54 protein-coding genes (2 of these 54 running past the window's edge) are annotated in these 56,909 nt (G+C 59.4%); 19 read left to right on the forward strand and 35 right to left on the reverse strand.

From position 1 onward, the window contains the following. The 13 genes from AB4N82_RS17700 to ccoN (AB4N82_RS17760) form a co-directional block, all read right to left on the reverse strand. On the reverse strand, positions 1-259 hold the start of the coding sequence (locus AB4N82_RS17700) for a sulfite exporter TauE/SafE family protein (protein WP_032887667.1). Its footprint begins 425 nt before the window's first position; only the first 259 of its 684 coding nucleotides appear in the window; it begins with the start codon at positions 257-259; its stop codon lies beyond the left edge, outside the window. Then, positions 252-464, reverse strand: coding sequence for a cbb3-type cytochrome oxidase assembly protein CcoS (gene ccoS / locus AB4N82_RS17705; RefSeq protein ID WP_032887669.1), 213 nt, complete (start codon positions 462-464; stop codon positions 252-254). Before ccoS ends, AB4N82_RS17700 begins: the two co-directional genes overlap by 8 nt. Positions 465-486: 22 nt before the next feature. Further along, complete coding sequence (locus tag AB4N82_RS17710; RefSeq protein ID WP_122764554.1) at positions 487-2,937, reverse strand: heavy metal translocating P-type ATPase; 2,451 nt, start codon at positions 2,935-2,937, stop codon at positions 487-489. A gap of 113 nt (positions 2,938-3,050) precedes the next feature. Then, on the reverse strand, positions 3,051-3,590 hold the full coding sequence (locus tag AB4N82_RS17715; RefSeq protein ID WP_032887673.1) for a FixH family protein: 540 nt from the start codon (positions 3,588-3,590) through the stop codon (positions 3,051-3,053). Positions 3,591-3,605: 15 nt separating this feature from the next. Then, on the reverse strand, positions 3,606-5,021 hold the full coding sequence (ccoG, locus tag AB4N82_RS17720; RefSeq protein ID WP_460102415.1) for a cytochrome c oxidase accessory protein CcoG: 1,416 nt from the start codon (positions 5,019-5,021) through the stop codon (positions 3,606-3,608). Between the two features lie 351 nt (positions 5,022-5,372). Beyond that, a complete protein-coding gene (gene ccoP, locus AB4N82_RS17725) occupies positions 5,373-6,350 on the reverse strand; it encodes a cytochrome-c oxidase, cbb3-type subunit III (protein ID WP_095185370.1) in 978 nt (325 codons plus the stop codon). After that, complete coding sequence (locus AB4N82_RS17730; RefSeq protein WP_003175465.1) at positions 6,347-6,532, reverse strand: CcoQ/FixQ family Cbb3-type cytochrome c oxidase assembly chaperone; 186 nt, start codon at positions 6,530-6,532, stop codon at positions 6,347-6,349. Before AB4N82_RS17730 ends, ccoP (AB4N82_RS17725) begins: the two co-directional genes overlap by 4 nt. A 6-nt stretch (positions 6,533-6,538) precedes the next feature. Further along, the gene (gene ccoO, locus AB4N82_RS17735; RefSeq protein WP_003193167.1) at positions 6,539-7,147 is read right to left on the reverse strand and encodes a cytochrome-c oxidase, cbb3-type subunit II; all 609 of its coding nucleotides are present in this window, start codon (positions 7,145-7,147) and stop codon (positions 6,539-6,541) included. After that, on the reverse strand, positions 7,147-8,589 hold the full coding sequence (gene ccoN / locus AB4N82_RS17740; protein ID WP_032887677.1) for a cytochrome-c oxidase, cbb3-type subunit I: 1,443 nt from the start codon (positions 8,587-8,589) through the stop codon (positions 7,147-7,149). The genes ccoO (AB4N82_RS17735) and ccoN (AB4N82_RS17740) overlap by 1 nt, the downstream gene beginning before the upstream one ends. Positions 8,590-8,939: 350 nt before the next feature. Further along, entirely contained in the window at positions 8,940-9,887 is a 948-nt protein-coding gene (gene ccoP / locus AB4N82_RS17745) for a cytochrome-c oxidase, cbb3-type subunit III (RefSeq protein WP_032887679.1), read from the reverse strand. Continuing rightward, positions 9,884-10,084, reverse strand: a complete 201-nt coding sequence (locus AB4N82_RS17750; RefSeq protein WP_032887681.1) for a cbb3-type cytochrome oxidase subunit 3 — start codon at positions 10,082-10,084, stop codon at positions 9,884-9,886. Before AB4N82_RS17750 ends, ccoP (AB4N82_RS17745) begins: the two co-directional genes overlap by 4 nt. 3 nt (positions 10,085-10,087) lie before the next feature. Then, positions 10,088-10,696: a cytochrome-c oxidase, cbb3-type subunit II gene (gene ccoO / locus AB4N82_RS17755; protein WP_032887682.1), complete on the reverse strand. Its 609-nt coding sequence runs from the start codon at positions 10,694-10,696 to the stop codon at positions 10,088-10,090. Between the two features lie 10 nt (positions 10,697-10,706). Beyond that, on the reverse strand, positions 10,707-12,131 hold the full coding sequence (gene ccoN / locus AB4N82_RS17760; RefSeq protein WP_032887684.1) for a cytochrome-c oxidase, cbb3-type subunit I: 1,425 nt from the start codon (positions 12,129-12,131) through the stop codon (positions 10,707-10,709). A gap of 79 nt (positions 12,132-12,210) precedes the next feature. Between ccoN (AB4N82_RS17760) and AB4N82_RS17765 the strand changes: the two genes are divergently transcribed. Beyond that, positions 12,211-12,903: an alpha/beta fold hydrolase gene (locus AB4N82_RS17765; protein WP_122764556.1), complete on the forward strand. Its 693-nt coding sequence runs from the start codon at positions 12,211-12,213 to the stop codon at positions 12,901-12,903. A 254-nt stretch (positions 12,904-13,157) separates the two neighbouring features. Here AB4N82_RS17765 and AB4N82_RS17770 read toward each other — a convergent pair whose 3' ends face one another. The 3 genes from AB4N82_RS17770 to AB4N82_RS17780 form a co-directional block, all read right to left on the reverse strand. Then, on the reverse strand, positions 13,158-14,723 hold the full coding sequence (locus tag AB4N82_RS17770; RefSeq protein ID WP_032887688.1) for a methyl-accepting chemotaxis protein: 1,566 nt from the start codon (positions 14,721-14,723) through the stop codon (positions 13,158-13,160). Between the two features lie 384 nt (positions 14,724-15,107). Beyond that, complete coding sequence (locus tag AB4N82_RS17775; RefSeq protein ID WP_122757014.1) at positions 15,108-16,004, reverse strand: DMT family transporter; 897 nt, start codon at positions 16,002-16,004, stop codon at positions 15,108-15,110. A 64-nt stretch (positions 16,005-16,068) separates the two neighbouring features. Further along, positions 16,069-17,694 (reverse strand): methyl-accepting chemotaxis protein, encoded by a 1,626-nt coding sequence (locus AB4N82_RS17780; protein ID WP_095185387.1) that lies wholly within the window; start codon positions 17,692-17,694, stop codon positions 16,069-16,071. Between the two features lie 388 nt (positions 17,695-18,082). Here AB4N82_RS17780 and aceK point away from each other — a divergent pair, with 388 nt between their 5' ends. Then, on the forward strand, positions 18,083-19,804 hold the full coding sequence (aceK, locus tag AB4N82_RS17785) for a bifunctional isocitrate dehydrogenase kinase/phosphatase (RefSeq protein ID WP_032887694.1): 1,722 nt from the start codon (positions 18,083-18,085) through the stop codon (positions 19,802-19,804). 42 nt (positions 19,805-19,846) lie between these two features. Here aceK and AB4N82_RS17790 read toward each other — a convergent pair whose 3' ends face one another. Continuing rightward, a complete protein-coding gene (locus AB4N82_RS17790) occupies positions 19,847-20,401 on the reverse strand; it encodes a hypothetical protein (RefSeq protein WP_122764557.1) in 555 nt (184 codons plus the stop codon). 253 nt (positions 20,402-20,654) lie between these two features. Here AB4N82_RS17790 and hrpA point away from each other — a divergent pair, with 253 nt between their 5' ends. The 4 genes from hrpA to AB4N82_RS17810 all read left to right on the forward strand — a co-directional run bounded on the left by hrpA (position 20,655) and on the right by AB4N82_RS17810 (position 26,894). Continuing rightward, positions 20,655-24,566: an ATP-dependent RNA helicase HrpA gene (gene hrpA / locus AB4N82_RS17795; protein WP_095185390.1), complete on the forward strand. Its 3,912-nt coding sequence runs from the start codon at positions 20,655-20,657 to the stop codon at positions 24,564-24,566. A gap of 327 nt (positions 24,567-24,893) precedes the next feature. Beyond that, complete coding sequence (locus AB4N82_RS17800) at positions 24,894-26,015, forward strand: beta-ketoacyl-ACP synthase III (RefSeq protein ID WP_460102426.1); 1,122 nt, start codon at positions 24,894-24,896, stop codon at positions 26,013-26,015. Between the two features lie 37 nt (positions 26,016-26,052). Continuing rightward, positions 26,053-26,667: an RNA polymerase sigma factor gene (locus AB4N82_RS17805; protein ID WP_032887701.1), complete on the forward strand. Its 615-nt coding sequence runs from the start codon at positions 26,053-26,055 to the stop codon at positions 26,665-26,667. Continuing rightward, positions 26,661-26,894 carry an anti-sigma factor family protein gene (locus tag AB4N82_RS17810; RefSeq protein ID WP_032887702.1) on the forward strand — a complete coding sequence of 78 codons (234 nt, stop codon included), beginning with the start codon at positions 26,661-26,663 and terminating at the stop codon, positions 26,892-26,894. Before AB4N82_RS17805 ends, AB4N82_RS17810 begins: the two co-directional genes overlap by 7 nt. Positions 26,895-27,014: 120 nt before the next feature. Here the strand turns inward: AB4N82_RS17810 and AB4N82_RS17815 are convergent, their stop codons facing one another. Continuing rightward, positions 27,015-28,361, reverse strand: coding sequence for a putative porin (locus AB4N82_RS17815; protein WP_032887704.1), 1,347 nt, complete (start codon positions 28,359-28,361; stop codon positions 27,015-27,017). 283 nt (positions 28,362-28,644) lie between these two features. Here AB4N82_RS17815 and AB4N82_RS17820 point away from each other — a divergent pair, with 283 nt between their 5' ends. Then, positions 28,645-29,769 carry a GNAT family N-acetyltransferase gene (locus AB4N82_RS17820; RefSeq protein ID WP_032887706.1) on the forward strand — a complete coding sequence of 375 codons (1,125 nt, stop codon included), beginning with the start codon at positions 28,645-28,647 and terminating at the stop codon, positions 29,767-29,769. Positions 29,770-29,781: 12 nt separating this feature from the next. On the opposite strand, the gene aqpZ is transcribed toward AB4N82_RS17820, so the two are convergent. The 5 genes from aqpZ to AB4N82_RS17845 all read right to left on the reverse strand — a co-directional run bounded on the left by aqpZ (position 29,782) and on the right by AB4N82_RS17845 (position 35,031). Then, complete coding sequence (aqpZ, locus tag AB4N82_RS17825) at positions 29,782-30,483, reverse strand: aquaporin Z (RefSeq protein WP_122764558.1); 702 nt, start codon at positions 30,481-30,483, stop codon at positions 29,782-29,784. A gap of 325 nt (positions 30,484-30,808) precedes the next feature. Beyond that, entirely contained in the window at positions 30,809-32,641 is a 1,833-nt protein-coding gene (locus AB4N82_RS17830; protein ID WP_095185393.1) for an ABC transporter ATP-binding protein, read from the reverse strand. Positions 32,642-32,722: 81 nt separating this feature from the next. Next, positions 32,723-33,286, reverse strand: coding sequence for a peptidylprolyl isomerase (locus AB4N82_RS17835; protein ID WP_032887711.1), 564 nt, complete (start codon positions 33,284-33,286; stop codon positions 32,723-32,725). A gap of 3 nt (positions 33,287-33,289) precedes the next feature. After that, a complete protein-coding gene (locus tag AB4N82_RS17840) occupies positions 33,290-34,093 on the reverse strand; it encodes an alpha/beta fold hydrolase (RefSeq protein WP_095185394.1) in 804 nt (267 codons plus the stop codon). 14 nt (positions 34,094-34,107) lie between these two features. Then, positions 34,108-35,031 (reverse strand): LysR family transcriptional regulator, encoded by a 924-nt coding sequence (locus AB4N82_RS17845; protein ID WP_032887714.1) that lies wholly within the window; start codon positions 35,029-35,031, stop codon positions 34,108-34,110. Between the two features lie 49 nt (positions 35,032-35,080). On the opposite strand from AB4N82_RS17845, the gene AB4N82_RS17850 reads away from it, so the two are divergent. From AB4N82_RS17850 to AB4N82_RS17865, 4 genes are all read left to right on the forward strand, one after another. After that, positions 35,081-35,395: a hypothetical protein gene (locus tag AB4N82_RS17850; RefSeq protein WP_032887716.1), complete on the forward strand. Its 315-nt coding sequence runs from the start codon at positions 35,081-35,083 to the stop codon at positions 35,393-35,395. Positions 35,396-35,546: 151 nt separating this feature from the next. Continuing rightward, positions 35,547-36,149, forward strand: coding sequence for an FMN-dependent NADH-azoreductase (locus tag AB4N82_RS17855; protein WP_032887718.1), 603 nt, complete (start codon positions 35,547-35,549; stop codon positions 36,147-36,149). A gap of 210 nt (positions 36,150-36,359) precedes the next feature. Continuing rightward, positions 36,360-37,235, forward strand: coding sequence for a carboxylate/amino acid/amine transporter (locus AB4N82_RS17860; RefSeq protein ID WP_032887720.1), 876 nt, complete (start codon positions 36,360-36,362; stop codon positions 37,233-37,235). Positions 37,236-37,303: 68 nt separating this feature from the next. After that, the gene (locus AB4N82_RS17865) at positions 37,304-37,720 is read left to right on the forward strand and encodes an Lrp/AsnC family transcriptional regulator (protein WP_032887722.1); all 417 of its coding nucleotides are present in this window, start codon (positions 37,304-37,306) and stop codon (positions 37,718-37,720) included. 28 nt (positions 37,721-37,748) lie between these two features. Here the strand turns inward: AB4N82_RS17865 and AB4N82_RS17870 are convergent, their stop codons facing one another. The 6 genes from AB4N82_RS17870 to AB4N82_RS17895 form a co-directional block, all read right to left on the reverse strand. Further along, positions 37,749-38,426, reverse strand: a complete 678-nt coding sequence (locus AB4N82_RS17870; RefSeq protein ID WP_032887724.1) for a phenylalanine--tRNA ligase beta subunit-related protein — start codon at positions 38,424-38,426, stop codon at positions 37,749-37,751. A gap of 4 nt (positions 38,427-38,430) precedes the next feature. Continuing rightward, positions 38,431-39,648, reverse strand: a complete 1,218-nt coding sequence (locus AB4N82_RS17875) for an ATP-grasp domain-containing protein (RefSeq protein WP_032887726.1) — start codon at positions 39,646-39,648, stop codon at positions 38,431-38,433. Positions 39,649-39,660: 12 nt separating this feature from the next. After that, a complete protein-coding gene (locus AB4N82_RS17880) occupies positions 39,661-40,842 on the reverse strand; it encodes an MFS transporter (protein ID WP_122764559.1) in 1,182 nt (393 codons plus the stop codon). A 5-nt stretch (positions 40,843-40,847) separates the two neighbouring features. Continuing rightward, complete coding sequence (locus tag AB4N82_RS17885; protein ID WP_032887730.1) at positions 40,848-41,165, reverse strand: Rieske 2Fe-2S domain-containing protein; 318 nt, start codon at positions 41,163-41,165, stop codon at positions 40,848-40,850. Between the two features lie 12 nt (positions 41,166-41,177). Next, a complete protein-coding gene (locus AB4N82_RS17890; RefSeq protein ID WP_241089592.1) occupies positions 41,178-42,401 on the reverse strand; it encodes an iron-containing redox enzyme family protein in 1,224 nt (407 codons plus the stop codon). A gap of 391 nt (positions 42,402-42,792) precedes the next feature. Further along, a complete protein-coding gene (locus AB4N82_RS17895) occupies positions 42,793-44,079 on the reverse strand; it encodes a mechanosensitive ion channel family protein (RefSeq protein ID WP_032887734.1) in 1,287 nt (428 codons plus the stop codon). A gap of 193 nt (positions 44,080-44,272) precedes the next feature. On the opposite strand from AB4N82_RS17895, the gene AB4N82_RS17900 reads away from it, so the two are divergent. Further along, complete coding sequence (locus AB4N82_RS17900; RefSeq protein ID WP_017735367.1) at positions 44,273-45,619, forward strand: DEAD/DEAH box helicase; 1,347 nt, start codon at positions 44,273-44,275, stop codon at positions 45,617-45,619. Positions 45,620-45,668: 49 nt separating this feature from the next. Here AB4N82_RS17900 and AB4N82_RS17905 read toward each other — a convergent pair whose 3' ends face one another. Continuing rightward, positions 45,669-45,944, reverse strand: a complete 276-nt coding sequence (locus AB4N82_RS17905) for a hypothetical protein (protein WP_122754460.1) — start codon at positions 45,942-45,944, stop codon at positions 45,669-45,671. Between the two features lie 156 nt (positions 45,945-46,100). On the opposite strand from AB4N82_RS17905, the gene AB4N82_RS17910 reads away from it, so the two are divergent. Then, entirely contained in the window at positions 46,101-46,490 is a 390-nt protein-coding gene (locus AB4N82_RS17910; RefSeq protein WP_032887737.1) for a hypothetical protein, read from the forward strand. A gap of 42 nt (positions 46,491-46,532) precedes the next feature. Here AB4N82_RS17910 and AB4N82_RS17915 read toward each other — a convergent pair whose 3' ends face one another. The 3 genes from AB4N82_RS17915 to AB4N82_RS17925 form a co-directional block, all read right to left on the reverse strand. Then, a complete protein-coding gene (locus tag AB4N82_RS17915) occupies positions 46,533-47,399 on the reverse strand; it encodes a DUF6279 family lipoprotein (protein ID WP_122764560.1) in 867 nt (288 codons plus the stop codon). Positions 47,400-47,465: 66 nt separating this feature from the next. Beyond that, positions 47,466-48,188 (reverse strand): TorF family putative porin, encoded by a 723-nt coding sequence (locus AB4N82_RS17920; RefSeq protein WP_032887741.1) that lies wholly within the window; start codon positions 48,186-48,188, stop codon positions 47,466-47,468. Positions 48,189-48,394: 206 nt separating this feature from the next. Beyond that, positions 48,395-48,574, reverse strand: a complete 180-nt coding sequence (locus AB4N82_RS17925; protein WP_003193095.1) for a hypothetical protein — start codon at positions 48,572-48,574, stop codon at positions 48,395-48,397. Positions 48,575-48,896: 322 nt separating this feature from the next. Between AB4N82_RS17925 and AB4N82_RS17930 the strand changes: the two genes are divergently transcribed. The 3 genes from AB4N82_RS17930 (at position 48,897) to AB4N82_RS17940 (ending at position 51,887) form a co-directional block, all read left to right on the forward strand. Continuing rightward, on the forward strand, positions 48,897-49,733 hold the full coding sequence (locus AB4N82_RS17930; protein ID WP_032887742.1) for a CvfB family protein: 837 nt from the start codon (positions 48,897-48,899) through the stop codon (positions 49,731-49,733). 113 nt (positions 49,734-49,846) lie between these two features. Next, the gene (locus tag AB4N82_RS17935; protein WP_032887744.1) at positions 49,847-50,245 is read left to right on the forward strand and encodes a DUF2177 family protein; all 399 of its coding nucleotides are present in this window, start codon (positions 49,847-49,849) and stop codon (positions 50,243-50,245) included. A gap of 199 nt (positions 50,246-50,444) precedes the next feature. After that, positions 50,445-51,887: an NCS1 family nucleobase:cation symporter-1 gene (locus AB4N82_RS17940; protein WP_032887746.1), complete on the forward strand. Its 1,443-nt coding sequence runs from the start codon at positions 50,445-50,447 to the stop codon at positions 51,885-51,887. On the opposite strand, the gene AB4N82_RS17945 is transcribed toward AB4N82_RS17940, so the two are convergent. Beyond that, a complete protein-coding gene (locus AB4N82_RS17945; RefSeq protein WP_122764561.1) occupies positions 51,799-53,004 on the reverse strand; it encodes an MFS transporter in 1,206 nt (401 codons plus the stop codon). The genes AB4N82_RS17940 and AB4N82_RS17945 overlap by 89 nt on opposite strands. Before the next feature lie 104 nt (positions 53,005-53,108). Between AB4N82_RS17945 and ptrR the strand changes: the two genes are divergently transcribed. Further along, on the forward strand, positions 53,109-54,002 hold the full coding sequence (ptrR, locus tag AB4N82_RS17950) for a putrescine utilization regulator PtrR (protein ID WP_032887750.1): 894 nt from the start codon (positions 53,109-53,111) through the stop codon (positions 54,000-54,002). A gap of 143 nt (positions 54,003-54,145) precedes the next feature. Next, a complete protein-coding gene (locus AB4N82_RS17955; protein WP_003193089.1) occupies positions 54,146-54,268 on the forward strand; it encodes a PA1414 family protein in 123 nt (40 codons plus the stop codon). Between the two features lie 90 nt (positions 54,269-54,358). On the opposite strand, the gene AB4N82_RS17960 is transcribed toward AB4N82_RS17955, so the two are convergent. Next, positions 54,359-54,667: a hypothetical protein gene (locus AB4N82_RS17960; protein WP_122764562.1), complete on the reverse strand. Its 309-nt coding sequence runs from the start codon at positions 54,665-54,667 to the stop codon at positions 54,359-54,361. 505 nt (positions 54,668-55,172) lie between these two features. Here AB4N82_RS17960 and AB4N82_RS17965 point away from each other — a divergent pair. Next, positions 55,173-56,909, forward strand: partial view of an FAD-dependent oxidoreductase gene (locus AB4N82_RS17965; RefSeq protein WP_460102445.1) — the 5' portion only. It continues 336 nt past the right edge of the window; only the first 1,737 of its 2,073 coding nucleotides appear in the window; the start codon lies at positions 55,173-55,175; its stop codon lies off the right edge, out of view.

A 56,909-nucleotide genomic window follows, 5' to 3' on the forward strand; every position in this document is an offset into this window, starting at 1 on the left:
CGAGTACGCGCATGAACATCGCCGCCGGGCTATTGGCCACGGCCCAGCCGGCCAGGCCGATCAACAGCCCAGCCGTGGCGTAACTGAGGATTCGCCCCAGGTTGTACGCCAGCAGCAGGCGAAACCGGCGACTGCGTTGCTCCTTGGGAATTGCCAAAGTCAGCGCGCCCATCAGCCCGCCGCACATGCCCAGGCAATGACCGCCGCCCAGCAGGCCCAGGATCAGCGCGGAGACCAGCAGCGGCGCCAATTCAAGCATGAGGTGGGTCTTTGGGCGGTTGTTCCGGACCGTTGGCTTCGTCGATGGCGGCCAGGTGGTTCGGGTCCTGGTCGTCGAACAGCACGCTGTGGGCCGGGCCGTCGAGGTCATCGTACTGGCCGCTGTCCACGGCCCAGAAGAAGATGTAAATAGCGATGGCCACTATCAGCAGCGCCGCCGGAATCATCACGTATAAAGCTGGCATCTGCACTCCATGCCCGCGCGGCTCACGCGGGCAGCGGGCGGGTGATTGAGGGGGCGCTGGCGGACTGTGCGCTCGGCACGCGAGTCAGGCGCAGGGCGTTGAGTACCACGGTCAACGAACTGATGGACATGCCGACTGCCGCCCAGATTGGCGTGATCCAGCCCAAAGCAGCAAACGGCAACATCAGGCCATTGTATAGGCCCGCCCAGAGCAGGTTTTCAATAATCACTCGTCGGGTGCGCCGCGCCAGGCTGAAGGCCTGCACCAGAGCGTCGAGGCGATTGGAGAGCAACACCGCATCGGCACTGGTCTTGGCCAGGTCGGTGGCCGAGCCCATTGCCACGCTGATATCGGCGGCGGCGAGGACGGGGACATCGTTGACGCCATCGCCGAGCATCAGCACCTTGCGACCTTCCTTGTGCAGCTGTTGCAGCACGTGCAGCTTGTCGTCGGGACGCAGGCCGCCGTGGGCCTCGTCTATGCCCAGCTCAAGGGCGACACTGGCGACCATCGGCGAACTGTCCCCGGACAGCAGCAGTGTGCGCCAACCGCGCGCCTTGCAAGCGGCGAGCAGGGCGGGGGCGTCGCTGCGCAGGCGGTCATCCAGTACGAACCAGGCGAGGGCGCCGCTGCGGTCGCCCAGCAGCAGCCATTGCCCGGCGTCGTCCGGCGGAGCGGGGATCGGGCAGCCACTGAGTTCGCAGACGAAACCCGGCTGGCCGATGCGCAGCAGACGCTCGCCCACTCGACCTTCCAAACCGAGACCGGGCGTACTGAGCACTTCTTCAGCGGCCAGTGGCGCACGGCCAAAGGCGCGGGCAATCGGGTGTTCCGAGCGGTTTTCCAGTGCGGCGGCGAGACCCAGGCAGTCGTCGCTGCCCAATTCGCCCAGCGGCCGGATCGCGCGCAGGGCCAGGCGACCTTCGGTGAGGGTGCCGGTCTTGTCGAAGATCACCGTGTCGATCTGGTTCAGGCCCTCCAGCACATGGCCACGGGTCAGAAGCAGCCCGAGTTTGTGCAGGGTGCCGGTGGCGGCGGTCAGGGCGGTCGGTGTAGCGAGGGACAACGCACATGGGCAGGTCGCCACTAACATCGCCAGCACGATCCAGAACGCTCGTGATGAGTCCAGTTCCCACCACAGCAGGCCGATCAGCGCAGCGGCGATCAGCGAACACAACAGGAACCACTGTGCGGCGCGGTCGGCGATTTGCGCCAGTCGTGGTTTTTCGGCCTGGGCGCGCTCCAGCAGGCGCACAATGGCGGACAGGCGGGTCTCGTGGCCAAGGGCGCGCACTTCGACGGTCAGCGCGCCGTCGACGTTGAGGGTGCCGGCGGTGACGGTGTCGCCGACTTGGCGAGGTTGCGGCAAGTACTCGCCGGTGAGCAGGGACTCATCAATGCTGGACTGGCCATCGAGGATCACGCCGTCTGCTGGCAGCACCGCGCCCGGATGCACCAGCACGCAGTCGCCCAGGGCCAGTTCGCTCAACAGGATGCGTTCGCTCTGGCCGTCGTCTTTCAAGCGCAGGCACGACGCTGGCAACAGGTTGACCAACTGCGCAGTGGCCGCCGCCGTGCGCTCCCGGGCACGGCGTTCCAGGTAGCGACCGGCCAGCAGGAACAGTGCAAACATGCCCACTGCATCGAAATACAGCTCGCCGACGCCGGTGATCGCGGTCCATATTCCCGCCAAATAAGCCCCGCCAATGGCGAGGGATACTGAAACGTCCATGGTCAGGTGGCGCGTGCGCAGGTCGCGCATGGCGCCCTTGAAGAACGGCGCGCAGCTGTAGAACACGATGGGGGTTGTCAGAAACATCGCCACCCAGCGCAGGATTACATGCAGCTCCGGGCTCAGGTCGATATTGAATTCCGGCCAGGTGGCCATGGTTGCCATCATTGCCTGGAACCACAGCAGCCCGGCGACACCGAGTTGGCGCAAAGCCAGACGGTTTTCGCTGGCCAGTTGCTCGGCGGCGCGGTCGGCCTGATAAGGATGGGCGGCATAGCCGATATGGCGCAGCTCACTGAGCACTTGGCTCAACGGCAATTGCCCGTCGGCCCAGCGCACCTGCAAGCGATGGTTGGACAGGTTCAACCGCGCCTCGGCAACGGCGGGCAAGCTGCGCAGGTGTTTTTCGATCAGCCAGCCACAGGCGGCGCAGCTGATGCCTTCCATCAACAGGGTCGTTTCAGCCAGTTCGCCTTGGTGGTGCACGAAGGGTTTTTGCACGTCCGCGCGATCGTACAGCGCCAGCTCGTCCACCAGTTGCACCGGCAGCGTTTCGGGGTTGGCCGAGGCTTCGCTGCGGTGCTGGTAATAGCTTTCCAAGCCTGCGGCCACGATTGCTTCGGCCACCGCCTGGCAGCCCGGGCAGCAGAGTTCGCGGCGCTCGCCGAGGATATCGGCGGTGAACCGACTGCCGGGCGGTACGGGCAGGGCGCAATGGTAGCAGGGAGTGGGGGTGGTCATGGTTCGGGATCTTTGGTGGCTGGGAAGGCCTCATCGCCGGCAAGCCGGCTCCTACGAGAGGGGGTGTAGGTCTGTAGGAGCCGGATTGCCGGCGATGCGCGAAGCGCAGATGTTTATTTTTTCAGGTCTTCGGCACCCTGCAACGGTTCATCACCCAACAGCAAGTCTTTGTCGTGGCTGACTTCTTCTTCCTCGAACAGCCGCCAGGTCTTGTCGCCTTCCACGCCCAGCAGTTCCACGAAGCGGCGGCCTTCGACTTTGTCGGTGACCTGGCCGATGTAGCGGCCGGGTTCGCTGTCGCTGCGGGCCAGGTTGATTTTGCGATCTTTCTCCGGCTGAGTCGGGGAAATCAGGTTCAGTTCCAGGGTGTTCGGGTTGCTGTAGCCGGTGAGCTTCAGCTCGACTTCACCGGTCAGTTCGTCCAAATGCAACTTGGCGCGCAGTTGCAGGGTCTGCGCCAGGCGTTCGCGGTCCAGTGAGCGGTTGATGCCCTTGCCAGCCTCGTAGTAGTTGTCGTTGACCAGGTTGTCCGGGTTGTTTACCGCGATGGTCACCATGGACAAGGTCAAGGTCACCGAGCAGGCTAGGATCCCGATGATGATCCAGGGCCAGAGGTGCTTGTACCAAGGGCTTGCGGCAGTGGCTAAGGGCATTGTTCCGTTCTCTCTTTATCGAACTTGTGGGCCGATGAATCGGCTCTTGGCTTCAATGTTGACGCTGGCGTCATCGGCATCGGTGAGGGTGAATTTCACCTCGTTGGTGCTCGACGGCAGTTCTTCCGGCGCACTCGACAGTTCCACTGGCATGCTGACGATATCGCCGGCAGCCACCTTGATCTCGCGCCGGCCCTGCAGCTTGAGGTCTGGCAGGCCTGATGCGTCGAGCACGTAGGTGTGGTCGCGCTGGTCCTTGTTCATGATCTTCAGGCTGTAGACGTTTTCGATACGGCCCTCGGCGTTTTCGCGGTAGAGCACGCGGTCTTTGCTCACGTCGAAGCCCACCAGCGACCGCATGAAGAACGCCCCGGCCAACAGGCTGATCATCGCCAGCAACACCAGGGCGTAACCGATCAGGCGTGGGCGCAGCTTGTGGGTTTTCTGCCCGGACAGGTTGTGCTCGGTGGTGTAGCTGATCAGGCCGCGCGGGTACTCCATCTTGTCCATGATGTTGTCGCAGGCGTCGATGCACGCGGCGCAGCCGATGCACTCGATTTGCAGACCGTCGCGGATGTCGATGCCGGTGGGGCACACCTGCACGCACATCGTGCAATCGATGCAGTCGCCCAGGCCTTGGGCCTTGTAGTCGATCCCTTTTTTACGCGGGCCACGCAGCTCTCCAAGACGTGGGTCGTAAGAGACGATGAGGGTGTCTTTGTCGAACATCACACTCTGGAAACGCGCGTACGGGCACATGTAGATGCACACCTGTTCGCGCAGCCAGCCGGCGTTGCCGTAGGTGGCGAGGGTGAAGAAACCGACCCAGAAATACGACCAGCCATCGGCCTGGCCGGTGAAGAAATCGAACACCAGTTCGCGGATCGGCGAGAAGTAGCCGACGAAGGTAATCCCGGTGGCAAAACCGATCAGTAGCCACAGGCTGTGCTTGCTGAATTTGCGCAGGAATTTGTTGGCGCCCATTGGCGCTTTATCCAGCTTGATGCGTTGGTTGCGGTCGCCTTCGGTGACTTTTTCGCACCACATGAAGATCCACGTCCACACGCTTTGCGGGCAGGTATAACCGCACCACACGCGGCCGGCGTACACCGTGATGAAGAACAGGCCAAACGCCGCGACGATCAGAATGCCCGACAGCAGGATGAAGTCTTGGGGCCAGAAGGTTGCACCGAAAATGAAGAACTTACGCTCCGGCAGGTTCCACCACACGGCCTGGTGGCCACCCCAGTTCAGCCACACCGTGCCGAAGTAGAGCAGGAACAAAGCAGCGCCGCCGAGCATTCGTAAATTGCGGAACAGGCCGGTAAAGGCGCGGGTGTAGATTTTCTCGCGCGGGGCATAGAGGTCGACGGTGGCGGTCGAGTGTTTGGCAGGCGGGGTAACGTCATGTACCGGTATTTGGTCGCTCATCATTGCATCCCACGGCGGTGGAGATTTGCCTCGGCCAGTACGTGCCAACCGGGGTCAAATTAGGGGTCTTGCAGTGGCGTAATGATACGCCCCCGATGCTGCGCAAGGGGTGCGACCTTTGGTCGCGTTGGGGAAAATCAATTGATGGTGTACGTGATCTGGATCAATTGACTTGTGAAGTATGGACGGTTTTTGCAGGCTCAACCTTCAAAAAGCCGAAGATCCAATGTGTGAGGGGGCTTGCTCCCGATAGCGGCGTGTCAGTCAGAGTCACTAATACTGATCCACCGTCATCGGGAGCAAGCCCCCTCTCACAAGGGTTTTTTGGTGTTTCTGGGTAAGGGGGTAGCCTTACTGCTCCTCGGCCTTCTTATCCCCATGGGACAAGCTGTAAACATACGCCGCGAGCAAGTGCACCTTGTCATTGCCTTGCAATTGTTCCTGCGCCGGCATCTGGCCCTGGCGGCCGAAACGGATGGTCTGCTGCAGTTGGGCGAAGCTCGAACCGTAGATGAAGGCGCCGGGGTGGGTCAGGTCGGGCGCGCCCATTGCTGGGGTGCCTTTACCGGCTGGGCCGTGGCAGGCCACGCAGTTGGCGGCGAAGAGTTTTTCGCCGTTGGCTACGTCGGCCTTGACGCCTTCGGGTAGTTTGCGGCCGTCGAGTTGGGTGACCACGTAGGCCGCCACGTCGCTGACACCCTCTTCTTGCAGCACCGGCAGCCAGCCCGGCATCACGGCATGACGGCCTTTCATGATGGTTTCCTTGATGGTCGCCGGCTCGCCACCCCAGCGCCAGTCGGCGTCAGTCAGGTTGGGGAAGCCGTAGGCACCCTTGGCGTCGGACCCGTGGCACACCGAGCAGTTGGACGCGAACAAGCGGCCACCCATCTTCAGGGCTTGTGGGTCCTTGGCGACTTCCTCAATGGGCATGGAGGCGAATTTGGCGAAGATCGGACCGAACTTGGCGTCCGACCGGGCCATTTCCTTTTCCCATTCGTGTACACCGGTCCAGCCGGTCTGGCCGTTGGCGAAGGGGGTTTGCTTGTCGTTGTCGAGGTAGTTGTAGCCCGGCAGCAGGCCTTTCCAATTGCCCAGGCCTGGGTACAGCACCAGGTATCCAAGGGCAAAAATGATGGTGCCGACGAACAGCATGAACCACCACTTGGGCAATGGGTTGTCGTACTCCTCGATGCCATCGAACGAGTGGCCGACGGTCTCGTCGGTTTGCTCGGCGCGCTGGCCCTTGCGGGTCGACAGCAACAGCCAGGTCAGGGCGAAAATGGTACCCAGACTGAGGACTGTGACGTACAGACTCCAGAACGTAGTCATTCTTTGTTACTCCTAGAAGCTTGCTCGACGTGCTTGATGGCTTCGGGATCATCCGCAAAGGGCAGCAAGGTCGCGTCCTCAAACTCCGACTTGCGCTTGGGGCTGAACACCCACAACGCCAGGCCGATAAAGGCCACCATCACCACAACGGTGCCCAGGCCACGAATCATCCCGATATCCATGAAGAATCACCGTTTGCTTTTGATGATGGTGCCCAGGCCTTGCAGGTAGGCCACCAATGCGTCCATTTCGGTCTTGCCCTTTACGGCTGCGGCTGCACCGGCGATGTCTTCGTCGGTGTAGGGCACGCCCAGGGTGCGCAAGACTTCCATCTTCTTCGCGGTGTCCTTGCCGTCGAGCTTGTTTTCCACGAGGAACGGGTACGCCGGCATTTTCGACTCAGGCACCACGTTGCGCGGGTTGTACAAGTGCGCACGTTGCCAGTCATCGGAGTAACGCCCGCCAACACGGGCCAGGTCAGGTCCGGTGCGCTTGGAACCCCATAGGAACGGGTGGTCCCATACGCTTTCGCCGGCGACCGAGTAGTGGCCGTAGCGTTCGGTTTCGGCGCGGAACGGGCGGATCATCTGCGAGTGGCAGCCCACGCAACCGTTGGCGATGTAGACGTCGCGGCCTTCCAGTTCAAGGGCGGTGCGCGGCTTCATGCCTTCCACCGGCTTGTTGGTCACGTCCTGGAAAAACAGCGGAACGATCTGGGTCAGGCCGCCGATACTCACGGCGATGACCATGAAGAAGGCCAGCAGGCCGATATTCTTCTCGACTACTTCATGCTTCATCAGTGGGCTCCCACAACGGCGATCTTGGCGGCGGCTTCGGCTTCTGCGGGGTCCGAGGCACGCACGGTGCGCCAGACGTTGTAGGCCATGAACAGCATGCCGGCAGCGAAGAACGCACCGCCCAGGGCGCGGACGATGTAGCCCGGATGGCTGGCTTGCAGCGCTTCGACGAACGAGTAGGTGAGGGTGCCGTCATCGTTGATCGCACGCCACATCAGGCCTTGGGTGATGCCGTTGACCCACATCGAAGCGATGTAGAGCACGGTACCGATGGTGGCCAGCCAGAAGTGCGTGTTGATCAGCCCGACGCTGTGCATCTGCGCACGGCCGAACAGTTTGGGGATCATGTGGTACAGCGCACCGATGGAGATCATCGCCACCCAACCGAGGGCACCGGCGTGAACGTGGCCGATGGTCCAGTCGGTGTAGTGGGAGAGCGAGTTGACGGTCTTGATTGCCATCATCGGCCCTTCGAAGGTCGACATACCGTAGAACGCCAGGGATACCACAAGGAAGCGCAGGATCGGGTCGGTGCGCAATTTATGCCAGGCACCCGAGAGGGTCATCATGCCGTTGATCATGCCGCCCCAGCTCGGAGCCAACAGGATGATCGACATCGCCATGCCCAGGGACTGCGCCCAGTCCGGCAGTGCGGTGTAGTGCAAGTGGTGCGGGCCGGCCCAGATGTAGAGGGTGATCAATGCCCAGAAGTGCACGATGGACAAACGGTACGAGTAAATAGGACGTTCGGCCTGTTTCGGCACGAAGTAGTACATCATCCCCAGAAAACCGGTGGTGAGGAAAAAGCCTACGGCGTTATGCCCGTACCACCACTGGATCATCGCGTCCGTCGCGCCGGCATACGCCGAGTAGGACTTGAACAGGCTGACCGGCAGCGATGCGTGATTGACGATGTGCAGCATCGCCGTGACCACGATGAACGCACCGTAGAACCAGTTGCCCACGTAGATGTGCTTGGTTTTGCGCTTGACGATGGTGCCGAAGAACACCGCACCGTAGGTCACCCACACAATCGCCAGCAAAATGGCGATCGGCCATTCCAGCTCGGCGTATTCCTTGGTGGTGGTGTAGCCCAGTGGCAGGCTGACGATGGCGCCGACGATGACCGCCTGCCAACCCCAGAAGGTAAAGGCGGCGAGGCCATCGGAGATCAGTCGCGTCTGGCAGGTTCGCTGCACGACATAGTAGGAGGTGGCAAACAATGCACATCCGCCGAAGGCGAAAATCACCAGGTTGGTGTGCAGCGGGCGTAGGCGACCGAAGGTCGTCCATGGCAAGTCGAAATTCAATTCCGGCCAAACCAGTTGCGAGGCGATGAACACCCCGAGCCCCATGCCAAGAATCCCCCAGACCACCGTCATGATGGCGAACTGGCGGACTACCTTATAGTTATAAGCAGTCGGACTGATTGCTGTGCTCATTCTAAGGTTCCACGGTTTAGGTTTTTTTATAGGTAAAATCGGCCGCAAGTATGTAGAAAGCGAGGGGCCATTGCAACGCAATGGCTGACCTGGATCAATGCGTTCCACGCCAGATTCTGCGCCCTTTCCATGTTTGGCGTAAGGACAAAATCAGAAATCGAAAGCTGATCGAGTGGACAGGAAATTTTGGGGGTCGCAACGACTGTCGTCGCGTACGCCAAGATCGGTCCGCTGTGCAAGCAAGCGTAGACCCGAATGGCAGTAGGGGAAAGTTGTGCTTTGGAGGGGTGTGACACTTGGTCGCGTAGCGCGGTAGAGCTGCCGCCCCAAATTGGGGCGGCAGTCAGGTGTTACTGAGCTGCGCTTTCTGGCATTGCACCATCAGCGTTGTGAGACAGGCTGTACACGTAAGCTGCGAGCAGGTGCACTTTGTCGTTGCCCTGCAACAGTTCCTGCGCCGGCATCTGGCCCTGACGGCCGTGACGAATGGTCTGCTGCAATTGCGCCAGGCTGGTGCCGTAGATATAGCCGCCTGGCAGCGTCAGGTTCGGCGCCCCCATGACTTCCATACCGTGGCCTTCCGGCCCATGGCAGGCCACGCAGGTGGTGTTGAACGCCGCTTTGCCCGCATCCAGGTCGGCAGTGCTATCGGCCGGCAGTGGCAACTTGGCCAAATCGTGACGTACATAGGCAGCGACGTTCTTCACACCGTCGTCACCCAGCACCGTACCCCAGGCCGGCATCGCCGCGTGGCGACCGTTCAGGATGGTGGTCTTGATGGCCTCAGCCGAGCCGCCCCAGCGCCAGATGTTGTCTGCCAGGTTAGGGAAGCCGAACGCGCCCTTGGCGTCCGAGCCGTGACACACCGCGCAGTTGGACGCGAACAGGCGACCGCCCATCTTCAGCGCTTGCGGGTCTTTAGCGACTTCTTCCACGGGCATGGCCGAGAATTTGGCGAAGATCGGCCCGAACTTGGTGTCGGCCTTGGCCATCTCCTTGTCCCACTCCTTGGCCGAGGTCCAACCGTCTTCATAGCCCGGCAGCACACCTTTCCAGTTCCCCAGGCCCGGGTAGAGCACCAGGTAGCCGACCGCAAACACCAGGGTGCCGGCGAACAGCATGAACCACCACTGGGGCAGCGGGTTGTCGTATTCCTCGATACCGTCGAAGGCGTGGCCCATGGTCTGGTCGACACTGCCCTTGGTCTCGCCCTTGCGGGTGGCGATCAATAGCCAGGTCAGCCCGATCAGGCTGCCGAGGGTCAGTACGCAGATCCATGTACTCCAGAATAGGGTCATGGCCGATTGCTCCTTGTTGCTGGCTCTTCTTGAGCGTCGGATGGAGAAGGTTCATCGGCGAAGGGCAGCAGGCGCGCCTGCTCGAATTCCTCATTGCGCCGGTTGTTGAACACCCACAGCGACAGGCCGATAAAGGCGATGGCAACGACCAGCGTGCCAAGGCCGCGGATGGTGCCCGCATCGAATTCAAATCCCATGGCTCACCTCTTGCTCTTGATGGCAGTGCCGAGTACTTGCAGGTACGAAACCAGCGCGTCCATCTCGGTCTTGCCCTTGAGGCTGGCCACGGCGCCACTGATGTCGTCGTCGGTGTATGGCACGCCGAGGGTGCGCATTACTTTCAACTTGTTCTCGGTGTGGCTGCTGTCGACCTGGGCCGTGACCAGCCACGGGTAGGCCGGCATCTTCGACTCGGGCACTACGTTGCGCGGGTTGTACAAGTGCGCGCGGTGCCAGTCGTCCGAGTAGCGGGCGCCAACGCGGGCCAGATCCGGGCCGGTGCGCTTGGAGCCCCACAGGAACGGGTGATCCCACACGCTTTCGCCCGCCACCGAGTAGTGACCGTAGCGTTCGGTTTCGGCGCGGAACGGACGGATCATCTGCGAGTGGCACTGCACGCAGCCTTCGCGGATGTAGATGTCGCGGCCTTCCAGTTGCAGCGCGGTGTACGGCTTCATGCCTTCCACCGGCTTGTTGGTCACGTCCTGGAAGAACAGCGGGACGATCTGGGTCAGGCCGCCGATGCTCACGGCGAGCACCATGAGCAGCATCAGCAGGCCGACGTTCTTTTCAATCGTTTCGTGTTTCATCACAGACTCCTCAGGCCAGCTGCGCAGTGGTGGCGGCTTCGACAGGCTGCGGCGAACGCACGGTGCGCCACGTGTTGTAAGCCATCAGGAACATGCCGCTGAGGAACACCGCACCGCCCACCAGCCGCACGATGAAGCCTGGATGGCTGGCCACCAGGGTTTCGACGAAGGAGTAGGTCAAGGTGCCGTCTTCGTTGATCGCACGCCACATCAGGCCCTGGGCGATGCCGTTGACCCACATCGAGGCGATGTAGAGCACGGTGCCGATGGTGGCCAGCCAGAAGTGCGCGTTGATCAGGCCGAGGCTGTACATCTGCTCGCGACCGAAGACTTTCGGGATCATGTGGTACAGCGCGCCGATGGAGATCATCGCCACCCAACCGAGGGCGCCGGCGTGTACGTGGCCGATGGTCCAGTCGGTGTAGTGGGAGAGGGCGTTGACGGTCTTGATCGCCATCATCGGGCCTTCGAAGGTCGACATGCCGTAGAACGCCAGGGACACCACCAAAAAGCGCAGGATCGGGTCGCTGCGCAACTTATGCCAGGCGCCCGAGAGGGTCATCATCCCGTTGATCATGCCGCCCCAGCTCGGAGCCAGCAGTACCAGAGACATCACCATGCCCAGGGACTGCGCCCAGTCCGGCAGCGCGGTGTAGTGCAAGTGGTGCGGACCGGCCCAGATGTACAGGGTGATCAGCGCCCAGAAGTGCACGATGGACAAGCGATAGGAATACACCGGACGTTCGGCCTGCTTGGGCACGAAGTAGTACATCATCCCCAGGAAGCCTGCGGTGAGGAAAAAGCCTACCGCGTTGTGCCCATACCACCACTGCACCATGGCATCCGTCGCACCGCCGTAGAGGCTGTAGGACTTGGTCAGGCTGACCGGGATTTCCAGGTTGTTGACGATATGCAGGATCGCCACGGTGATGATGAACGCACCGAAGAACCAGTTACCGACGTAGATGTGCTTGGTGTTGCGCTTCATCACCGTGCCGAAGAACACGATGGCGTAGGCCACCCAGACAATGGTGATCAGGATGTCGATCGGCCATTCCAGCTCGGCGTATTCCTTGGAACTGGTGTAGCCCAGCGGCAAGGTGATCGCAGCCAGCAGGATGACCAACTGCCAACCCCAGAAGCAAAACGCGGCGATTTTCGGCGCGAACAGCTGCGTTTGGCAGGTGCGTTGCACCGAGTAGAACGAGCTGGCAAACAGTGCGCAGCCGCCGAAAGCGAAGATCACCGCGTTGGTGTGCAGCGGGCGCAAGCGGCCGAAGCTGGTCCAGGGCAAATCGAAGTTGAGTGCGGGCCAAACCAATTGGGCGGCGAGAAAAACCCCGAGCCCCATGCCGACGATGCCCCACACCACCGTCATAATGGCGAATTGGCGGACCACCTTGTAGTTATAGGCGGTACTTAAAGTAGTGTTCATGGTTCCCCATCCACGGTTCAACCCAAGCAAATGCGGCACTTGGGCTGGAGTTATAGGCAGACTAAATAGCGAGGCAAGCATGGGCAAAGAGCACAAGGCCAGTATTGACGGGGATCAATGGGCGCAGTGTGTGCGGGAACACGGCTGGTTGTGGGATGTCGCGAAAGGGTCTATCGCGCATACGCCGGTGACGCTGATCCTGGCCCACGGCGCCGGCGCACCGATGGACTCATCCTTCATGAACGACATGGCTGCACGCCTTGCCGGGCATGGCGTCAACGTGTTGCGCTTCGAGTTTCCCTACATGGCCCAGCGTCGATTGGGCGGTGGCAAACGCCCACCCAACCCGGCGCCGAAACTGCTGGAAGCCTGGCGCGAAGTGCATGCCGAGGTGCGACGTCATGTCGCTGGGAAACTCGCCATTGGTGGCAAGTCCATGGGCGGGCGCATGGCGAGTCTGTTGGCCGATGAATTGGCTGCGGACGCGTTGGTGTGCCTGGGCTATCCGTTCTATGCGGTGGGCAAGCCGGAAAAACCGAGGGTCGAGCATTTGGTCGAGCTAAAGACGCCGACGTTGATTGTGCAGGGCGAGCGCGATGCGCTGGGCAATCGGGCGACGGTGGAGGGGTATGTGTTGTCACCGAGCATCGAGGTGATGTGGCTGGTGGCGGGGGATCATGATTTGAAGCCGTTGAAGGCTTCGGGGTTTAGTCATGAGCAGCATTTGGAGGCTGCGGCGGTGCAGGTCGCCAGGTTTCTCGGCGCCTGTTAGGGACGTATCGGGACGTAGGTATCTACACATCTTCGATGCAAACATACCCTGAGAAAACGAGGCTCTTGTGGGGAGCGGGCTTGCCCCGCGCTGGGCTGCGCAGCAGCCCCAAAACCTGCCAGTCGGGTGTTGCTGAAAAAATGCGGTGTCTGGGTTAGGGCTGCTTCGCAGCCCAGCGCGGGCAAGCCCGCTCACCACAGAGTTGTGTGTCTGCCTTTAGGCGTTGTGTAGATAACCCTGCCCCCGGTAGCGGTCTAGCGGTTAAAACGCTCCACCAGCGAGTACTGGGTATTGGCGGTATGCGTCAATTCCTCACTCAACTGCGCCGAGTTCATCGCCTGCTCTGAGGTCTGATCTGCCAACAGCGCAATGGTGCTGATGTTACGGCTGATCTCTTCGGCTACCGAGCTTTGCTCTTCAGTCGCCGCTGCAATTTGCGTGGTCATGTCAGTGATATGCGCCACCGCCTCACTGATGCCCACCAACGCCTGATCCGCTTCCATCACCCGCGCCACACCTTCTTCGGCCTGGCGATGCCCGGCGTCCATGGTTTGCACAGCGGCGGCGGCGGTGTGTTGCAGCTTGGCGATCAGAGCATGGATCTGCCCGGTCGACTCGGCCGTACGCTGCGCCAGCTGCCGTACTTCGTCGGCTACCACGGCAAAGCCACGGCCCATCTCGCCGGCACGAGCGGCTTCGATAGCGGCGTTCAATGCCAACAGGTTGGTCTGGTCGGCAATGCCCTTGATCACGTCAACAACGCCGCCGATCTCATCGCTGTCCTTGGCCAGTTGAGTGACGGTCACGCCCGTCTCACCCACGGCAACCGACAGACGCTGAATGGCCTCGCGGGTTTCCCCGGCGATATCGCGGCCGCGACCGGTCAAGCGATTGGCTTCCTGGGTGGCGTCAGCCGTGCGCTGCACATGGCTGGCGACTTCCTGGGTGGTCGCCGCCATCTGGTTGACCGCTGTGGCCACCTGTTCGGTTTCCACGCGCTGGCGTTCCAGGCCGCTGGAGCTGTTGTGGGCCAGGGTGTTGGACTGCGCCGCTTGCTCGTTGAGATGCTCAGCAGTGTCCTGCAAGCGCGTAAGGCATGTCTTTAGACGCGCTTCCTGGCTGAGGATCGACATCTCCAGGCGCGCCTGAGCGCCACGGCTGTCGGTGTACATCTGCGCGATCAACGGGTCGGAGGTGGTCTGCTCGGCCAAACGCAGCAGGCGCTTGAGACCGCGCTGTTGCCAGCTCAGGCCCAGCAGGCCCAACGGCACCGACAAACCCGCCGCCAGGGCAAAGCCCCAGTGGGAGTTGAGCGACACGCCAATCATGAAGCTCAACTGGCTGATCAGGATAAACGGCAGCCAGTCCTGCAACACCGGCAGCCACTTGTCCCGCTGGGGAACGGCCGACTTGCCCTGGTTGATACGTTGGTAGAGCGCTTCGGCCCGGCGGATCTGCTCGGCGGTAGGCTTGATGCGCACCGATTCGTAGCCGACTACCTGATTGCCTTCAAAGACCGGCGTCACATAGGCGTTAACCCAGTAGTGATCGCCCGTCTTGCAGCGGTTCTTAACGATGCCCATCCATGGCAAGCCTTGTTTGAGCGTGGCCCACATATGCCCGAACACCGCCGCCGGCACGTCCGGGTGACGAACCAGGTTGTGCGGGGCGCGTACCAGTTCTTCGCGACTAAACCCACTGATCTCGACGAATGCATCGTTGCAGTAGGTGATCACGCCTTTGGCATCTGTGGTTGAGATCAACCGTTGCTGAGCGGGGAAGGTACGTTCGCGCTGGGTAACGGGTTGGTTATTACGCATGGTTGTTCAATCCGCAAGGCTTTCAGGGGGTATCGACCGGAACGGGGGTTTATTTAACTTATTTTTGCAACAATCCCTCGGTCGGACGCCACCTCACTGTTCTATTTGAGTTTTCCGGTATTGAGAATGTCGATCGCCATAGGCTGCTGGATAGTGCTGCGCAAATACTCGTGGATAAAAGCCATATGCTCAGTAGCGCCTTGGCTCAACTAGGTGAGTGTGGCATCTGGGTTAATGGGGTAAATACCGAAGCATCTGGAATACATTGAGAAGGCCACGGCATCCGGGGACGCGCTTTACGTCAATGCCGTTTCCGTTATAGAAGCCGGGCAGCCACTGGAGCGCCAAGCTCAGTGCCAACACGATAAACAGCCCTTGTCCCGTCTAAATCACTTTGGCCAATTTCCCCGGTCGCAACACCAACCACAACGCCCCCCCAATCAACACCCCGCCGTATAGATGCGCCATCGATAACGGTTCGTCGAGCAACAACGCCCCCCACAGCACCCCAAACGGCGGGATCAGGAAGGTAGTGGTCATCGACCTCACCGGTCCAATAGCCGTCAGCAACCGGAAGTACAAAACATACGCCAACGCTGTACACCCCAACCCCAACCCGAGCAACGATGCCCACACCTCCCAGCCACCCCAGCTCGCGGGCGGATGCAGGGCGGCGCTGTAGGCGAAGAGCGGCAACAGAAATAACGTCGCGCCGAGCATGCTGCCCAAGGCGGACAGGCGACTGTCCAACCCGCCACGCTGGTCCAGCCAACGCCGCGCGAGGAAGCCGGCGAAGCCGTAACAGGTGGTCGCCACCAGGCAGGCCACTGCGCCCATCAACAGCTCAAGGTCAAAGGCCACCGGCCCGGCGCGCGTGAGTACGCCTACACCAAGCAGGCCAAGGCTCACCCCGGCGATTTTTGAAGCGGTGAGCCGTTCGCTGAAGAACAGCCCGCCGATCAATACGCCCATCAGCGGCGTGGTGGCATTAAAGATCGCCGAGTAACCGGCCGGCAGCACTTGGGCGGCCACGGAGTACATGGTCGCCGGGATCCCGGAGTTGATCACGCCGAGCAACAGGACTGTCTTGAACTTGCCCTGGAAATCCCAGCGCACTCGCATTACTGCCAGCATCACCAGCAGGCCGGCAGCGGCAATCGATACGCGGAAAAACGCGGTCGGGACGGGGCCGATTTCCGGGGCGATGATGCGCATGAACAAAAAGCTCGCGCCCCAAATGGCAGCCAGCCCCAACAGGTACAGGGTGTCGACAGGTCTCACGGAATATTCCTACATCAATAAGGCCGCGAGTGTTGCCCAGTCACCTGTCCGACACAATCACTGTTTACACGACAAACCGCGTCACCAAACCGTTGAGGTCCACTGCCAGGCGCGATAATTCCTGGCTGGCGGCCGAGGTCTGGGTAGCGCCGGCGGCGGTCTGGGTGGACAGGTCGCGGATATTCACCAGGCTGCGGTCCACTTCGCGGGCCACCAGCGCCTGTTGCTCGGCGGCGCTGGCGATCACCAGGTTGCGCTGGCTGATCTGCGAGATGGCGGCGGTGATTTTCTCAAGGGCGCTGCCGGCGCTGTTGGCCCGTTGCAGGGTCTGGCCAGCGTGCTCTGCGCTGCTGTTCAACGCTTCGACGGTGTCCTGCGTGCCTTGCTGGATACCGCTGATCATCTGCTCGATTTCTTCGGTGGAATCCTGTGTGCGCTGCGCGAGGGAACGCACCTCGTCGGCAACCACCGCAAAACCGCGCCCGGCTTCACCTGCGCGCGCCGCTTCAATCGCAGCGTTGAGGGCCAGCAGGTTGGTTTGCCCGGCAATCCCACGGATGACTTCCAGCACCTTGCTGATGTCCTGGGCCTGTACCGCCAGGCCTTCGGCTTTGTTCGAGGCGCCGAGTACTTCATCCACCAGGTTCTGGATCGAGCTGATGGTTTCGCTGATCTGGTAGTGGCCGTGCTTGCTGTCTTCATCCGAGGCCTGGGACGCTTCGGCGCTGGACACCGCATTGCCCGCCACTTCGTCCACGGCCGCGCTCATCTGGGTAACGGCGGTGGCGGCTTGTTCGATTTCATCGTTTTGCGCTTGCAGGCCGCGCGTGCTCTGTTCCATCACCGAGCTCATTTCTTCGGCGGCCGAGGCCAGTTGTTGCGCCGATTCGCTGATCCCACGGATGGTGGTCTGCAACTGCGTCTGCATGGTGACCAGGGCGCCAAGCAGTTGGGCCGGCTCATCATTGCCGCTGACGTTGATCGGTTGGCTCAAGTCGCCGGCGGCGATGGTGCGCGCCACGGACAGCGCCTGGCTGAGCGGCGCGGTGATGCTGCGGGTCAGCAGCCACGCCAGCAGCAAAGTGGCGATCAGTGCAATCACGATGATCAGGCCGACCACCCATTGCGCGCTCGAATACATCTGTGCGGCGGAGTCCGCAGCGGCTTCGACACCGTTCTGATTGAAGACGATCAGCTTTTCCAAACTCTGGGTGAGGAGGGTGCCTTGAGGCGCAAGACGGTTGTTGAGCAGGTCAATAGCGTCTTGTTGCTGATCCTTATCGATCAAATCAACCATTTGGCCGACGATCGCCAGGTAGCCGGCCACGTCGGTTTTGACCTGCTTGAGCATCTCGCGCTCTTCGTCATTGGTCAGCAGGGTTTCATGGCGGGCCAGCAGGGTTTGCAGTTCGTTGCGCTGCAGGGTAATCAGGTTTCTGCTGTTGTCACGCACCCGGGACTCATCGGTGGTCACCAGGCGCAAAGCCTCCAGGCGGATACTGGCCGCGAAGGCCGCGCTGTCGTGGATATTCTCGATGCTCGGCATCCACGACTGCTCGATGACCAGCGCGCTTTCGCGCAGCTTGGCCATCTGCCCCAGGCCGAACAGGCCAACAATCACCAGCAAGCTGGCCAACACCCCAAAACTCAGACTGGCACGCAGACCGATCCTCATGTTCCTCAATGACATCTCAATGCTCCTTGGGCAATTAGAACCTGCTCCCGGATCGGTCTTTTGACCTTGTTAGGGTGGGAGAGGGCGCGCTGTATATCAAAGTGCCATCAAGGTGGTAATCGGGGTTTCCCTTAGTTGGATCCAACGCTTGAGGCGGGATCAAAATTGGAATTGGCACCGCTATTTCTGGCACCAAGTGCCAAGCCCCGCCGTTAGCGGCTATTGGTCAAACGGATGACGACTAATAGGTGTTTTTATTGACCGTATGGTCGAATTAAAAAAATTGAAAACAAATGTACGATGTGAACGAAGTTGTACAACGCAGCGCAAAAAATCAGCCTTCTCCTGCTTACATACACTGGCTAAGCTCAGGGCTTCCCGATGCTCGTTCGAGGTTTTCCGCATGTCGCAACCCACGCCCGCCCTCGCTATCGCCCGCACGATCCTCGACGGCTTCGACGATTACCGTGAGCACTTTCGCCAGATCACCGATGGCGCCCGCGAGCGTTTCGAAAAGGCGCAGTGGCAGCAGGGCCAGGCGGCGTCTGCGGCGCGGATCAACCTGTACGAAGAGAAGGTCTCTGAGGTGATCGCTGGCCTGCGCGCCCGTTTCGAAGACGCGGACTTACTGGATGTCGACCTGTGGCCCTTGGTCAAAAGCGCCTACATCGACTTGATCGACCTGCGTTTCGACGATGAGCTGTCCGAGACTTGGTACAACTCGATCTTCTGCGGCCTGTTCAGCCACGACCTGATCAGCGACGGCTGCATGTTTATCCACACCACTCGGCCCAGCCTGCGCCGGGCGCGGGCAGCGCAGACCCGCACCTATACGCCCGCCGGTAAAATCGGCGAGATGCTTGCGCAGATCTTTGCGGACTACCGTTTCAGCGAGCCCTACGCCGATCTGAACGCAGACCTGCAGCGCCTCGAAGCGCAATTACGGGAAAACTTGCCCGATTGGGTGTGCAAGGACCCGGACCTCAAGGTCGAGTTGTTTTCTTCGGTGCTCTACCGCAACAAAGGCGCCTATCTTGTAGGTCGCCTCTACACCCGAGAGGAACAATGGCCCCTGGTGATTCCGTTGTTGCACCGCGAAGGGCAGGGCATCCAGATCGATGCGTTGATCACCGACGAAGCCGATGTGTCGATCATCTTTTCGTTTACGCGTTCCTACTTCATGGTCGACGTACCGGTGCCCGCGGAGTTCATCGGTTTCCTCAAGCGCATCCTGCCGGGCAAGCACATTGCCGAGCTGTACACCTCTATCGGCTTCTATAAGCATGGCAAGTCGGAGTTCTATCGCGCGCTGATCAATCACCTGGCCACCACCGACGACCAATTCATCATGGCGCCGGGCGTGCGGGGCATGGTCATGAGCGTGTTCACGCTGCCGGGTTTCAACACCGTGTTCAAGATCATCAAGGACCGCTTTTCACCGTCGAAAAACGTCAACCGCGCCACGGTCATCGAGAAGTACCGGCTGGTCAAAAGCGTCGACCGTGTGGGGCGCATGGCCGATACCCAGGAGTTTGCCGACTTCCGTTTCCCCTTGAGCAAGTTCGAACCCGAGTGCCTGGCCGAGTTGCTGGAAGTCGCCGCCGGCACCGTCGAAGTAGAGGGCGACACCGTGCTCATTCGTCACTGCTGGACCGAGCGGCGCATGACCCCGCTCAACCTGTACCTCGAAAACGCCAACCCCGCCCAGGTGCGCGAAGCCCTGGAGGACTACGGCTTGGCCATCAAGCAACTGGCGGCGGCGAATATCTTCCCCGGCGACATGCTGCTGAAGAACTTCGGCGTCACCCGCCACGGCCGCGTGGTGTTTTATGACTATGACGAAATCTGCTTTCTCACCGAGGCCAATTTCCGCCACATCCCCGAGCCACGCACGCCCGAGGATGAAATGGCGTCGGAACCCTGGTACTCCATCGGTCCGCTGGACGTGTTCCCAGAAGAATTCCCGCCGTTCCTGTTCGCCGACGCCGGGCAGCGCAAGCTGTTTGATGAATTGCATGGCGAGTTGTACAACGCCGACTACTGGAAGGGACTGCAAGAAGCGATTCGCGCGGGGAAGGTGATTGATGTGTTTCCGTACCGACGCAAGGAGCGCGGTTACTCCTGAAGAGCGAGGTGTGCTGGAACCCCCGCCCTGACTCGGCTGGCGTCAGACGATGACACATACGCCCTTGGTTGCCTCCACGCCCATGCTCCTTAAATGTTGCAGCGCGGGCCTCAAGTCACTTTGCTTGGGTAAGTAATGGCCTGACGTATTGGATAGACAAACTTTCCCCAGCAGGTTTTTTTTCATATACCCGGCACTGATGATCTTCTGCGACTGACCGGGGCCAGCGCCGATTTCGGCAATGGCGGGGTGAGACATCCACTTGGGTGGCACGTTTTTGTCGATGTTGCCGACTACCAATTGGCCGCCTTGGGTAAGCACAAACTTATTCAACGAAGTTGGTTTATCCAGGATCTTCAGGTCTTTTGGCTGATTGACGTTCACCAACTGACCTCTGGGGTTTTTGGGGTTCAGCGCCGCGCCTGCCAGGTGCAGTTCCGCATTCAGGTCCCGCGCTTTTGTATTGTTCAGCAGCGCATAGCCAACGGAAGTGCGGCAGGGTAACGGCGAGCCTTTATAAGGCGTGACGTCGTGATGTGTGTTGGCGTGTGAATGCGAGAAACTGCCGCTGGTAGAGCGATGGGGATCAATAGGCATACGAAATCCTCTTGGGGGGGGGGGGCAGATTTGAACCCCGCGTCGCTCGCTCAATACATCGGATTTCAGCTTTAACGCGTGGGAACGGTGGTCGGATTTTTGTAGGAACCGTCCTTGTGATGGGGTTGCCAGCGCCGTTACCCGATGACGCAACGTCTCCCGTCCTGCCGAAATCTGCGACAATCGCGTCCATTCCATCGACTGATGCTGCGCAGGCCTCACCTGCCTCACCCAAAAGACCCTTGCCGCCCTGATGACTGACCAAGCGCCCGCTATTGACCAACTGCTGAAAAACCTCGATCACGCCATGCTCGCCGACCGCCACCGCTTGCGGCGGCAGTTGCTTGAGCTGCGCAAGAAGCCCGACGAGGAAAAACTGGCGCAGTGGGTCACGCGCATGCAGGCGTCCTGCGCCCAGGTCACGGCACGGCGCGCCAGCCTGCCGGTGATTCGCTACGACGACAGCCTGCCGATTGCCGCCAAGCGCGACGAGATCAAGGACGCGCTGAACAAACATCAGGTGCTGATCATTGCCGGCGAAACCGGTTCGGGTAAAACCACCCAGTTACCGAAAATCTGCCTGGAAATCGGTCGCGGCCAGTACGGTTTGATCGGCCACACCCAGCCACGCCGGATTGCCGCGCGCAGCGTTGCCAGCCGGGTTGCCGAAGAGTTGGCCACGCCTTTGGGCGCGTTGGTGGGCTATCAGGTCCGGTTCGAGGATCAGAGCGATTCCAACACCCTGATCAAGCTGATGACTGACGGCATCCTGCTGGCGGAAACCCAGAACGACCGTTACCTGGAACGCTACGACACGATCATCGTCGACGAAGCCCACGAACGCAGCCTGAACATCGACTTCCTGCTCGGTTACCTGAAAACCCTGCTACCGCGTCGCCCGGACCTCAAAGTCATCATCACCTCGGCCACCATCGACCTGGAGCGCTTTTCCAAGCACTTCGACGATGCACCGATTGTCGAGGTCTCGGGTCGCACGTTCCCGGTGGACACGTGGTACCGCCCGCTGACTCTGGAACAGGACGAAGAGGGCAACCGCGTCGAGGATGACTTGACCGTTGACCAGGCGATTCTCGCCACCCTCGATGAAATCGCCGCTTACGAGCGCAGCGAACGGCGCAGCCCCGGCGATGTGTTGGTGTTTTTGCCGGGCGAGCGCGAGATTCGTGACGCCGCCGAGATGCTGCGCAAGGCCCAGCTCAAGCACACGGAAATCCTGCCGCTGTACGCGCGCCTGTCACCGGCCGAGCAGCAGCGGATTTTCCAATCCCACCCGGGCCGGCGCGTGGTGCTGGCGACCAACGTCGCGGAAACCTCGCTGACCGTGCCTGGCATTCGTTATGTGATCGACAGCGGCACCGCGCGCATCAGCCGCTACAGCTACCGCGCCAAGGTGCAGCGCCTGCCGATCGAGGCGATTTCCCAGGCCAGTGCCAACCAGCGTAAAGGTCGGTGCGGCCGGGTCGAGCCGGGTATCTGCATCCGTCTGTTCAGCGAAGAAGATTTTATCGGGCGGCCGGAATTTACCGATCCGGAGATCCTGCGTACCAACCTCGCCGCCGTGATCCTGCAGATGCTGCACCTGCGCTTGGGTGAAATCACCGACTTCCCGTTTATCGAACCGCCGGATGGCAAGGCGATCAGCGACGGTTTCAACCTGTTGCAAGAGCTCTCGGCCGTGGACCGCAACAGCCAACTCACCCCGCTGGGCCGCCAACTGGCGCGCCTGCCGGTGGACCCGCGCATGGGGCGCATGTTGCTGGAAGCCGCCAAGCTCGGCAGTTTGCAGGAAGTGCTGATCGTCGCCAGCGCCATGTCGATCCAGGACCCGCGCGAGCGTCCGCCGGAGCGCCAACAGGCCGCCGACCAGGCCCATGCACAGTGGAAAGATCCCGATTCGGACTTCGCCGGGCTGGTCAATTTGTGGCGCGGCTTTGAAGAACAGCGCCAGGAGCTCACGGCCAGCCCGTTGCGCAACTGGTGCCGCAAGAACTTCCTCAACTACCTGCGCCTGCGCGAGTGGCGTGATTCCCATCGCCAGTTGAGCCTGATCTGTCGTGACATGCAGCTGACCATCAACAAAGAACCGGCTGACTTCCCGAAACTGCACAAAGCGGTGCTCTCCGGCCTGCTCAGCCAGATCGGGCAGAAGACCGAAGACGGTGACTACCTCGGTGCGCGCCAGCGGCGCTTTTGGATTCATCCCTCGTCGGGTATCGGCAAGAAGCGTCCGCAATGGCTGATGACCGCCGAACTGGTGGAAACCACCAAGTTGTACGCGCGCATGGTCGCCAAGATCGACGCGGACTGGATCGAACCGCTGGCCGGGCACCTGATCAAGAAAAACCACTTCGAGCCGCATTGGGAGAAGAAGCGCGGCCAAGTGGTGGCGTTTGAGCAGATCACCTTGTTCGGGTTGATTGTGGTCGGGCGCCGGCCGGTGCATTACGGGCCGATTGACCCGGTGGTGTCCCGCGAGCTGTTTATCCGCGAAGGCCTGGTGCGCGGCGAGATTCAATCCCGCGCCAAGTGCCTCACGGCCAACCAGCAACTGCTGGAACAACTCGACGAACTGGAAGCCAAGGCCCGCCGCCGCGACATCCTGGCCGATGAAGAAACCCTGTACGCCTTCTACGACGCGCGCTTGCCGGCGGAGATCCACCAGACCGCCACCTTTGACAGCTGGTACAAGGTCAACAGCCAGAAAGACCCGCAACTGCTGATCATGCGCGAAGAAGACGTGCTCGCCCGCGAGGCCAGTGAAGTCACCGCCGCGCATTACCCGGACACCCTGCACTTGGGCGATCTGGAACTGGCCCTGAGTTACCACTTCGAACCCAACCACCCGCGCGACGGCGTGACCCTGCGCGTACCGGCGCCGCTGTTGCCGGCCTTGCCGCCGGAACGTTTGGAATGGCTGGTGCCGGGGGTGATCGAAGCCAAGTGCATCGCTCTGGTGCGCAACCTGCCTAAAGCGCTGCGCAAGAATTTCGTGCCGGTGCCGGACTTCGTAAAGGCCGCACTGCAACGCATCGAGTTCGGTCAGGGCTCGCTGCCCCAGGCGCTGGGGCGTGAACTGTTGCGCATGACCGGCGCGCGGGTCAGCGATGAAGCTTGGGCCGAGTCGGCGCAGCAGGTGGAAAGCCACCTGAAGATGAACCTGGAAGTGGTCGACGGCCAAGGTAAGTTCCTCGGCGAAGGTCGCGACTTGGCTGAGCTGACCGCACGCTTTGCCGAAGCCAGCCAAGCCGCTTTGGCCGTGCCGCAAACGGCGAAAAGCCAGCAGCCGGTGGAAGCCAAGGTGTTCGCCGCCGTGGCCGAGAAAACCCAGCAAAAGATCGCTGGGCTGTCGATGACGGTGTACCCGGCGCTGGTGGAAGAAAACGGTACGGTCAAGGAAGGTCGCTTTTCCACCGCCGCCGAGGCTGAGTTCCAGCATCGCCGCGCGTTGCAGCGTCTGCTCATGCAGCAACTGGCGGAACCGGCGAAATTCCTGCGCGGCAAGCTACCCGGCCTCACCGAGTTGGGGCTGATGTACCGTGAATTGGGGCGTATCGATGCGCTGGTGGAAGACATCCTGCTGGCGAGCCTAGACACCTGCGTGCTCGAAGGCGAAGCCAGCCTGCCGCGTGATGGCGCTGGTTTGGCCGCTTTGGCCGAACGCAAGCGCGGCAGTTGGACCGAACACGCCGAACGCCAGGCGCGCTTGACCCTGGAGGTGCTGAAACTCTGGCACGGCTTGCAAAAGCGCTTCAAAGGCAAGATCGACCTGGCGCAGGCGGTGGCCTTGAATGACATCAAGCAGCAACTGAGTAATTTGGTCTATCCAGGTTTTGTGCGGGAAACCCCGGCGCAGTGGTTCAAGGAGCTGCCGCGTTACCTCAAGGCCATTGAGTTGCGTCTGGAAAAACTGCCGAGCCAGGTGCAAAAAGATCGGGTGTGGAGCAGCGAGCTCAGCGGGTTGTGGGCGCAATACCAGAACCGCCTGAACAAGCATGCCCAGGAAGGTAAGCGTGATCCTCAGTTGGAGCTTTATCGCTGGTGGCTGGAGGAATATCGGGTGTCGTTGTTTGCCCAGCAGTTGGGCACCAAAGTGCCAATTTCCGACAAGCGCTTGAGCAAGCAGTGGACGCTGGTCGAGGCCTGATCCCTTCACGATTTCCAGCATCAACAAGGTTTCAATGTGGGAGGGGTTTGCTCCCGATGGCGGTCTATCAGAAACAAATTCTGTAACTGACACACCGCTATCGGGAGCAAGCCCCTCCCACACATTAAAAAGGTGTTTGTCTGGGAAGTGGCGCCAAACCCCAGCGTTTGTGGCAAACTTCGCGCCCATAAATGCCGGGATCGTCGTAGCAGCGACGCGATGGAATAAAGCGATGCCAGTTTGATGTCCGCTGGGCGGAATAGAACTACTCACAGTTTGGTACGACGGTACCAATATCTTCTGCCTGACAGATTTAGAGGAACGACCGTGCATAACGTCGTCATCAGCGGCACTGGCCTTTACACCCCTGCCAACAGCATCTCTAACGAAGAGCTGGTGCAGTCTTTCAATACCTACGTGCAGCAGTTCAATGCTGACAACGCCGCTGCCATCGAGCGTGGCGAGGTGCAGGCGCTGACTGAGTCCAGCGCGGCCTTTATCGAAAAGGCGTCGGGCATCAAGAGCCGCTTCGTGATGGACAAAGACGGCATTCTCGATCCGCAGCGCATGGCCCCACGCCTGCCTGAGCGCAGCAACTACGAATGGTCGGTGCTCTGCCAGATGGCCATCGGCGCCGCCGAACAAGCCCTGCAGCGTGCAGGCAAGACCGCCGCCGACATCGACGGCGTGATCGTCGCCTGCTCCAACCTGCAGCGCGCCTACCCGGCCATTGCCATCGAAGTCCAGGAAGCCCTGGGTATCGCCGGGTTCGGTTTTGACATGAATGTGGCGTGCTCCTCGGCGACCTTCGGCATCCAGAACGCCGCCAACAGCATCCAACTCGGCCAGGCCCGGGCGATCCTGATGGTCAACCCGGAGGTCTGCACCGGCCACCTGAACTTCCGCGATCGCGATAGTCACTTCATCTTTGGTGACGCCGCCACCGCTGTGGTCCTGGAACGTGCCGACCTGGCAACGTCCGAGCACCAGTTCGATGTGGTGAGCACCAAGCTGCTGACCAAGTTTTCCAACAACATCCGCAACAACTTCGGCTTCCTCAACCGTGCGGCGGAAGAGGGCATCGGCGCGCCCGACAAGCTGTTCGTGCAGGAAGGCCGCAAAGTCTTCCGCGACGTATGCCCGATGGTGGCCGAGCTGATCGGCGTGCACCTCGAAGAAAACCAGTTGAACGTGGCCGATGTGAAACGCTTCTGGCTTCACCAGGCCAACCTGAGCATGAACCACCTGATCGTGAAGAAACTGCTGGGCCGCGAAGCCACGGTAGAAGAGGCCCCGGTGATTCTCGATACTTACGCCAATACCAGCTCTGCTGGCTCGGTGATCGCGTTTCACACCTACCAGGATGACCTGCCCAAGGGGTCGGTTGCGGTGCTCAGTTCGTTCGGTGCAGGTTATTCCATCGGCAGCGTGATCCTGCGCAAGCGTTGATCCTGCGACAGGCCTTGCAGTGAAATCGAGGTAGACAATGGCAGCAGCGGACGACGCGCATCTGCTTGAACGCCTGCTCAAGGGTGATCAACGGGCTTACAAGGAGTTGGTCACCACCTACCAGAGCGCCATGCGGGCGGTGGCATATGCCATCGTCGGCCAGCGCCATGCCGATGAAATCGTCCAGGACGCCTGGCTGTCGGTAGTGCGCAACCTGTCCAAGTTCGAAGGCCGGTCCAGCCTCAAGACCTGGCTGCTGACCATCACCGCTAACGCCGCCAAGGGACGCTACAAGCAGAATCGTCGTGAGGTGTTGCTCGACGATTTGCCTTCGCCCCACGGCACCATCGGCGATGACCGCTTTACCCCCGACGATGGCCACTGGGCGGTCGCCCCCTTTGCCTGGCATCAGGACACGCCGGAAGCCTTGCTGACCGAGGATGAGCTGCGTGATTGCCTGGAGCATACGCTGCTGAGTTTGTCGCAGTTGCAAAGCAGCGTCCTGGTGCTGCGTGAACGCCAGGGCCTGGAGTTGGAGGAGATTTGTAATCTCCTGACGCTCTCACTCTCCAATGTCCGTGTGCTGTTGCATCGAGCACGGCTTAAAGTCTTTGCCACGGTGGAGCATTTTGAGGAAACGGGCGAATGTTGACCTGTAAAGAACAAGTGGCACGTTCCAGTGACTATCTCGATGGGCAATTGACCTTTCGCGAGCGCTTGCTGGTGCGTCATCACTTGATGTTCTGCCCGAACTGCCGCCGGTTTATCCGTCAGATGCGCCTGATGCAGGCGACCCTGAAGATCATGCCGGATGAGCCGGTGAAGGATGTGGATGCCTTGGCGCAACGGCTGGCTGCCGAGCGGCTCAAGGATCAATAAAGGCGGGGTAGAAGCAGACTCGCGTGGCGCGATCGAACGGATGATGGGGATCGATCTCGCCACGCAAGGCTGTTGCAACCACCTCGGGCCGTCCTGGCCCAAGGCTTATTACACGTACTGTTAGAACTTGGCTTCTGCGTCCAACTGCAGGGTATTGGCATTGGCGTCGCGGTAACCTGCGACGCTGGCGTAGTCTGCCTTGGTCAGGAAGTAAGTCGCGCCAATGGCGAAGTTCTTGTCGATGTCGTAACCGACCTTGAACTTGTGACCCCGTGCACCGGTGAAGCCGCCGGCGAAGTCCGAGTCGGTGAGGGCACCCACCACCGCGTAACGCTGCACATCGCGGTAGTTGTAGTCCAGGTTCAGGCCAAACACCTTGGACTTGGCACCCAGCAACCAGGCTGTGTCCTTGTCTTTATCAGTGGCTTTGGTGTTTTGCACGTACTGGCCGTAGAACGACAACGGTACGGCCAGGCCGCCGATATCGATTTGGCTGAAGCCTTCGTACAGGCGGTATTCGCTGGCATTGCCGGCCGTGGTGTTCGCCACGGTTTCAGCCGGGGTCAGGCACTGGAAGGAACCGGCGGTCGGGCAGCGGCTGTCTTCGTCATTCTGGAACGCATAGACACTGCCGCCCAGCGTCAGCTTCAGGTTGTCGGTCAGGGTGAAACGCGAGCCCAACTGGCCGGCGGTCATGCGCAGGTCATTGCGAAATTGCACGCCGTCGCCATTGACGTTGTCTTTGAGGTTGTAGTTACCCAGGCTGCCGAACAGCTCGGCGCTGCTCCCCAGTGGGTATTTGTAGGTCAGGGCCAGACCTTCCGGGTTGATATCGCTATCCCAGATCACGTCGCCCATGCTGACCCACGGTTGCAGCATCTTGCCGCCGATCACGTGCAGGTTTTTGATCTGGTCCGGGTGGTAGTCGATGTAGCCCAGGTCCAGCCAGATCGACTTCTTGTTGAAGTAGCCATCCAGGTCCTGGTTGGTGGAACGGGCGTCGTCGCTGCTACCGGTAGCAATGCGGATGCCGGTATCCACTTGTGGGTTGATTTCGGTGTAGGCCCCCAGACGCGCGCGGATGCGCTCACGGTCCTTGTCCTTGCCGCCATTGTTGGGGGTGCCATCGATCTTGATGGTCTCGTGGCGGAAACGTACGTCACCCTTAAATTGTGTCTTGGCTGCCCAAGCCAGCTTCTGGTCGAAGCTGCTCAGCTCATTGGTTTTTTTCGCGGTGGCCGCGATCTGTTCGTTGCTCTCTTGCTGAGCTTGCCGGGCGATCTGCTGTTCTTTCTGGTCTTTGGCCAACTCGTTTTGCAGTTCGGTGTACTGCGAAGCGGTGATCTGGCCGTTGGCCTTGAGCATGTCGAGCAGTTTAGCGTCGACTGCAGCGCTGGCCGGAACGCTCAGGGCCAGTAACAGGCCGCCGCACAGGGCCGCCGCAGTTTTAGTGGAAGCAAGACGCATATCAATCTCCGAAAGTGAGGAGGGATGGCAAACCATCCAGGACACAACCGACCGATGACGGACGGAAAAATAGCCGACTGGTAGAACCAGGCGCTCTAAAAACAGGCGTCAGTATCGCGATGGTTTATGACGCAGCAGTGGCGAAGTGATGTCATCTGTGTGACAAATTCATTTGCTTCGGAACTATTGTTTTAGAGCCTTGTCGGGCGATTTGAGGGTGTGTGAAACCTAGCGATAAGCGATACTCGCGAAGCTTTTACGCCCTGATGTAGTGAGGATGCCGATGCCGTTGCAACGCCTGCAAAGCTTGTCCGAAATAGCCCCGCAGACCTGGGATGCCTTGGTGCCTCAGGCCCAACCGTTCGTGCGGCACGCGTTCCTGAGCGCCCTCGAAGACAGCGGCAGCGTCGGCCCGCACTCCGGCTGGCAGCCGGAGCATTTACTGCACTGGGAAGGTGATCGGCTGGTGGCGGCACTGCCGGGTTATCGCAAGTGGCATTCTTATGGCGAATACGTGTTCGATCACGGCTGGGCCGATGCCTGCGAGCGGGCCGGTATCGAGTACTACCCCAAATTGCTGACAGCTGTACCGTTCAGTCCGGTCAGTGGCCCGCGCCTGTTGGCGGCCAACGCACAGGACGGTTTCGAATTGCTCAACAGCCTGCCGGGCTACCTGGAAATCGAAGGGCTCTCCAGTGCGCATATCAACTTTACCGATGCCTTGGCCGATGAGGCCTTAGCCCTGCAACCGGGCTGGATGCAGCGCCTGGGCTGCCAGTTTCATTGGCAGAACCGTGGCTACCGTGACTTCCAGGATTTCCTCGACGCCCTGAGTTCACGCAAGCGCAAGCAGATGCGCAAAGAGCGTGAGCAGGTGGCGGGGCAGGGTATCGACTTCGAATGGTTGCAAGGCCATGAGTTGAGCGAGGCGCAGTGGGATTTTGTCTACGCCTGCTACGCCAACACCTACGCGGTGCGCCGCCAATCGCCCTACCTGACCCGCGCGTTTTTCAGCCTGCTGGCCGAACGTATGCCCGAGGCAATCCGGGTGGTGCTGGCCAAACAAGGCGCGCGGCCGGTGGCCATGGCCTTCAGCCTGATCGGCGGTGACAGCTTCTACGGCCGCTACTGGGGTTGCCTGGCGGAGTTCGACCGCCTGCATTTCGAAACCTGTTTCTACCAGGGCATGGACTACGCCATTGCCCACGGCGTGCAACGCTTCGACGCTGGCGCCCAGGGCGAGCATAAATTGATTCGCGGGTTTGAGCCGGTGATCACCCACTCCTGGCATTACCTGCGCCATCCAGGGTTGAAGAATGCCGTGGAGGATTTTCTTGAGCGTGAGCGGGTAGGGATTCTGGCGTATGCCGAAGAGGCGAGGGCGGCCCTGCCTTATCGGCAGGGCTGACCCCCGCTGGTTTCAGGCTGAGTCCTCCCTGCCCAGCCGTCGATAGGTAACACCGCCGATGACCGCACCGAGGATCGGCGCGAGCCAGAACATCCACAATTGCTGGATCGCCCACCCGCCCACGATCAGTGCCGGCCCGGTACTGCGAGCCGGGTTGACTGAGGTGTTGGTGACAGGGATGGAGATCAAGTGGATCAAGGTGAGCGCCAGGCCAATGGCGATGGGCGCGAGGCCCTTCGGGGCGCGGTGGTCGGTGGCGCCGAGGATGATCAGCACGAACATGGCCGTCATCACCAGCTCGCACACCAACCCCGCCGCCATCGAATAACCGCCCGGCGAATGCTCGCCATAGCCGTTGGAGGCCAGCCCGCCGGCCAGTTCAAAGCCAGGCTTGCCGCTGGCGATGAAGTACAACAATGCGGCGGCGACTACCCCGCCAATGACTTGGGCCACGATGTACGCCGGTAACTCCCTGGCCGGAAACCTCCCGCCCACTACCAGCCCCACCGATACCGCCGGGTTGAGGTGACAACCGCTGATATGCCCAATGGCAAACGCCATGGTCAGCACCGTGAGCCCGAACGCCAGGGACACGCCCAACAACCCGATCCCGACAGCAGGAAACGCGGCGGCCAACACCGCACTCCCGCAACCGCCTAACACCAGCCAAAACGTACCCAGCCCCTCTGTGACTGAACGCTTGAACAAAGACATGCAGCACGTCCTTGATAGATCACTCTACCGAATCAGTAAATCAATGATGCTCCCTGCAGATTTACTTCAGCGCCCGTCTGGGCACTGCACTCAGTACAGCACGGTTTTTACACAAATCCAGGCGATGAAAAAGCGCCAAAGGGCTGTGGGCGTTGGCGCGAACTGCACATTCTACTGAGTGGCTGGCTACTGAATGGCTGTGAGCAAATGTCGGAGAGGGCTTGCCCCCGATAGCCGTGTGTCAGTCACCGATGCAGCAACTGACACACCCTCATCGGGGGCAAGCCCCCTCCCACATTTTGAACGGTGTATAGGATTGAAATCCTCAGTCGATTCCGACAAACCCGCCCGTCTGGTGCTGCCACAACCGCGCATACAAGCCCTTATGGGCCAGCAACTCGGCATGGCTGCCGCTTTCGGCAATCTGGCCTTTCTCCAGCACCACCAAGCGATCCATCCGCGCAATCGTAGACAAGCGGTGTGCAATCGCAATCACGGTCTTGCCTTTCATCAGGGTTTCCAGGCTTTCCTGAATCGCCGCTTCCACTTCCGAGTCCAGGGCCGAAGTGGCTTCGTCCATGATCAGGATCGGCGCATCTTTGAGAAGCACGCGTGCGATGGCAATACGCTGACGTTGGCCACCGGAGAGTTTCACCCCGCGTTCGCCCACGTGTGCATCCAGCCCGGTGCGGCCTTCGGAGTCTGACAGCAGTGGGATGAACTCATCGGCGCGAGCCTTGTGCACGGCGGCCCAGAGCTCTTCGTCGGTGGCGTCGGGCTTGCCGTACAGCAGGTTGTCGCGGATCGAACGGTGCAGCAGCGAGGTGTCCTGCGTGATCATGCCGATTTGGGCGCGCAGGGATTCCTGGGCGACCTCGGCTATGTTCTGGCCATCGATCAGGATGCGCCCGCCTTGCAGGTCGTACAGACGCAGCAGCAGGTTGACCAGGGTCGATTTACCCGCCCCGGACGGGCCGATCAGGCCGATCTTTTCACCGGCCTTGATCTCAAGGTTCAGGCCGCCAATGATCCCGCTCTGTTTGCCGTAGTGGAAATCCACCTGCTCAAAGCGTACTTCGCCGCGGGGCACTGTCAGGCGGGGCGCGTTGTCGCGGTCAATCACCGCCAATGGCTGAGCGATGGTCTTGAGACCGTCCTGCACCATGCCGATGTTTTCGAAGATGCCGTTGACCACCCACATGATCCAGCCGGACATGTTGACGATGCGGATCACCAGACCGGTGGCCAGGGCAATCGCGCCCACGGAAATCAGCGACTGGGTCCATAGCCACAGGGCGAGGCCGGTGGTGGTGACAATCAGCAGGCCGTTCATGGTGGTGATCACGATGTCCATGCTGGTCACCACGCGGCTGGCCAACTGGGTTTTTTCGGTCTGCTCGATGATCGCTTCCTTGGCGTACTCCTGTTCGGATTGGGTGTGTGCGAACAGCTTCAAGGTGGTGATGTTGGTGTAACCGTCGACGATGCGGCCCATCAGTTTGGAGCGCGCCTCGGAGGAAATCACCGAGCGCTCCTTCACCCGTGGCACGAAGTAACGCAGTGCCAGGCTGTAGGCGATGATCCAGGTCACCAGCGGGATCATCAGGCGCCAGTCGGCCTCAGCGAACAGCACCAGCGAACTGATGGCGTAGATCGCCACGTGCCAGATCGCATCCACCGCCGCCACGGCGGAGTCGCGCAGGGAGTTGCCGGTCTGCATGATGCGTTGGGCGATACGACCGGCGAAGTCATTCTGGAAGAAGTTGAGGCTCTGTTTGAGCACATAGCTGTGGTTCTGCCAGCGAATCAGGCTGGTCATCCCGGGGCTGATGGTCTGATGCACCAGCAAGTCATGCAGTGCGCCGAAGATCGGGCGCAGCAACAGGGCGACCACGGCCATCCAGATCAGCTCGGTGCTGTGGACCTGGAAGAAGTCAGCGGGCGGGGTGCCTTGGGCGAGGTCGATGATTCGGCTCAGGTAGCTGAACAGCGCGACTTCGATCAGCGCACCGATCAGTCCCACTACCAGCAAGGCGGCAAAGTGCGGCCACACCTGGCGCAGGTAGTAGAGGTAGAAGGGCAGGACTTTATCGGGAGGGGCTTCGCTGGGTGCGTCGCGGAAAATATCGATCAGTTGTTCAAAACGACGATAGAGCATTGAGTATGACGCCCGCTGTGCGGGCTCTCCTTTCAAATGCGCGCGCCGCCTTGTGGGCCGCGCGCGGAACTACCTGCTACCTCAGTCGATGCGCTTGGCCGACTTGATGTACACAGGATCGATTGGCACGTTCTGCATGCCCTGCTTGGTAGTGGTTTGCGAGTTGACGATCACATCAACCACGTCCATGCCCTTGACCACTTTGGCGAACACGGCATAACCGGCATCGCGACCCGGATCGAGGAAGGCGTTGTCAGCCACGTTGATGAAGAACTGGCTGGTCGCCGAGTTCGGGTCATTGGTGCGCGCCATGGACAAGGTGCCACGCACGTTATGCAGGCCGTTGCTGGCTTCGTTCTTGATCGGTGCTTCGGTCGGCTTTTGCGACATCGACTGGGTAAAACCGCCACCCTGGACCATGAAGCCCGGGATCACACGGTGGAAAATCGTGTTGGTGTAGAAACCCTTGTCGACATAGGCCAGGAAGTTCTTGGTACTGATCGGCGCCTTGACCGGGTCCAATTCGATTTCAATGTCGCCGTTGGTGGTGGAGATCAATACGTGTGGCGCCTTGGCGGGTTCGGCCGCCATCAGGTTGGCAGCGAACAGAACGGAACCGGCAAAGAAGGCGATTTTTTTCAGCATGGGTCAGTGATCCTGGGTAGTGGTTTCGACTGTCTCTAGAAAATCGAGCAGGGTGGTATTAAAGACTTCGGGTTGGTCCAAGGGCGTGGCGTGGCGGGAATCCTTGATCACCACCAGCCGCGCATCGGGCAGCAGTTTTACATAGTTTTCTTTCTGGGCCACGGGGGTGTAGTCGTGGTCGGCGCTGATGACCAGGGTTGGACAGGTAATCCTCGAAAGTCGTTCCTGCACGCCCCAGCCCACAATCGCATCGAAGCTGGCGAGATAAGCACGTTTGTCGTTTTTTGCCCAGCGTTCGGCCATCTTGCGGCGCAGGTCGGTCTGCGCGGGTTTGGGGAACAGCCGGTCGCCGAGGGCCTTGCCGATGGTGGCCAGGCTGAGCACGCGGGCCAGCGTCCAGCGCTTGGCCCACTGCCAATAGTCATCGGCACTGCGCACCTTGACCTCGGGTGCGCTGTTGACGATGCACAGGCTTCTGACCAACGTAGGTTCATCCACGGCTAACTGGAAAGCGATCATGCCGCCCATGGACAGGCCCACCACATGAGCGGCAGGCAGGTTCAGGTGCTCGAACAGCGCCACCACGTCATGGGTGAACCCTGGGATGCTGTAACGCTCACGCGGTTTGTCTGAGCGACCATGACCGCGTACGTCCACCACGATCACCCGGTAGTGCCTGGACAGTACCGGAATCTGCAATTCCCAATCCTGGCTGCTGGAGCCCAGGCCGTGGATCAGCACCAGCGGTGTACCGTGGCCGTATTCCTCGTAGTGCAGGCTGCATCCTTCGTGGTCGAACCAGGCCATGGATGAACTCCGTTTCAGGCTTGTTGGGGGGCGGCGAAAGGTGCGTCCAGGGGCGCCGTGTCAAACGTGCGCAGTAACTCCACGAGAATCTGCGTCGCTGGCCCCAGGGGTTTGTCCTTGTTCGAGTACAGGTAGAACGCGGGGTGACGGCTGCCGCCCTGTTCCAAGGGTAGTTGCTTGAGCACGCCCTCGGCGAGTTCGCGTTCGATCATGTGCCGCGGCAGCCAGGCGAAGCCCAGGCCGCTGCCGACAAAGGCGGCCGCGGTGGCCAGGCTGCCGACGGTCCAGCGTTGTTCGGCGCCGAGCCAGCCCACATCCCGTGGCTGCTGGCGGCCGGAGTCGCGGATCACCACTTGCATCTGGCTTTCCAAGTCCTGGAAGCTCAGCTCGCGATTCATACGGTGCAGCGGATGCTCGGGGTGGGCCACGGCGACGAATTCCACGTCGCTCATTTCCGTGCCCAGGTAACCGGGGATGCTGAAGCCGCAGATCGCCAGGTCGGCCACGCCTTCGATCAACAACTCTTCAACACCGGACAACACCTCTTCACGCAGGCGCACGCGGCAACCACGGCTTTGCGGCATAAAGGCCGTGAGAGCGCGCACCAGGCGGGCGTTGGGGTAGGCAGCGTCCACGACCAGCCGCACTTCGGCTTCCCAGCCCTGTTCCATATGGTGGGCGAGGTCTTCCAGCTGACTGGCGTTTTTCACCAGTTGCCGGGAGCGGCGCAACAGCACTTCACCGGCGTCAGTGAGCACGGCTTTGCGTCCGTCGATGCGCAGCAGCGGCACGCCAAGCTGGTCTTGCATACGGGCCACGGTGTAGCTCACCGAAGACTGCGAACGGTGCAGCGCTTCGGCCGCCTGGGCGAAGCCGCCATGGTCGACCACGGCTTGCAGCGTGCGCCATTGATCGAGGGTAACGCGGGGCGCTTTCAAGATAGGTTCCTCTTGTCCTAAGCTGGCGGTCCTTATTGGAGACTGCCGAATGAGAAAATTTTGTTATGTGCTGTTGGCCCTGCTGCCGATGAGCGCGTTTGCGTACCCCATCGACGTGACAAAAAAGATCAGTGGCGTGAGCGTGGACTACACCGCCTCAGACGTGGACGGCGACATCAGTTCGATTCAACTAAACAACTACGGCACCAACGATGCCCTGTGCTCGGTAGTCTTCACCAATGGCCCGGAGGCACCCCGCCGACGCACGGTCTCGGTGCCGGCAGGCAAAAGCACCAACACCACGGTCAAGTTCAACCGCGCCATTATCAAGATGCGGATTGCCTTGGACTGCGCGCCAAAATAAAGGGGTAGCGGAGCATGTCTACAGGAATACTCCGCATATCAACAAATTTCTAGATGGGTTATAGCAGTTTTTTGCGCTTTTTTATCGAATGAGCCATGGTTAATCTTTTCTCCATCGACTTACAGCATTTACAGATGGAGCCTACGAAGCCATGTCCAACGTTCTGATCATCGAAAGCAGCGCCCGCCAACAGGACTCGATCTCCCGTCAACTGACCCAGCAGTTCATCAGCCAATGGCAGGCCGCCCACCCGGCAGACCAGATCACCGTGCGCGACGTGGCCCTCAACCCGGTGCCGCACTTGGACGCCAACCTCCTTGGCGGCTGGATGAAACCTGCGGATCAGCGCAACGACAGCGAGCAGGTGTCCCTTAACCGCTCCAACGAATTGACCGACGAACTGCTCGCCGCCGACGTACTGGTGATGGCCGCGCCGATGTACAACTTCGCCATCCCCAGCACCCTCAAGGCCTGGCTGGATCACGTGTTACGCGCTGGTGTGACCTTCAAGTACACCCCCACCGGCCCCCAGGGTCTGTTGACCGGCAAGCGTGCCATTGTCCTTACCGCGCGCGGCGGCATCCACGCCGGCGCCAGCTCCGATCACCAGGAACCTTACCTGCGCCAGGTCATGGGGTTTATCGGGATTCATGACGTCACCTTTATTCACGCCGAAGGGGTGAACCTGAGCGGTGACTTCCAGGAAAAGGGCATCAACCACGCCAAGGCCCTGCTGGTGCAGCTCGTGGCATGAGCCGCTTGATCCTTTAATCGTCAGATAATCGCGCGGTGTTTATATCGCTCCACGCAAACCCTTCAAGTACGCGTACGAACCTCCCTTTGCACTTGTTGCTCCTAAGTGCTCCTGCCCGACTGACGCTTTAGCGAGGTCGGGTTTTTTTGCCCTGAGTTTCTTCAAACCCTGAAAACCTTTAATGTCGCGCCCATTCGAAGCGAGGCACACATGGGCTATCTACTGGTTGTCACCCTGATTCAGGCATTTTCCTTCAGTCTGATCGGCGAATACCTCGCCGGTCATGTCGACAGTTACTTCGCCGTGCTGGTACGCGTCGTGCTGGCCGGGCTGGTATTTATCCCGCTGACCCGCTGGCGCTCGGTAGAGCCGGCCTTCATGCGAGGCATGCTGGTGATCGGCGCGCTGCAGTTTGGCGTGACCTACGTGTGCCTGTACCTGAGTTTTCGCGTGCTCACGGTGCCGGAGGTGTTGCTGTTCACCATCCTCACGCCGTTGCACGTGACGCTTATCGAAGATGCACTTAACCGGCGCTTCAACCCGTGGGCCCTGGTCGCCGCCTTGGTGGCAGTGGCGGGGGCGGCGGTGATTCGTTTCGATCAGATCACGCCTCACTTCCTGATGGGCTTCCTGCTGCTGCAACTGGCCAACTTCACCTACGCTGCCGGGCAAGTGATGTACAAACACCTGGTAGCGCGTTATCCGAGTGACCTGCCGCACTACCGGCGCTTCGGTTACTTCTACCTCGGTGCGTTGCTGGTGGTGTTGCCGGCGTTCCTGCTGTTCGCCAAGGCCGACTTTCTCCCGCAAGCGCCGCTGCAATGGGGTGTGTTGGTGTTCCTCGGGCTGGTCAGCACGGCGCTGGGCATGTACTGGTGGAACAAGGGCGCGTGTTTGGTGCATGGCGGCACGCTGGCGGTGATGAACAATCTGCATGTACCAGTGGGGTTGCTGCTGAACCTGCTGATCTGGAACCAACACGAACCCCTGGGCCGCCTGGCGTTGGGTGGGTTGGTGATTCTCGGGGCGGTGTGGATCAGTCGGTTGGGCATAAAGCCTGCGCCTGGCGTAAAGTCTGCGACGTGATGGCCCCAAGGCATGCGTGAGCGGCAATGAAAGTCTGTTATAGAAAAGAACGGTGTGGGGGCGGCAGAGTGGACAAGATTGATGAACTGATCATTGCAGCCTTGAAGGACGACTCCCGGGTCAGCCTGGCGCAATTGGCGCGGCAAGTTCATAAGTCGCGAACAGCGGTGGAGTCGCGTGTCCAGAAGTTGATTGAAAAGGGCATCATCCTAGGCTTCACCATCAACGTAGCCGAGGGCGATGAGACCCTGCAAGCGGCGTTCTTGATGCTGACGCTCAATGGCAGCAACTGCCACCTGGTGTTTCCGAAGATCCAGCAGTTCAGCCAAGTGGTGCACGCCTACTCACTGTTTGGCGACGTGGACATGATGCTCGACGTTCGCTACAGGAGCTTTGAAGAACTGATGGTCTTCAAGGAAAGCCTGCTGAACATCGAGCATGTGAAGGAAGTCGTGGTCAACCCCGTGCTGAAGGCCTGGCGCTAGGCGCCGGCCGTTTCTTCAACGCGTGGCTTCAGGCGTGATCGCGAACCGTTTCAAGGAAGTGATGGCTCAGGTTCGGCATTTTCTGACGAAGCGTGTCCACCAGCTCTTCGATGACGCCCTGGTTGAATTGAAGCGACGTGTCGTCATGCCCCAGGATCACCACCAGAAGCCTTGACGAGTCCTTCGTCAGCCGGAAGTCATGGGCGTCGGCGTCAACCTTGCCGATGCTCGCCAACGGCACATCCCCGCAGGTATAGACGATATCGCCAACGGGAATGGTGATGGCCTTCTTGGCGAACAGTGGGCGTAGAACCCTCGGTTTGTCCGAGCGCATCACGTAGATGTCATCTTTCTGATGATAGGTGTGCACACCGATGCTGACCCCGTGGCGGATCGAGACGGCGTTATAGGCGTCAACGATGTTGTTGATGGGGTACACGCCCTTGGCGATGAAACGCCGCAGCAGCTTTTCGTTGGCGCTGACGGTGTTTTCGTAGCCGAGTTTTTTGAGCTGCTTGGCAAACCCTTCATACACGATGTTCGAGTCCAGCTCATTGAGGCGGGATGCGACGTGGTTCAGGTTGCTCTGCAACACCCCGACGAAGCTTTGGTCGTCTGAAACGGTGATGTCTTCGATAACCGCGGCGCACGCATTATTGATGCCCAGCTCACAGGCTGATTTTTTGATGATCAAGCGACTTTGCATAACCTTAGCCCCAGAGTAGTTTTCGAAGGTTCGCGGTACTGGTGTCCAGTTGCAGCGCCGAAGGACTCTGTAGCCAGAACAGCCCCGGACAGGTGGCGAAGTCGATTGTGACCGGCGTGGTATGACCGGGAGCGATGAAGTACCGGTGGCCGCAATAGGCCTCGTCCGCCTGGGCACTCTGGAGGGCCTGGGGAGAGGGAGGATCGAAGGTGCGTTGTGCATCGGAGCAGAAGAAACCGATCCGGCCATGGCTGATCTGGCTCGCTGCATCAGCTTGCGGGCGTGGGTGGCCGAGGTAGCTGTCGATCGACAGCGACAGCAAGTCGGGGTGATAGACCTGTTGAAACAGAAGGGGCGCGATGCCGCCGTGCAAGCGACCTCCGGCTTCAATCATCACCGGCCCGGCATCGGACCAAATGATCTCCATATGAATCGGCCCGACCCGCACGCCGAGCGCCGCGGCTGCCTGGCGGGCGTAATCGGTCAGCGGTTGCAGGTGCGCAGCCTGGGGATCAAGCGTGTCCAGGCTTTCGTAGACAAACATGCTGCCGTTCTTCTGGATCTTGGTGTACTTGCAGACACTGGCAATGATGTACGTGCCGTTGAAGGCGACCATATCCACCACGTACTCCGGCCCCGCGATAAACGACTGCACGATAAACCCCAGGTTGACCTCACCCAGGTCATTCTTCTGCTGCCAGGCCGCGTTTCTCAACGCGGTTTCTGCTTCGCCTTTGCCCTGGGCAAACACCACGCCTTCGGTGGCGGCCGAATTCAGCGGCTTGACCACATAGGTGGCCGACTCTTCCAGCTTGGCCACCACTTCGCCAATGCGGCTTGGCGAGCTCAACAGGTGCGAGTCGATGTGCGCCAACTGGTGTTTTTTCAGCGCCTGCTGCATGGAGAATTTGTTGCGCCGCAGGTCGCTGGTGATACGGCTGTTACCCGGAATGCTGAGCAACTCCGTCAGGTAGTCCGTGAGGTAGATGGCGGTTTCGCAACCGGCGATTACTGCGCTCAAAGACAACGTTTCCAGGGTGATCAGCAGGCTCTCTTCCCAGTGATACACCTCATGGAAATTCTCAGCGACCAGGTCGTTGGTGAAGTGTTCGGGCAAGGCGCGTGTGGAGATCACGGCGATGCACCGTATGCCTTGCGCGTTGAGCAGGGGCGCATAGAGCTTGCCCGTGGAGAATGGGTCAACAATCAGTACGGTTTTCACGTCGTGCAATCCTTATTCCGTGGTGGCGGCAGGCGAGGCTGCGGGGGTCAGGTTCCACGCCAGTACGGCAGTGGCCAACAGGCCGGCGGAGACGATCATCAACAGCCGTGCGCCTTCGAGTCCGAGAAAGCCCGAGGTGGTAAAGAACGTCAGGATCATCGGTGCCGAGCCACTGACCAGCAGGTAGTAGAGCGAGCTTTTCGCGGCGATGACGTCGGCTACCCGGTCGTTGGGCGCCGATTCGATCAGGGTTTTACGCAGTTGGATCCGCAGGCTGTTGATGCAAAAGCCCAGCAGGAACGCAGCGGCCATCATCACGTAGAGATTCTGGAAGTAGACGATTGCCACGTCCGCCAGAATCACCAGTGCGATGGCCCCATAGCTGTTGAGCTTGATACGCGGAAGCACGGCGGCGCTGAAGGCCCCCAGGCCGGCCAGGCCACTGGCGACGCCAAACAGGGTGGCGTTCCACTCATTGAGCTTTTGAAAAACGATAGGCACCAGGCTGTTGAACGCGCCGATATGGAAGCCGATCATGCTCAACACAATGATCAGAATGTAGAGGTTGCGCGGCAGGTCCAGCGGCGCGGCGGCGGTGGAGGCTGCGGTCTGATCGGTGCCATGTGCGCTGGGGCTGTCGGCCACCAGGTAGACGCCCGCCAGTGACACAATCGCCGCCAGGCTGATGATTTGCAGCGTCTCGTTGACCGAGAACACATCCACGATCAAACCGCCCAGGAGCGCACCGCCGAAGGCACCGATCTGGATGGAGGTTTGCATCAACCGCGCGCAGGTATCGCTGTCGGTGAGGCCTGCCAGCACCAGCTTGGTGTTTTTCGATTCCAGGGTACTGATGGTGAAATAGTCGGTGACGCCCACCACAAACGCGATCGCCAGGAAGCCGATCGGCAGCAAGGCGGCCTGGGTAAACGACAATCCCAGGACGGCGGCGAACGCAGCCAGGCGTATGTACAGCAGCCGTTTCAGGCTGAGTTCAATCGTGAAGAACTTGCCGACGTACTGTTCACATAAATAGGGCACCACGGTCGCTACACACAAGGTGGCGCCTACCAGGAATGTCGAGCCGGTGGTCTCAAGGCCAAACCAGACCATCGCGATCACAATCGCCATGTCGAGGCCGGTGAAGAGGGTCACGATTGAATAGAACGCGGTCAGTGTCGAATTAGTCTTCATGGGCTTCATCCGTCGTAACGGGAGAGTTTAAGTAGCGGCACGCACCGTTCGGTGTCGCCGACCACGGTGCTGATCTGGTTTCTGACGCGCACGGTGGGCAGCGCCTTCTTTTCCAGGTTGCAGACCTTGTAGGCGTTGTCGTGCCAGGGACAGATCACGCTTTGGCCGTCGCCCGTCACTTCGCCCATGTGCAGTGGGCCGCCACGATGGGGGCACGAGGTGGGCAGCAATTGCGTCGAATACGCGTGACGCTTCAGAAAATAGGTTCTGTCCTCCACGGCCACGTAATGGGCGTGGGTGATATTCAGGCTGATGGCTTTCATTGGGTGGCCCATTCAGATGGCGGTGACGGTGTACGTGCAGGACGGACTGACGATGCGCGTGCCATGGAGCATTCCCTTGGGAATCACGACGCCTTCGCCGGCGATGAGGCGCACAGTCAATTCGGGGCTGGCGACAAACTCCAGCTCGCCGGATTCGACCCAGAACAGTTCGTCATTGGGGTGGGTGTGCAGCACCGAGAGCTCGTGTTCAGCCTCGGTGATTCGCAGGTCCACCGGCTTTTGGCCCTGAAGCTGCGAAGCCTTGGCGCGATGTTCATCCAGCTCGTCGTGCCATTTGATATGGGCATACAGTTCTTCGTCGGCGATGTCCTGAAGGAGCTTGAACTCTTCAAAGCCGCGGATAAGGTCGGGGATGATCTTGGTGCCGAACTGCTTGATCATGGGAATGATCAGGCGCTGAAGTGCCATTCTGCCGTGGTGCACATCGATATGAGCATGCTCATCGAAGTAGGCAGTGGAGACCTGGCCATCGAAGATGGTCTTGATCGCACGGGACTGGTGCTTGGTCGTCAGCGCCAGCGTGGCTTCGGTGTAGTACATGGCGCCGATGTAGCGGAACAGTTCGCCGTGGTTGGCCGACACATAGTGGAAATAGTTGGTCAGCGACAGCGACGCCGGCGTGTAGAACTGCCAGTAATGGTGCACGTGGTGTGACATGTCCATGTCCTGGAGCATGTCTTCAAAGATGGTGCTGTGCTTCTTTTTGTCGACGCCGTAGCCATACTCGTCGATCAGGATCTTGAATAACTCGCTGGTGTACACACCGCAGTTACCCAGAACATTGCGCGCCATGGCCGAGGCTTCACTGAGGAAATCCCCTGCGCATTGGGTCATGAAAAAACGCGCGGCACGCTGGGGGTTGCGGCTGGTGGTCAGCACCTCATGCAGTTTGGAGTCGGCTTGGGCTACATCATCCAAGACTTTATCGGTGTGGGCGACAAAAGAGTCCAGGCACCAAGGACCATTGATGTGCACTTCTTCCTTAAGCCAGTTGTATAAGTAGTGTTCCAGTAACGGGCGGATCTTTTTGCCACTGGCGGCATGTTGGGGGTCATAGAACTGTTTGAACGCCTTTAAGTCGAGTTCTAATGGCGGCTTGGGCAGGAAGACTAAGTCTTGCTCGTAGATATTCAATAACAAGCGTTGTGCCAACAAATGCTGACTGTCTGAAAGTTGGTCGCTGGTCAGGCTGGTGGTGATGATCGAGTCGGTCACGTCCTGCGGCCTGGAAGGTCGCTGATAGGGACTAGTGGTATAAAAATCGCGAGGTTGAGCAAAGGCACTAGCACCACAATAGTGGGTCAACGCTTCGGCATTCGAAGTTAATACAAAGTCTGCCGCATTATCAGAAAGCTGAGTTGTCCATAACATGAGGGATGGCCTTTATCTGGCGTTGTTTGATGGCCAAATGCTAAGGCGTTGGTTTTTTTAAAAACAGATTAGAAATAGTGCGCACAAGTAGTGAAAATCACTAAAGGCGTAGGAGAAATTTTCTTTATTGTTTGCGTCAGTTGATTATTCGGTCGCAGCGGCTACACATAGTTGCCGGCGCTTAGGGGGATATTGCGCCGGCGAGGCGCGTATTTTCACCTCGCCGGCTTCGGGCTCACTGCAGGGCTGGCGTGCTCTGGGGGCTGGGTGTCAGCGCCAGAATTCCTGCCCGTAGATCGGTGCCACTCGGTTGCTGGTACAGACTCAGTCCAAACTCCGGCAACACCGCCAGCAGGTAATCGAAGATGTCCCCCTGGATGCGCTCGTAATCGGCCCACGCCGTGGTGCGGGTGAAGCAGTAGATCTCCAGTGGCACGCCCTGAGCCGTGGTTTGCATCTGGCGCACCATGCAGGTCATGTTCGGCTGGATGTCCGGATGGCTTTTCAGGTAGGCCAGGGCATAGGCGCGGAAGGTGCCGAGGTTGGTCATTCGGCGACGGTTGGCCAGCAGTTGTGCGCTGTGTCCTTGGGCTTCATTCCAGGCCTTGAGCTCTGCCTGCTTGCGCCCGATGTAGTCGGTGAGCAGGTGCACCTGGGTCATGCGCACCTCTTCGTCATCGCGCAGGAAACGCACGCCGCTGGCGTCGATGAACAGGCTGCGCTTGATCCGACGCCCGCCGGAGGCTTGCATGCCGCGCCAGTTCTTGAACGACTCGGACATCAGGCGCCAGGTAGGAATGGAGACGATGGTCTTGTCGAAGTTCTGCACCTTGACCGTGTGCAGAGTGATGTCCACCACGTCGCCGTCGGCGCCGACCTGGGGCATTTCGATCCAGTCACCGACCCGCAGCATGTCGTTGCTGGTGAGCTGCACGCTGGCGACGAACGACAGTAGCGTGTCCTTGTACACCAACAGAATCACCGCCGACATCGCACCCAAACCCGACAGCAGCAACAGCGGCGAGCGGTCAATCAGGGTGGCGACGATGATGATCGCGCCGAACACGAACAGCACCATCTTCGCCAACTGCACGTAACCCTTGATTGAGCGGGTGCGTGCGTGTTCGGTGCGGGCATAGATGTCCAGCAGGGCATTGAGCAGGGCGCTCATGGCCAGGACCAGGAACAGGATGGAGATGGCCAGTGCCACGTTGCCGATGAACAGAATTGCGGTTTTGCTCAAGTCCGGCACCAGGTACAGGCCGAACTGGATCACCAGGGACGGCGTCATTTGCGCCAGGCGGTGGAAGACTTTGTTGTGCCGCAGATCATTGAGCCAGTGCAGCGACGGTTGGCGGCCGAGCAATTTGACGGCGTGCAGGGTGAGGTATCGCGCTACCCGTCCGAGCAGCAGGGCCACCACCAGCAACACCATAAAACCAAGGCTGGCATGCAGCACCGGGTGTTGGTCGAGGGCGCCCCATAGGTCTTGGACGTTGAGCCAAAGCTGTTTGATATCCATGGGTGAAACCGATTCCTCTGTAAGACAAGACGGCGCGATTAGAGCATCTAAGTGCGACAAAGTTGACGTTGTAGACAAATGCCCTGACAAAAAAGCACCTGATTCGCACCGTTCGCGTAAAGAAACTCGGTTTGGGCGCCCGAAACCGTTACCCTATGCAGCTGATATTTTGTATTTCTTCGAGGTAGCACCCGTGTTTTCCCAATTCGCCCTGCACGAACGCCTGCTCAAAGCCGTGGCCGAGCTAAAATTTGTCGAGCCTACGCCTGTGCAAGCAGCGGCCATCCCGCTCGCGCTCGAAGGGCGTGACCTGCGGGTGACGGCTCAAACTGGCAGCGGCAAAACCGCCGCTTTCGTCTTGCCGGTTCTGAATCGTCTGATCGGCCCGGCCAAAGTCCGCGTGAGCATCAAGACCCTGATCCTGCTGCCGACCCGTGAGCTCGCCCAGCAGACTTTGAAGGAAGTGGAGCGCTTCTCGCAGTTCACCTTCATCAAGTCCGGCATTATTACTGGCGGCGAAGACTTCAAGGTCCAGGCCGCCATGCTGCGCAAGGTGCCGGACATCTTGATCGGCACCCCAGGCCGTATGATCGAGCAACTCAACGCCGGCAACCTCGACCTCAAGGAAGTCGAAGTGCTGGTGCTCGACGAAGCCGACCGCATGCTCGACATGGGCTTTGCCGACGACGTTCAGCGTCTGGTTGCCGAATGTGTCAATCGCCAGCAGACCATGCTGTTCTCCGCCACTACCGGTGGCTCGACCTTGCGCGAAATGGTCGCCAAGGTGCTGAACAACCCTGAGCACTTGCAGGTCAACAATGTCAGCGACCTGAATGCCACCACGCGCCAGCAGATCGTCACCGCTGACCACAATGTGCACAAAGAACAGATCCTCAACTGGCTGTTGGCCAACGAGACCTACCAGAAGGCCATCGTGTTCACCAACACCCGCGCTGCCGCCGACCGCATCTACGGTCGCTTGGTTGCCCAGGAATACAAGGCTTTCGTGCTGCACGGCGAGAAAGACCAGAAGGACCGCAAGCTGGCCATCGATCGCCTCAAGGCGGGCGGCGTGAAGATCCTGGTGGCTACCGACGTGGCTGCCCGTGGCCTGGACGTTGATGGCCTGGACCTGGTGATCAACTTCGACATGCCACGAAGCGGCGACGAGTACGTGCACCGTATCGGACGTACCGGGCGTGCCGGCAACGATGGCCTGGCCATCTCGCTGATCTGCCATGGCGACTGGAACCTGATGTCGAGCATCGAGCGCTACCTCAAGCAGTCGTTCGAACGCCGCACCATCAAGGAAGTCAAAGGCACCTACACCGGGCCGAAGAAGGTCAAGGCGTCGGGCAAGGCTGTTGGCGTGAAGAAGAAAAAGACTGACGCCAAGGGCGACAAGAAGAAGACAGGCGCCAAGTCGCCGACCAAGCGCAAGATCGCCAACCGTCCGAAGACCGATAACCTGTCGTTGGTCAGCAAAGACGGCATGGCCCCGCTCAAACGCCGCAAGCCCGAAGCACCTGCTGCTGAATAAGCCAGCGCTGATGTGAAAAAACCGGACATCGTCCGGTTTTTTTATGCCTTCAGTTTTTGGCTTTTGCCGCAGCTTCTTTCAATTCTTTAAGGCGGGCGTCGATCAGCTGGCACTTGTCAGGGAATTCCGCGCTTTCAGTGTCCAGGTCCATCTTCTGCAACTCGTCGTTCATCTCTTTGGCTTTGGTGGGGTTCTGCTCGGTGAGCTTGGTCACTTCCGTCGCCAACTGCTCTCGTTTCGCCGTGGCCTCTTCGGGCGTGCAGGCCCAGGCGGGCAGGGCCGTGAGCAGGGCGGCGGCGACGGCCAGGTTTCTCAAGGTGTTCATGGTACGTACCTCCTTGGTGATGATGTGCGGTTGAGGGGGTGAACGTCTGGAAAGTTCAGAGAAATGACGTCCGTCTGGCGGGCTGAACGGTGGCAGGTGTGGCATGTCACACCTTTTGACGGGCTACTTTTTCTTAGGCCTGCAGGAGGAATCAGGATGACGACTTACAACTGGGATCTAATCGAACGTCTGCTGCACGAAGTGCAGAACGGCGAAGGCAGCTTTGCCCCGCGCAAATACGCCGAGCAGGAAGCGGCCGAGAAGGCCACGGCGGGTGAGAACACCGGCAATCTGGATGCGCTGAAAAAGACCGCAGCGGATTATGAAGCGCTGCTGTTCAAGCGCGGTTTTATTGAATCGCGCCCCGAGGCAGAGGGCGGAAATGGTGAGAACTTCATTTTGACGCAATTGGGTGCCCAACTGCTGGCGCTGATCGACAGTTCCATTCCCGGCAACGATCACCCGCGCCAAGTGCTGGATGAGCAGCCGGATGCACTGGACCCGGCAACCTTCGCTGAAGTGGCGTCCAAAGCGCAGATTGCCTGACGGGTATGCGCGGACCCAGTGTGGGTGGCAGCCCCTCCCACATTAAATCCCGGCGGCCTTGAGGCATTTGAGTGCCTTGAAGTCGCTGCGTACGCCGTCGATTTTCTGCGTGAGTTTAAGGCGTTGCTGCGGCGTACTTTCGGCCATCACGTCGACAATCAGGCTGCGCGCCGCAGCTTCGGTCTGGGCGTAAGCCGCGCGATATTGCGGGGTCCATAGGCTTTCGCGGTCCACCAGCAGTTGCTGCATCTTCTGTGGGAATTCGGCGCTGTGGCGTTGCTGCACCGCTTCGATAAATTGCGCCTGCCAATGGGCGCGATTGCCGATCCATTCCTGATTCTGTTCGCCCAGCGCGACGGACCACGCGGTGACGCGATTTTGCTGGCTAACGCTCAGTGGGCCCATCCAGGTGTCCAGGCGTTTGTTCATGCGCTCGGCGCGGTCCTTGATTTGTTGGGTGAGGGGCGGCTTAAGGTAGTCGTCCTGGCGTTTACGCAGATCCTTGGCCAGGGCGTCGTTCATTTCTTTGACCTGCTGATCATTCAGTCCCTGGAGCAATTCGATGGCTGAGGGGGTGATTTCGCGGGCGACTTCAGCGATTGCCTGTTCGGCTTCGGCGGTGCGCGTTTTCAATGCAGCATCGGTGACCTGGTTTTCGTCGACCATCTGTTGCAGGCGATCGAGCCAATCGAGATAACCCGGCAACTGCGTGGTGCAATGCCAGGCCAGGTGTTCCTTGAGCTTATCGTTGAACCAACTCTTCTGCCCGGCGTTCATGTCCAGGTAGTCATTGAGGGTCCAGGGGATGATCACGTCCAGGTTGCGGTAGGCCAGGCCCACGCGGTTGCAGCCGGCGAGTGCCAGGCTTAGGGTCAGCAGGGCCACCAACAGTTTGAGCCGACGCAGCATGGGCGTTTCCTTGGGCAGAGGGATTCAATGCATGTGAACCCGCGCCAGGCGCTACAGTTCAGCCCATCAATAAAACGACCGCGCGGCCTTTAACGTCAACAGCCCGTCGCATTGCGAATTGTGTCCGGAGTACGCCGAGCAGTCGCCGCCGCTAAGGCTGGAGTCGCTGTAAATCAGGTCCAAGTCGATGCCCTTCCAGGCGCGGGAGAACTGAACCGACCAGTCGCTGAAGCTGCTGATGGTGCCGCCGTCCACCGAAGCTGGAGTGCCCAATTGGTGGGTGGTGTACTTCATGCTGACGCCGATACCGAAGGGTTGGGTGCCGCCGAGGTCGGCGAAGAGGGTGCTGTCCTGGCGGTCCGGGTCGTTGCTGAAGGAGGCACCGAAACGATTGCCCAACAGGTTCAAACCACCGTAGAACTCTTGGCTGTCGAGGGGGCTGAGCTTTGGGTAGCTGTAGTGGATCAAGCCGACTTCGTAGCCGAGCGTCTGGTCGAAGGGGTGTTTGAAGCCCATGTAGGAGTCGACTTCGAGGGTGCTTGCCGAAGACAGGCCCATATTTGGCGAGAATTGGCCAAAGTACAGGCCGCTGTTGTGGCTGAGGTCTAACCCCCCGTGGAAAGAGTCGCTGCCCGGCGAGGTCGGCTTGACCAGGCCCTGTGCCATGCTGCGGCTGGGGGTGGTGCCTAATTTCAGGTCGAAGTCGCCCAATTCGCGCTGGAAGATCTGCGCTTCGGCAAGGGGGCAAGCCACTAATGTGCTGACCAGAAAAATGCAGGATTTGAGCATGCTTCACTCCATGAAAAGCGAGGAGCAGTAACGGAGAAAATCGGGCAGATGCCCGTGCTAGACGTGTGCAAGGATACCGGCGAATGCCAGGCGATGAGGCCCGTTCGTCGATTAACGCAATATTGAATGTAGAAGGAGGGTGTTTCGGGCTCTAGTCCTAGCGCCTTGGAGGCAAGACGCTTAGGGACCAGGTATTTTGCGCGGTGTTACTTTTTACCCAGGCTGATCTGCTTGGACGGGCCGAAAGTCTGGCCGCTCACGCCTTTTGCAATTTGTTGGATTTCGCCACCGGACTTGAGGAAAGCAGCGATTTGGCTGTTGATCGATTCGCTGGTTTCAACGGCTGGAGCTGGCTTTGCTTTGCTGTTGGATGCTTTTACGCGCATGGCGGCCACTAACCTGTAGAAAATTAACTTGGCCAGGCATCGTACAGGAAATACTTGACAATTGCTTGGCAAATATCCCCTGGGAATAAGTAGCAAGGCTAGAAATAAACGAAGTTCATCGTTGAAATTAGGCCCTAACTTACTGTTTTGACTCGAAACCACCTAGCAAAGCAGTGCTGGTGGAAGGGCAAAACTCAGTCGAATGATCGGACGAGCGGAGCGATGCCATCGTAGGGCCATGCCAGGCCGCGATTTTTCAGGCGTGCGCGCGTCGCGGGCGCAACTCGGGTAGAATGCCGCCCACGCAATGAGGGTATTGGAAATGGCTCTAGTCGGGCGCTACAACAGCTTACAAGTGGTTAAACACACTAACTTCGGTTTGTACCTTGATGGTGCGCAAGATGGCGAAATCCTCTTGCCTAATCGGTATATCCCAAAAGATATTCCCAGTGAAGATGAAGACTGGCTTAACGTTTTTATTTACCTGGACAGCGATGACAAACTTATCGCCACCACCGAAAAACCCAAAGTTCAAGTCGGCGAATTTGCCAGTTTGAAAGTGGTGGAAGTCAACAGTATTGGCGTGTTCCTCGATTGGGGTCTGCCAAAGGACCTTTTGCTTCCGTACTCGGAAGAAAAACGTCAGATGACCGCCGGTGAATACTGCGTGGTGCACGTCTATCTCGACAAGCACACCAAGCGTATTACCGCCACCGCGCGCCTTGACCGCTACCTGGACAAGACGCCGGCCAACTACGTTGTGGGCCAGGAAGTCGACCTTTTGGTGGCCGAAGCCACTGATATGGGCTTCAAGGCGATCATCAACAACAAACACTGGGGGCTGATCCACAAGAACGAAGTGTTCAAGTTCCTGCGTCCCGGCAAGGAAGAGAAAGGCTTCATCAAAGAGATCCGCGCCGATGGCAACATCAGCCTGAGCCTGCAACCGGTCGGCCAGGAAGCGGCCTCCAGCCTCAACTCGAAGATCCTCGCCAAGTTGCGCGAAAACAACGGCACGTTGCCGGTCAGCGATAAAAGCGACCCGGCAGTAATCAGCAACTTGTTCGGCGTGAGCAAGGGTAACTTCAAGAAAGCTATTGGTGCGCTCTACAAGCAGGGTCAGATCGTGATTCACGCGGATCGCATTGAACTAAGCTGAGTAGGGTTTGCTCTTCTGTAGGAGCGAGCTTGCTCGCGAAAAGGGTACATCCGATACCGCGATGGGCCTGAGATATTTTCGCGAGCAAGCTCGCTCCTACAGAGGTCCGCTTGATGTCTAAAAAATCGTTGTTCGCCTACCTCGGCACCTTGCTTGCTTTTCTGGTGCTCGACGGCCTCTGGCTCGGCGTCCTCATGGGCCCTACCTACAAATCCTTGCTGGGCCCGCTGATGCTTGATCAGCCCCGCCTATTGCCCGCAGTGCTGTTCTATCTCCTGTATGTCCTCGGTTGTGTGGTGTTCGTGGTCTTGCCAAGCATCAACTGGCAACGCGCAGCGCGTCTGGGTGCCTTGCTGGGTCTGGTGGCCTATGGCACCTATGACCTGAGCAACTGGGCCACACTGCAAGGCTGGTCTGCGAGCTTGGCCCTGATGGACATGGCCTGGGGCACCTTCCTGACAGCGGTGTGTTGCACGGTTGGACACGTGTGTGCACATCGGGTGCACCGATGATTGTGTACAGGATTTATGTGCACCGTTGCTGAGCGCGGTCCCCGCTACTAAACCGTCATAAGCGCCTTTGGAGCACCGTCGTAGAGGGATTGTGTGCTATTGGCACGCATTCTGCTGACTGTCTCGTATACAAACCTGGCCGCCTCCCGTATGCATCCCCGTGACGGAAGCGCAGGCCGGTATTACGAGGAGCCCAGCGATGACCGAACAATTGCCCAAAGGCTATAGCCCGCGCCTGTACAACCAGGATCTGGGCCCACTGCCGCAGAAGTGGAACTGGTACAACATTTTTGCCTTCTGGATGAGTGACGTGCACAGCGTCGGTGGTTATGTATTCGCTGCCAGTCTGTTCGCCTTGGGGCTAGCCAGTTGGCAGGTGTTGATCGCCTTGCTCGCGGGTATTTGCATCGTGCAATTGATCGCCAATCTGGTGGCTAAGCCTAGCCAGCAGGCCGCCGTTCCTTATCCAGTCATCTGCCGGCTCGCATTTGGTGTGTTTGGCGCGAATATTCCTGCGGTGATTCGTGGCCTGATTGCCGTGGCCTGGTACGGGATTCAGACCTATCTGGCGTCCAGCGCTTTGATCATCGTGGTGTTGCGCTTTTTCCCACAGATGGCGGTGTATGCAGAACCGCATTTCGCCGGTCTGTCCTACCTGGGCTGGTTTGGTTTCCTCAGCCTGTGGGTACTGCAAGCTGCAGTTTTCTGGGCCGGCATGGAGTCTATCCGCCGCTTTATCGATTGGGCGGGGCCGGTGGTATATGCGGTGATGTTTGCCCTGGCTGGCTGGATTGTGTGGAAGGCTGGCTGGTCGAACATCAGCTTTACTCTGTCGGAAAAGTCCCTGTCGGGCTGGCAAGCGTTCGGCCAAGTGATCGTAGCCACGGCGCTGGTGGTGTCGTACTTCTCTGGGCCAACCCTGAATTTCGGCGATTTCAGCCGCTACTGCCGCAGCATGCAGGACGTGCGACGCGGAAACTTTTGGGGCCTGCCGGTGAATTTCCTGGCGTTTTCCCTGGTGACGGTGGTGATCGTCTCTGGCACCTTGCCGGTGTTTGGCGAAATGCTCCACGACCCGATCGCCACGGTTTCGCGTATCGACAACAACATGGCCGTGCTGCTTGGCGCATTTGCCTTTGTGACCGCGACCATCGGTATCAATATCGTCGCCAACTTTGTGTCCCCTGCGTTTGACTTCGCCAACGTCGCGCCAAGCAAAATCAGCTGGCGTGCCGGGGGCATGATCGCAGCAGTAGCCTCGATCTTTATCACTCCATGGAACCTGTTCAATAACCCGCTGATGATCCACTACACCCTGGATATCCTCGCGGCGTTTATCGGGCCGCTGTTTGGGATTCTGTTGGTAGATTTCTACCTGATCAAAAAACAGAAAATCGATGTAGATGCGCTGTTCGATGACAGCCCAAGCGGGCGCTATTACTTCGACGGCGGCGTGAACTGGACAGCGGTCAAGGCGCTGGTGCCCGCAACACTGGTGGGCGTCGCGATCACCTTCACACCGGCGTTACAGGGCATGGCCAACTTCGCCTGGTTTACCGGCTGCTTCCTGGGAGGGCTGTTTTTCCTGGCGCTGTCACGGCGCGAACAGGTGCGCACGCAAGCGCCTTTGGTTGCTGGCTGACCAATATCCCCCCCGCCAAGAACAGGCCTGTACCGGCAATCACCAATGCCGGTTGCAGGCCGCCGCTTAGATGGCTGCTCGCCGACGCCAATAAGGGCCCGCTCAATTGGCCGATGGCAAAGCTGGCGGTCAGCAGACCGGTGCTGCGCTGGTAGCCGTGGGGCGCCACATCCCGCAAGCGCGCCATCACCAATTGCATACAGGCCAGGAACGGACCGCCGCAAAGCAGAACGCCCAGTGCCAACCCCCAGCCATTGCCCAGCAAGCACGTGAACACTCCGGCCGCTTGCAGCCACAGCGTTGTCATCAGCCAGCGGCGAGTAGCGTCTGGATCTTTGCGACGCAGAGTCGCCACGCCCACGCCAATCGCTGCCAGCAGGCCAAAGCACGGCCAGAACAGATCGGCCTGCCAGGCCCCTTTGAACTGGGCGCTGGCCATCTGTGACAGGAAGGTCGCTGGAATGATGTAACCCAGTCCGAATAGCACATAAATCCAGCACAGGTGCGTGATGCTGCCGTTGCTGCCCGCGTCGCTATGACCCGCGCCAGGGGCGCTGGCACAGGGCTGCGGCAAAAACGGCAGGATCGCCAGCAGCATGAGCAGCGCCACAGCGCCATAGATCAACCATAACGTGGCGGAGTTTTGCCCCAGCAGGTTTGAGCCGAGCGCCAATAGCCCGGTCAACAGAATCCCCAGGCCCGGTCCGGCAAATACCAGAGCACCCAGACGCGGGCGTCCGGCGGCGAGCGCCAGCGGCTGGCTCAAGCTAGTGATCATCACCAATGCCCAGGCACTTGCCACGCCAGTGCCAAAGCGCAACAGCAGATGGGGCCAGAACCCATGGGCCCAGGAGGACGCAAAGGTCAGCAGCACACATAACCAGAGCCCACCGTACAGCCGACCGCGTACATGGCGGTGACCGCGGGCGAAAATCGAATCCACCGCGCCCACGAAGTAGCCGAGGTAATTGGCGGCGGCGATCAGGCCGGCGTCGGTCAGGTCGATCTGCCCTTCGCTAAGCATGTGGGGCATTTGTGGGGTGAGGGCGAAGCGGCCAATGCCCATGGCCATCATCAGGGCGATGGAGCTGGCGAGTAAGCGAATCAGGGGTGACATGGTCAGGTGTCCTGCTGAGAAACGAATGACCCTCAGCCTAAGGTGTGTTGACTTTCTGTAAAATTGAATAATATTGAGTAACTTATTCAGTTTTGGAGAAAGTCGTGGAGTTCAGTCAATTGCGCATTTTCCAGGCCGTGGCGGAAGAGGGGTCCATCACCCGCGCGGCTGAGCGCCTGCACCGCGTGCCGTCAAACCTATCGACCCGACTCAAACAGATGGAGGAACAGCTCGGTGTAGAGCTGTTCCTGCGCGAACGTCAGCGCTTGCAGCTGTCTCCGGCGGGCAAGATATTGCTGGACTACAGCACCCGTCTGCTGGCACTGCACGATGAAGCCCATGGCGCCGTGCAAGGTGGGCAACCGGCCGGCGACTTTGTTCTGGGCAGCATGTACAGCACTGGAGCAGTGCATTTGCCCAAGCTGCTGGCGCGTTATCACAAGGCCTACCCAATGGTGAATCTGCAGGTGCAGTCAGCACCCAGTGGTGAGTTGCTGGAAGGTCTGATCACGGGGCGTCTGGACGCAGCGTTTGTGGACGGCCCGCTGACCATCGCCAGCCTGGACGGCGTGCAGTTATGCGAGGAAAAACTGGTGCTGATCTGTGAAGCCGACCACCCACCCGTGCGTGGTCCCCAGGATGTTGCCGGCCGCTCGGTGTTTACGTTCCGACGCAGTTGCGCCTATCGCACACGCCTGGAGAGCTGGTTTTCCCACGAGCGCGTAGCCATGGGACGGGCGATTGAGATCGAGTCATATCAAGGCATGCTCGCTTGCGTGATTGCCGGTTCAGGAGTGGCGTTGATGTCCCAAGCCATGCTCGACAGCCTGCCAGGCAAGGACAGCGTGTCCGTTCATCCACTGACAGGGCATTTTGCCACTGCGACCACCTGGTTGATGTGGCGAAAGGGTATGCTCGGCGCTAACCTCAATGCGTGGATCGACTTGCAGCAAGAGGGCCAGGCGACGGTAATGAAAGACACCCGCGCCATTGCCTGACCGGTCCGTCAGAATTCGGATGAATTCAGTAATAGTTCGTTGTGGTTTCGTTCAAGCAATATGTAGGACTTAGGGCTACTATCAGTGTAGGAAAAGGCGACATAGCTTGCGCCTACAAGCATTACCCTCAAAGGGGGCAAACCATGAAAGAGAAAATCCAAAACTGGCTCCATGATCTGGGCGTTGCACTGGGCTTGATCGAGCCTCCGCTGCAGCCGGTGCCGATTCGTACGGATGACGAGCAGCGTCGCCCACGTCGCAGATGAGGCCCGGGGAGCGCTCGCGCGATGAATACCTCTCTATGTCGTGGGAGCGCTGCCAGGTAAATCGGATGGCTGTACGACGTGTGAGTTGCGTCATTCGCCTTTACTGACTTCGGTAAACCCGAAGCTATGTATGTGCTCCTCGTCAGTGGCGCAATCGTGATAATGGCCCTTCACCTCCATCTCACCATTGAAACTTCCGTGAACTTCAAAGCCGAACCAGTCTTTAAATGCTCGTTCTATGGGCAGTGTGGCAAATGAAGTCCCGTTTTTATAAAGCATGAGCTTGTATATTCCAGTACAGACGCCTGCGTGGGGGCCGTTTATATGCACGCGGTCGCCTGTCTTAAGTTGCGGTGGAACTGTTGACGCAGCGGGGTAGCTAGGATCGCGCTGTTTCATTTCATCACCTCATGGGTTATCGGGTAGCCAAGCCAATTTCTTCAGATTTGAAATGGCCATGTCAGGCTATTACGGCCCTCAGCGGTCCTTCTACTGTGATAACTATCAGTTCCGACTAATGGCAGCTGGGTGAGCTCAGGGAAAACAGGTGCAGCATCCGCGTGCATCTGATGCAGTAAATTCCTCCCGAACATATTCGTTGGGTAACGCCTCGTAGACACGGGTTGTAGTCCGAAAGTGAGCGTGCCATTCAGGCTGTGCTTTTTTAAGACCGGAATTGGACTACCCGTTTATCAGAAGCGGTTGGGTTAGTTAGTTTGAAATATCGGAGTAGTTTGAGTTTCGTTAAGTAATGATTTGTACCGCTTACTGATATAAAGCTTCCTGAAGAAAACGGGTTTATGAAGAGTGAGTTTTAGGGCTTTGAGTGTTTAAAGTGTTGGCCCCAACTTATTTAACTCCTATCTCCAGGCATTAGTCAGCCAGAATTGTTGGAGACGAAACTATGCTGCTCTCTCACGTTCCGCCAGTTGCCGCGTCACTCATCGCCACTACCGAAAATATTTTACATATCGCACCTACGTCGAGCCGTTGGAAGGCTGATGCACCCAGCAACGTAGTGTTTTTCCCCCCGAACTCAACCAAGCAAGCGCTGCTGCTACAGATCGGGCTCGTGCGCCCATCAACGATCATTATTGGAGATCAGGTTATCGATGGGGAGGTCATTGACCTATGGCGTTTAAGCCACCCATTTGGAGATCTCTGTCTGATTCGCCGAGGCACAAGTCTGGATAAGGTGCGGTTGGATTTATGCGAGTCAAACGGCATTCGAGTGGTCAACACACCTGGGGTCAACGCGCCGCACGTTGCGGCTTATATCGCGCACTGGCTGACACTTGCCGATGGCTCTACACCCCAAGACATCTGCGTCCTGGGTTACGGAAATGTGGGGAAAGAGCTGGTCAAGTTATTACTTGATCGAGATCCGCATGTTCGGATCAAAGTGTTGAGTCCACGCAGCCAGGCGTGTCCAGATAGCCGAGTCTCATTTGTGGCGGACTGGTCCGAGGCACTGCAAGGGGCCCGTTCTATCGCCATTTGTTTATCCCTGAATGATGAGTCTGCCCATCGCATTGATCGGGCCCTGATTCAATGTATGCACAGGCAGGCGCGTCTGATCTGCGTCTCCAAACCAGATGTCTTCAGCGACGATGCGTTGCAATCCCTTTCACTGGCTGAAGACGTCCAACTTGTCTTGGATTACGGGCCTGCGACATTGGAGGCGTTTCGGATGCGTACACAAGCGCTCGGTTGCAGTGTCGCCACCTGGCGCAGACCGGCGACGCTGACTGCACAGGCGGCAACCACCGAAGCCTGCCATTGCGACCTTGATTATGCCGTCGCTGTTCAATTGAGCTTGATGGCCCTGCGTGGCCTTGTCAGGCGCAAACTTGCACGCTCACTGACGATCCCCACACTGCATGCACATGCCGATGCGCCCCGTGTATCAATCATCGGCAGAGGGATCAACGGCATGCTCCAGGCCGTGATGTTTCGCTTGGCGAATTATCAGGTAACAGTCTATGGAGGCAATCGGGACAGTGATGGTGCCAGCCATAAGCGTATGAATATGCGCCATCTTTCAGCAACTGAGACGACTGCAAAGCCGCCACATAACGACTATTTACTTCCAGGAAATCAGTATCTGGCCATTGAGTGCAACCGCGCCGGCATTGAGTTGTTTGAAAAATTTCTGGCTGACAACCCATCACTGGAGCAATTTGCGCGAGCGCGGGTTGTGCGCGCTTATACGGAGACAACCAGTGAAGTAGATGCCGCAATACGCGAGCAACGCGAGATCGAAAGCAGACCGTGGCCTAGTGGCAAACCTGGAGGTGAGCTCAGAGAAATCAGCCCACAACAACTCCACGCGCTTTGTGGCATCCATGGAGTCGGAAGGGCTATTGAAGTATCAGGCTACGATGTGGAATTTGTTCACCTAATGGATGAGATTGAGGTGCTGTTGCAGTGCTCTGGGGTTCAGTTCCAGCCTCAGCATCTGAGCCGTGTCCAAATTGCTGAGCTGAGCAAAGAACATTTCGTCGTCAGTGCCATGGGCGTAGAGGAGCCAGAGGTTATCGCGATCATCGGCTGGTTTTTCAAGCTGCCTGCTGTGGGTAATGAAGGCGCTGAAATGCGGGGGCTCAAGCTTCAATACGATCTGCCAATTGGTGTCATGAAT

This window comes from Pseudomonas sp. H1_D04, from assembly GCF_054683855.1.

Coding starts and splice junctions, on each gene's coding strand:
- AB4N82_RS17905 (WP_122754460.1), bottom strand. CDS start 45,944: ATGAACACCTTGAGAAACCTGGCCGTCGCCGCCGCCCTGCTCACGGCC.
- ccoS (WP_032887669.1), bottom strand. CDS start 464: ATGCCAGCTTTATACGTGATGATTCCGGCGGCGCTGCTGATAGTGGCC.
- AB4N82_RS17770 (WP_032887688.1), bottom strand. CDS start 14,723: ATGCGTAATAACCAACCCGTTACCCAGCGCGAACGTACCTTCCCCGCT.
- ccoN (WP_032887684.1), bottom strand. CDS start 12,131: ATGAACACTACTTTAAGTACCGCCTATAACTACAAGGTGGTCCGCCAA.
- AB4N82_RS17835 (WP_032887711.1), bottom strand. CDS start 33,286: ATGCTGAAAAAAATCGCCTTCTTTGCCGGTTCCGTTCTGTTCGCTGCC.
- AB4N82_RS17765 (WP_122764556.1), top strand. CDS start 12,211: ATGGGCAAAGAGCACAAGGCCAGTATTGACGGGGATCAATGGGCGCAG.
- AB4N82_RS17855 (WP_032887718.1), top strand. CDS start 35,547: ATGTCCAACGTTCTGATCATCGAAAGCAGCGCCCGCCAACAGGACTCG.
- AB4N82_RS17710 (WP_122764554.1), bottom strand. CDS start 2,937: ATGACCACCCCCACTCCCTGCTACCATTGCGCCCTGCCCGTACCGCCC.
- AB4N82_RS17750 (WP_032887681.1), bottom strand. CDS start 10,084: ATGGGATTTGAATTCGATGCGGGCACCATCCGCGGCCTTGGCACGCTG.
- AB4N82_RS17880 (WP_122764559.1), bottom strand. CDS start 40,842: ATGAAGACTAATTCGACACTGACCGCGTTCTATTCAATCGTGACCCTC.
- AB4N82_RS17820 (WP_032887706.1), top strand. CDS start 28,645: ATGCCGTTGCAACGCCTGCAAAGCTTGTCCGAAATAGCCCCGCAGACC.
- AB4N82_RS17885 (WP_032887730.1), bottom strand. CDS start 41,165: ATGAAAGCCATCAGCCTGAATATCACCCACGCCCATTACGTGGCCGTG.
- AB4N82_RS17960 (WP_122764562.1), bottom strand. CDS start 54,667: ATGAAACAGCGCGATCCTAGCTACCCCGCTGCGTCAACAGTTCCACCG.
- ccoG (WP_460102415.1), bottom strand. CDS start 5,021: ATGAGCGACCAAATACCGGTACATGACGTTACCCCGCCTGCCAAACAC.
- ccoP (WP_032887679.1), bottom strand. CDS start 9,887: ATGACCCTATTCTGGAGTACATGGATCTGCGTACTGACCCTCGGCAGC.
- AB4N82_RS17910 (WP_032887737.1), top strand. CDS start 46,101: ATGACGACTTACAACTGGGATCTAATCGAACGTCTGCTGCACGAAGTG.
- AB4N82_RS17840 (WP_095185394.1), bottom strand. CDS start 34,093: ATGGCCTGGTTCGACCACGAAGGATGCAGCCTGCACTACGAGGAATAC.
- AB4N82_RS17925 (WP_003193095.1), bottom strand. CDS start 48,574: ATGCGCGTAAAAGCATCCAACAGCAAAGCAAAGCCAGCTCCAGCCGTT.
- AB4N82_RS17930 (WP_032887742.1), top strand. CDS start 48,897: ATGGCTCTAGTCGGGCGCTACAACAGCTTACAAGTGGTTAAACACACT.
- hrpA (WP_095185390.1), top strand. CDS start 20,655: ATGACTGACCAAGCGCCCGCTATTGACCAACTGCTGAAAAACCTCGAT.
- aqpZ (WP_122764558.1), bottom strand. CDS start 30,483: ATGTCTTTGTTCAAGCGTTCAGTCACAGAGGGGCTGGGTACGTTTTGG.
- AB4N82_RS17790 (WP_122764557.1), bottom strand. CDS start 20,401: ATGCCTATTGATCCCCATCGCTCTACCAGCGGCAGTTTCTCGCATTCA.
- AB4N82_RS17780 (WP_095185387.1), bottom strand. CDS start 17,694: ATGTCATTGAGGAACATGAGGATCGGTCTGCGTGCCAGTCTGAGTTTT.
- AB4N82_RS17945 (WP_122764561.1), bottom strand. CDS start 53,004: ATGTCACCCCTGATTCGCTTACTCGCCAGCTCCATCGCCCTGATGATG.
- AB4N82_RS17860 (WP_032887720.1), top strand. CDS start 36,360: ATGGGCTATCTACTGGTTGTCACCCTGATTCAGGCATTTTCCTTCAGT.
- AB4N82_RS17940 (WP_032887746.1), top strand. CDS start 50,445: ATGACCGAACAATTGCCCAAAGGCTATAGCCCGCGCCTGTACAACCAG.
- AB4N82_RS17870 (WP_032887724.1), bottom strand. CDS start 38,426: ATGCAAAGTCGCTTGATCATCAAAAAATCAGCCTGTGAGCTGGGCATC.
- ccoP (WP_095185370.1), bottom strand. CDS start 6,350: ATGACTACGTTCTGGAGTCTGTACGTCACAGTCCTCAGTCTGGGTACC.
- ccoO (WP_032887682.1), bottom strand. CDS start 10,696: ATGAAACACGAAACGATTGAAAAGAACGTCGGCCTGCTGATGCTGCTC.
- AB4N82_RS17810 (WP_032887702.1), top strand. CDS start 26,661: ATGTTGACCTGTAAAGAACAAGTGGCACGTTCCAGTGACTATCTCGAT.
- AB4N82_RS17920 (WP_032887741.1), bottom strand. CDS start 48,188: ATGCTCAAATCCTGCATTTTTCTGGTCAGCACATTAGTGGCTTGCCCC.
- ccoN (WP_032887677.1), bottom strand. CDS start 8,589: ATGAGCACAGCAATCAGTCCGACTGCTTATAACTATAAGGTAGTCCGC.
- AB4N82_RS17915 (WP_122764560.1), bottom strand. CDS start 47,399: ATGCTGCGTCGGCTCAAACTGTTGGTGGCCCTGCTGACCCTAAGCCTG.
- ccoO (WP_003193167.1), bottom strand. CDS start 7,147: ATGAAGCATGAAGTAGTCGAGAAGAATATCGGCCTGCTGGCCTTCTTC.
- AB4N82_RS17935 (WP_032887744.1), top strand. CDS start 49,847: ATGTCTAAAAAATCGTTGTTCGCCTACCTCGGCACCTTGCTTGCTTTT.
- AB4N82_RS17955 (WP_003193089.1), top strand. CDS start 54,146: ATGAAAGAGAAAATCCAAAACTGGCTCCATGATCTGGGCGTTGCACTG.
- AB4N82_RS17715 (WP_032887673.1), bottom strand. CDS start 3,590: ATGCCCTTAGCCACTGCCGCAAGCCCTTGGTACAAGCACCTCTGGCCC.
- AB4N82_RS17850 (WP_032887716.1), top strand. CDS start 35,081: ATGAGAAAATTTTGTTATGTGCTGTTGGCCCTGCTGCCGATGAGCGCG.
- AB4N82_RS17730 (WP_003175465.1), bottom strand. CDS start 6,532: ATGGATATCGGGATGATTCGTGGCCTGGGCACCGTTGTGGTGATGGTG.
- AB4N82_RS17830 (WP_095185393.1), bottom strand. CDS start 32,641: ATGCTCTATCGTCGTTTTGAACAACTGATCGATATTTTCCGCGACGCA.
- AB4N82_RS17815 (WP_032887704.1), bottom strand. CDS start 28,361: ATGCGTCTTGCTTCCACTAAAACTGCGGCGGCCCTGTGCGGCGGCCTG.
- AB4N82_RS17895 (WP_032887734.1), bottom strand. CDS start 44,079: ATGGATATCAAACAGCTTTGGCTCAACGTCCAAGACCTATGGGGCGCC.
- aceK (WP_032887694.1), top strand. CDS start 18,083: ATGTCGCAACCCACGCCCGCCCTCGCTATCGCCCGCACGATCCTCGAC.
- AB4N82_RS17805 (WP_032887701.1), top strand. CDS start 26,053: ATGGCAGCAGCGGACGACGCGCATCTGCTTGAACGCCTGCTCAAGGGT.